This window comes from Brevibacterium sp. R8603A2 (assembly GCF_023072605.1).
Taxonomy (GTDB): Bacteria; Actinomycetota; Actinomycetes; order Actinomycetales; family Brevibacteriaceae; genus Brevibacterium; species Brevibacterium pityocampae.
The window spans coordinates 57,672-110,316 of sequence record NZ_JALLGN010000012.1; the positions used below are offsets into that span (position 1 = coordinate 57,672).

The 52,645-nt window shown below is 70.8% G+C and carries 45 protein-coding genes and 1 pseudogene; 26 read left to right on the plus strand and 20 right to left on the minus strand.

Annotation, left to right across the window (positions count from 1 at the left end; genetic code table 11):
- Positions 1-42 precede the first annotated feature (42 nt).
- The 10 genes from MTQ12_RS12165 to MTQ12_RS12210 all read left to right on the plus strand — a co-directional run bounded on the left by MTQ12_RS12165 (position 43) and on the right by MTQ12_RS12210 (position 11,164).
- A complete protein-coding gene (locus MTQ12_RS12165; protein ID WP_247618814.1) occupies positions 43-1,638 on the plus strand; it encodes a peptide chain release factor 3 in 1,596 nt (531 codons plus the stop codon).
- 256 nt (positions 1,639-1,894) lie between these two features.
- Positions 1,895-2,980: an inositol-3-phosphate synthase gene (locus MTQ12_RS12170; RefSeq protein WP_247618815.1), complete on the plus strand. Its 1,086-nt coding sequence runs from the start codon at positions 1,895-1,897 to the stop codon at positions 2,978-2,980.
- 207 nt (positions 2,981-3,187) lie between these two features.
- Positions 3,188-4,780, plus strand: a complete 1,593-nt coding sequence (locus MTQ12_RS12175) for an AbgT family transporter (RefSeq protein WP_247618816.1) — start codon at positions 3,188-3,190, stop codon at positions 4,778-4,780.
- A gap of 195 nt (positions 4,781-4,975) precedes the next feature.
- Complete coding sequence (locus MTQ12_RS12180; RefSeq protein ID WP_247618817.1) at positions 4,976-5,779, plus strand: Bax inhibitor-1/YccA family protein; 804 nt, start codon at positions 4,976-4,978, stop codon at positions 5,777-5,779.
- A 30-nt stretch (positions 5,780-5,809) separates the two neighbouring features.
- Positions 5,810-6,106, plus strand: coding sequence for a hypothetical protein (locus tag MTQ12_RS12185; protein ID WP_137319168.1), 297 nt, complete (start codon positions 5,810-5,812; stop codon positions 6,104-6,106).
- Positions 6,107-6,253: 147 nt separating this feature from the next.
- A complete protein-coding gene (locus tag MTQ12_RS12190) occupies positions 6,254-6,451 on the plus strand; it encodes a hypothetical protein (protein ID WP_247618818.1) in 198 nt (65 codons plus the stop codon).
- Positions 6,448-8,004, plus strand: a complete 1,557-nt coding sequence (locus MTQ12_RS12195) for a sodium/proline symporter (protein ID WP_247618819.1) — start codon at positions 6,448-6,450, stop codon at positions 8,002-8,004. The genes MTQ12_RS12190 and MTQ12_RS12195 overlap by 4 nt, the downstream gene beginning before the upstream one ends.
- Positions 8,001-8,585 carry a hypothetical protein gene (locus MTQ12_RS12200; protein ID WP_247618820.1) on the plus strand — a complete coding sequence of 195 codons (585 nt, stop codon included), beginning with the start codon at positions 8,001-8,003 and terminating at the stop codon, positions 8,583-8,585. Before MTQ12_RS12195 ends, MTQ12_RS12200 begins: the two co-directional genes overlap by 4 nt.
- 17 nt (positions 8,586-8,602) lie before the next feature.
- The gene (locus MTQ12_RS12205; protein ID WP_247618821.1) at positions 8,603-9,793 is read left to right on the plus strand and encodes an FAD-dependent oxidoreductase; all 1,191 of its coding nucleotides are present in this window, start codon (positions 8,603-8,605) and stop codon (positions 9,791-9,793) included.
- A gap of 132 nt (positions 9,794-9,925) precedes the next feature.
- Positions 9,926-11,164, plus strand: a complete 1,239-nt coding sequence (locus MTQ12_RS12210) for an MFS transporter (RefSeq protein ID WP_247618822.1) — start codon at positions 9,926-9,928, stop codon at positions 11,162-11,164.
- A gap of 105 nt (positions 11,165-11,269) precedes the next feature.
- On the opposite strand, the gene MTQ12_RS12215 is transcribed toward MTQ12_RS12210, so the two are convergent.
- On the minus strand, positions 11,270-12,973 hold the full coding sequence (locus tag MTQ12_RS12215) for a DUF885 domain-containing protein (protein ID WP_247618823.1): 1,704 nt from the start codon (positions 12,971-12,973) through the stop codon (positions 11,270-11,272).
- A gap of 79 nt (positions 12,974-13,052) precedes the next feature.
- On the opposite strand from MTQ12_RS12215, the gene MTQ12_RS12220 reads away from it, so the two are divergent.
- On the plus strand, positions 13,053-14,243 hold the full coding sequence (locus MTQ12_RS12220) for an MFS transporter (RefSeq protein ID WP_247618824.1): 1,191 nt from the start codon (positions 13,053-13,055) through the stop codon (positions 14,241-14,243).
- Between the two features lie 127 nt (positions 14,244-14,370).
- Here the strand turns inward: MTQ12_RS12220 and MTQ12_RS12225 are convergent, their stop codons facing one another.
- A complete protein-coding gene (locus MTQ12_RS12225; protein ID WP_247618825.1) occupies positions 14,371-14,724 on the minus strand; it encodes a hypothetical protein in 354 nt (117 codons plus the stop codon).
- Positions 14,721-16,307 carry an acyl-CoA carboxylase subunit beta gene (locus MTQ12_RS12230; RefSeq protein ID WP_247618826.1) on the minus strand — a complete coding sequence of 529 codons (1,587 nt, stop codon included), beginning with the start codon at positions 16,305-16,307 and terminating at the stop codon, positions 14,721-14,723. Before MTQ12_RS12230 ends, MTQ12_RS12225 begins: the two co-directional genes overlap by 4 nt.
- A 64-nt stretch (positions 16,308-16,371) precedes the next feature.
- Between MTQ12_RS12230 and MTQ12_RS12235 the strand changes: the two genes are divergently transcribed.
- Complete coding sequence (locus tag MTQ12_RS12235; protein WP_247618827.1) at positions 16,372-17,199, plus strand: biotin--[acetyl-CoA-carboxylase] ligase; 828 nt, start codon at positions 16,372-16,374, stop codon at positions 17,197-17,199.
- Positions 17,196-18,464, plus strand: a complete 1,269-nt coding sequence (locus tag MTQ12_RS15255; RefSeq protein ID WP_247618828.1) for an adenylate/guanylate cyclase domain-containing protein — start codon at positions 17,196-17,198, stop codon at positions 18,462-18,464. Before MTQ12_RS12235 ends, MTQ12_RS15255 begins: the two co-directional genes overlap by 4 nt.
- Positions 18,465-18,514: 50 nt before the next feature.
- Here the strand turns inward: MTQ12_RS15255 and MTQ12_RS12245 are convergent, their stop codons facing one another.
- Entirely contained in the window at positions 18,515-21,205 is a 2,691-nt protein-coding gene (locus MTQ12_RS12245; RefSeq protein WP_247618829.1) for a DNA topoisomerase IV subunit A, read from the minus strand.
- 590 nt (positions 21,206-21,795) lie between these two features.
- Between MTQ12_RS12245 and MTQ12_RS12250 the strand changes: the two genes are divergently transcribed.
- Positions 21,796-22,866, plus strand: a complete 1,071-nt coding sequence (locus tag MTQ12_RS12250) for an endonuclease domain-containing protein (RefSeq protein ID WP_247618830.1) — start codon at positions 21,796-21,798, stop codon at positions 22,864-22,866.
- Between the two features lie 150 nt (positions 22,867-23,016).
- Entirely contained in the window at positions 23,017-23,529 is a 513-nt protein-coding gene (locus MTQ12_RS12255) for a GNAT family N-acetyltransferase (RefSeq protein WP_137319181.1), read from the plus strand.
- A 197-nt stretch (positions 23,530-23,726) separates the two neighbouring features.
- Here MTQ12_RS12255 and MTQ12_RS12260 read toward each other — a convergent pair whose 3' ends face one another.
- Positions 23,727-26,408: a GNAT family N-acetyltransferase gene (locus MTQ12_RS12260; RefSeq protein WP_247618831.1), complete on the minus strand. Its 2,682-nt coding sequence runs from the start codon at positions 26,406-26,408 to the stop codon at positions 23,727-23,729.
- Between the two features lie 138 nt (positions 26,409-26,546).
- On the opposite strand from MTQ12_RS12260, the gene MTQ12_RS12265 reads away from it, so the two are divergent.
- The gene (locus MTQ12_RS12265) at positions 26,547-27,131 is read left to right on the plus strand and encodes a DUF5998 family protein (RefSeq protein WP_137319183.1); all 585 of its coding nucleotides are present in this window, start codon (positions 26,547-26,549) and stop codon (positions 27,129-27,131) included.
- A 1-nt stretch (position 27,132) separates the two neighbouring features.
- On the plus strand, positions 27,133-28,284 hold the full coding sequence (locus MTQ12_RS12270; protein ID WP_247618832.1) for a nucleotide pyrophosphatase/phosphodiesterase family protein: 1,152 nt from the start codon (positions 27,133-27,135) through the stop codon (positions 28,282-28,284).
- Positions 28,285-28,352: 68 nt separating this feature from the next.
- On the opposite strand, the gene MTQ12_RS12275 is transcribed toward MTQ12_RS12270, so the two are convergent.
- On the minus strand, positions 28,353-28,880 hold the full coding sequence (locus MTQ12_RS12275; protein WP_247618833.1) for a GtrA family protein: 528 nt from the start codon (positions 28,878-28,880) through the stop codon (positions 28,353-28,355).
- A 227-nt stretch (positions 28,881-29,107) separates the two neighbouring features.
- Here MTQ12_RS12275 and MTQ12_RS12280 point away from each other — a divergent pair, with 227 nt between their 5' ends.
- The 6 genes from MTQ12_RS12280 to manA all read left to right on the plus strand — a co-directional run bounded on the left by MTQ12_RS12280 (position 29,108) and on the right by manA (position 37,946).
- Positions 29,108-30,268 carry a 5-(carboxyamino)imidazole ribonucleotide synthase gene (locus MTQ12_RS12280; RefSeq protein WP_247618834.1) on the plus strand — a complete coding sequence of 387 codons (1,161 nt, stop codon included), beginning with the start codon at positions 29,108-29,110 and terminating at the stop codon, positions 30,266-30,268.
- On the plus strand, positions 30,265-30,780 hold the full coding sequence (purE, locus tag MTQ12_RS12285; RefSeq protein WP_247618835.1) for a 5-(carboxyamino)imidazole ribonucleotide mutase: 516 nt from the start codon (positions 30,265-30,267) through the stop codon (positions 30,778-30,780). Before MTQ12_RS12280 ends, purE begins: the two co-directional genes overlap by 4 nt.
- A 20-nt stretch (positions 30,781-30,800) precedes the next feature.
- Positions 30,801-31,949 carry an acyl-CoA dehydrogenase family protein gene (locus MTQ12_RS12290; RefSeq protein ID WP_247618836.1) on the plus strand — a complete coding sequence of 383 codons (1,149 nt, stop codon included), beginning with the start codon at positions 30,801-30,803 and terminating at the stop codon, positions 31,947-31,949.
- 77 nt (positions 31,950-32,026) lie between these two features.
- Positions 32,027-33,523 (plus strand): LCP family protein, encoded by a 1,497-nt coding sequence (locus tag MTQ12_RS12295; RefSeq protein WP_247618837.1) that lies wholly within the window; start codon positions 32,027-32,029, stop codon positions 33,521-33,523.
- 239 nt (positions 33,524-33,762) lie between these two features.
- Entirely contained in the window at positions 33,763-36,483 is a 2,721-nt protein-coding gene (locus tag MTQ12_RS15060) for an NlpC/P60 family protein (RefSeq protein ID WP_276087764.1), read from the plus strand.
- A gap of 239 nt (positions 36,484-36,722) precedes the next feature.
- Positions 36,723-37,946, plus strand: a complete 1,224-nt coding sequence (gene manA, locus MTQ12_RS12310) for a mannose-6-phosphate isomerase, class I (RefSeq protein ID WP_247618838.1) — start codon at positions 36,723-36,725, stop codon at positions 37,944-37,946.
- A gap of 136 nt (positions 37,947-38,082) precedes the next feature.
- Here manA and MTQ12_RS12315 read toward each other — a convergent pair whose 3' ends face one another.
- The 11 genes from MTQ12_RS12315 to arsB form a co-directional block, all read right to left on the minus strand.
- On the minus strand, positions 38,083-38,754 hold the full coding sequence (locus MTQ12_RS12315; RefSeq protein WP_247618839.1) for a 3-oxoacid CoA-transferase subunit B: 672 nt from the start codon (positions 38,752-38,754) through the stop codon (positions 38,083-38,085).
- A gap of 1 nt (position 38,755) precedes the next feature.
- Positions 38,756-39,526 carry a CoA transferase subunit A gene (locus tag MTQ12_RS12320; RefSeq protein ID WP_137319193.1) on the minus strand — a complete coding sequence of 257 codons (771 nt, stop codon included), beginning with the start codon at positions 39,524-39,526 and terminating at the stop codon, positions 38,756-38,758.
- Positions 39,514-40,278 carry a TIGR03089 family protein gene (locus MTQ12_RS12325; RefSeq protein ID WP_247618840.1) on the minus strand — a complete coding sequence of 255 codons (765 nt, stop codon included), beginning with the start codon at positions 40,276-40,278 and terminating at the stop codon, positions 39,514-39,516. The genes MTQ12_RS12320 and MTQ12_RS12325 overlap by 13 nt, the downstream gene beginning before the upstream one ends.
- A 4-nt stretch (positions 40,279-40,282) precedes the next feature.
- Positions 40,283-41,461, minus strand: coding sequence for a coenzyme F420-0:L-glutamate ligase (locus MTQ12_RS12330; RefSeq protein WP_247618841.1), 1,179 nt, complete (start codon positions 41,459-41,461; stop codon positions 40,283-40,285).
- Positions 41,458-42,246 (minus strand): 2-phospho-L-lactate transferase CofD family protein, encoded by a 789-nt coding sequence (locus MTQ12_RS12335; protein WP_175406915.1) that lies wholly within the window; start codon positions 42,244-42,246, stop codon positions 41,458-41,460. Before MTQ12_RS12335 ends, MTQ12_RS12330 begins: the two co-directional genes overlap by 4 nt.
- Before the next feature lie 204 nt (positions 42,247-42,450).
- Positions 42,451-43,080, minus strand: coding sequence for an arsenate reductase ArsC (locus MTQ12_RS12340; RefSeq protein ID WP_137319196.1), 630 nt, complete (start codon positions 43,078-43,080; stop codon positions 42,451-42,453).
- A gap of 12 nt (positions 43,081-43,092) precedes the next feature.
- Positions 43,093-44,439 (minus strand): FAD-dependent oxidoreductase, encoded by a 1,347-nt coding sequence (locus tag MTQ12_RS12345; RefSeq protein ID WP_247618842.1) that lies wholly within the window; start codon positions 44,437-44,439, stop codon positions 43,093-43,095.
- Positions 44,432-45,415 (minus strand): thioredoxin-disulfide reductase, encoded by a 984-nt coding sequence (gene trxB / locus MTQ12_RS12350; RefSeq protein ID WP_247618843.1) that lies wholly within the window; start codon positions 45,413-45,415, stop codon positions 44,432-44,434. The genes MTQ12_RS12345 and trxB overlap by 8 nt, the downstream gene beginning before the upstream one ends.
- Positions 45,416-45,427: 12 nt before the next feature.
- On the minus strand, positions 45,428-45,868 hold the full coding sequence (locus tag MTQ12_RS12355; protein ID WP_217494834.1) for an arsenate reductase ArsC: 441 nt from the start codon (positions 45,866-45,868) through the stop codon (positions 45,428-45,430).
- Between the two features lie 27 nt (positions 45,869-45,895).
- Positions 45,896-46,330 (minus strand): low molecular weight phosphatase family protein, encoded by a 435-nt coding sequence (locus tag MTQ12_RS12360; RefSeq protein ID WP_217494835.1) that lies wholly within the window; start codon positions 46,328-46,330, stop codon positions 45,896-45,898.
- Positions 46,327-47,445 (minus strand): ACR3 family arsenite efflux transporter, encoded by a 1,119-nt coding sequence (gene arsB, locus MTQ12_RS12365; protein WP_247618844.1) that lies wholly within the window; start codon positions 47,443-47,445, stop codon positions 46,327-46,329. The genes MTQ12_RS12360 and arsB overlap by 4 nt, the downstream gene beginning before the upstream one ends.
- An 83-nt stretch (positions 47,446-47,528) precedes the next feature.
- Here arsB and MTQ12_RS12370 point away from each other — a divergent pair, with 83 nt between their 5' ends.
- Positions 47,529-47,888, plus strand: coding sequence for a metalloregulator ArsR/SmtB family transcription factor (locus tag MTQ12_RS12370; RefSeq protein WP_247618845.1), 360 nt, complete (start codon positions 47,529-47,531; stop codon positions 47,886-47,888).
- Positions 47,803-48,993: an ArsO family NAD(P)H-dependent flavin-containing monooxygenase gene (locus MTQ12_RS12375; protein WP_348983880.1), complete on the plus strand. Its 1,191-nt coding sequence runs from the start codon at positions 47,803-47,805 to the stop codon at positions 48,991-48,993. The genes MTQ12_RS12370 and MTQ12_RS12375 overlap by 86 nt, the downstream gene beginning before the upstream one ends.
- Before the next feature lie 516 nt (positions 48,994-49,509).
- On the opposite strand, the gene MTQ12_RS12380 is transcribed toward MTQ12_RS12375, so the two are convergent.
- Genes MTQ12_RS12380 through MTQ12_RS12390 form a run of 3 tightly spaced genes read right to left on the minus strand, consistent with a single transcriptional unit; the run spans position 49,510 to position 52,326 of the window.
- Positions 49,510-50,328, minus strand: a complete 819-nt coding sequence (locus MTQ12_RS12380; protein WP_010552309.1) for an AAA family ATPase — start codon at positions 50,326-50,328, stop codon at positions 49,510-49,512.
- Positions 50,325-51,722, minus strand: a complete 1,398-nt coding sequence (locus MTQ12_RS12385; RefSeq protein ID WP_247618846.1) for a Mu transposase C-terminal domain-containing protein — start codon at positions 51,720-51,722, stop codon at positions 50,325-50,327. The genes MTQ12_RS12380 and MTQ12_RS12385 overlap by 4 nt, the downstream gene beginning before the upstream one ends.
- Positions 51,723-51,729: 7 nt before the next feature.
- On the minus strand, positions 51,730-52,326 hold the full coding sequence (locus tag MTQ12_RS12390) for a recombinase family protein (RefSeq protein WP_247618847.1): 597 nt from the start codon (positions 52,324-52,326) through the stop codon (positions 51,730-51,732).
- A gap of 193 nt (positions 52,327-52,519) precedes the next feature.
- Between MTQ12_RS12390 and MTQ12_RS12395 the strand changes: the two are divergent.
- Positions 52,520-52,645, plus strand: a pseudogene (locus MTQ12_RS12395) (transcriptional regulator); the annotation flags it as partial.

Sequence of the window (52,645 nt, forward strand, 5' to 3'; positions counted from 1 at the left end):
ACCGAGTCCTGCCCGGAGAGCCCGAGCGCGTAGACTGTGGCGGTGACTTCTGCAGGCACGCCGAACCCGGCCACCATCCGCCGCGAAGCTGCGCGTCGCCGCACCTTCGCCGTCATCTCGCACCCCGACGCGGGCAAATCCACGCTCACCGAGGCGCTCGCGCTCCACGCCCGGGTGATCGGGCAGGCCGGCGCCACCCACGGCAAGGGCGGCCGCCGGGCCACCGTGTCGGACTGGATGAAGATGGAGCAGGATCGCGGCATCTCGATCTCCTCGGCCGCCCTCCAGTTCGAGTACCGCGACACCGTCATCAACCTCCTCGACACCCCCGGCCACGCCGACTTCTCCGAGGACACCTACCGGGTGCTGTCGGCCGTCGACTGCGCGGTCATGCTCGTCGACGCCGCGAAGGGCCTCGAGGTGCAGACGATGAAGCTGTTCGAAGTCTGCCGGCACCGGAACATCCCGATCATCACCGTCATCAACAAGTGGGACCGGCCCGGCCTCGACGCGCTCGCCCTCATGGACGAGGTGTTCGAGCGCACCGGGCTCACTCCCACCCCGCTGACCTGGCCGGTCGGGCAGTCCGGCGACTTCCGCGGCGTGCTCGACCGGGCCGGCGGCACCTTCACCCGCTTCACCCGCACCGACGGCGGCGCGACGATCGCCGGCGAGGAGACCCTCGATGCGGCCGCCGCCGAGGCCGCCGAGGGAGAGGCCTTCACGAACGCCGTCGAGGAGTCCGAGCTGCTCGACCTCGAGGACCAGAACCACGACCAGGAGGCCTTCCTCGCCGGTCGCACCACCCCGGTGATGTTCGCCTCCGCGGTCCTCAACTTCGGGGTCCACAAGCTCCTCGACACCCTCGTCGACATCGCGCCCGCCGCGGAGGCCCGGCCGGACCGCGACGGCGAGCCGCGCCCCGTCGACGCGCCCTTCTCCGGCTTCGTGTTCAAGGTGCAGGCGGGGATGGACACGAACCACCGCGACCGGCTCGCCTACATCCGTGTGTGCTCCGGCGTGTTCGAGCGCGGCATGGTCGTCACCCACGCCTCCACCGGCAAGCCCTTCGCCACGAAGTACGCCCAGCAGGTGTTCGGCCGCGACCGCGAGGTCGTCGACGAGGCGTTCCCCGGTGACGTCGTCGGCCTCGTCAACGCCTCGGCGCTGCGCGTCGGCGACTCCCTCTACCTCGACAAGAAGGTCGTGTTCCCCGAGATCCCGACCTTCTCGCCCGAGCACTTCATGGTCATCCGCGCCAAGGATTCCTCGAAGTACAAGCAGTTCCGCCGCGGCATCCAGCAGCTCGACCACGAGGGCGTCGTGCAGGTCCTGCGCTCTGACCTGCGCGGCGACCAGGCGCCCGTCGTCGGGGCCGTCGGCCCGATGCAGTTCGAGGTCGCCGAGGACCGGATGGTCAACGAATTCAACGCCCCGTGCACGCTCGAGCGCCTCAACTACTCGCTCGCCCGCCGCACCACGCCCGAATGCGTGAGCACGCTCGCCCGCGAGCGCTCCGTCGAGGTCCTGTCCCGCTCCGACGGCGAGCTCCTCGCGCTGTTCTCCGACCGCTGGCGCCTGGCCGGGGTCGAGCGCGAGCATCCCGACCTCGTGCTCGAACCGCTCGTCGTGTCCTGAACCGCCGCCGGGCGGCCGATGGGCGCCGCGGGCCGGCGCTCAGCACCGCCCGGGGGCACCGCTCGGGGACCTGGGGCGCACCGGCGAGGCGCATCGGCGCGGCTTTTGGTCGGGTGCCGGGGGAGGACTAGGATGGAGTGTTGTGCCTGAGACTTCCGTGCGCGCGTGCGGCGCTCGGCGGAAGAGCCCCGCTTCGGGTTCCTCACACATTCGCTGCAGAATCCCAGTGCAGGTCCGAGAAGGAGAGTTCGACCAAGTGGCAAACCAACCGATCCGAGTCGCGATCGCCGGTCTCGGCAATTGTGCGACCTCGCTCATCCAGGGTGTCGAGTACTACAAGGACGCCGCACCCGATGAGCAGATCCCCGGCCTCATGCACGTGAACTTCGGGGACTACCACGTGGGCGATCTCGACTTCGTCGCCGCCTTCGACGTGGACGCAGCGAAGGTCGGCCTCGACATCGCCGATGCGCTCCAGGCCTCGCAGAACAACACGATCACGATCACCGAGGTGCCCGCCACCGGCGTCGAGGTGCAGCGCGGGCCCACCCTCGACGGGCTCGGCCGCTACTACCGCGAGACCATCGAGGAATCGACCGCGGAGCCCGTCGACGTCGCCGCGGTGCTCCGCGAGCGCGAGGTCGACGTCCTCGTCTGCTACCTGCCCGTCGGCTCGCAGCAGGCCACCGAGTTCTACGCCCAGGCCGCGATCGACGCCGGCGTCGCCTTCGTCAACGCCCTGCCGGTCTTCATCGCCGGGACGAAGGAGTGGGACGAGAAGTTCCGCGCCGCGGGCGTGCCGATCGTCGGCGACGACATCAAGAGCCAGATCGGTGCGACGATCACCCACCGCGTCATGGCGAAGCTGTTCGAGGACCGCGGCGTCATCCTCGACCGGACCTACCAGCTCAACGTCGGCGGCAACATGGACTTCAAGAACATGCTCGAGCGCGAGCGCCTCGAGTCGAAGAAGATCTCGAAGACGCAGGCCGTCACCTCGAACACCTCGGCCCGGCTGTCCGAGCGCGACGTGCACATCGGTCCGAGCGACTACGTCGCCTGGCTCGACGACCGCAAGTGGGCCTTCGTCCGGCTCGAGGGCCGCAACTTCGGCGACGCCCCGGTGTCGCTCGAGTACAAGCTCGAGGTGTGGGACTCGCCGAACTCCGCCGGCGTCATCATCGACGCCGTGCGCGCGGCGAAGATCGGGCTCGACCGCGGCGTCGGCGGGCCCCTGATCTCCGCGTCCTCGTACTTCATGAAGTCCCCGCCGGAGCAGCAGCACGACGACGCCGCGAAGGCCGCCGTCGAGGCCTTCATCCGGGGTGACATCGAGCGCTGAGCCGCTTCTGCGCACTCCGCCGTTCCGGGCCCGCCGCATCGCGGCGGGCCTGCGGCGTTCCCGGGGGTTCGTCGAGGCGTGAACGGCGACGGGTCCGCGAGGTCCTGGGCGGGCTTCTGGAGGCCGCCCACCTGCTGTTACTCTGAACCGGTCCCAACCCCTGGCGGCGACATCCGCGTCCCCGCCCCCGAGGCCGAAAGGCGACCGATGTCGACAGCAGCGGCAGGCACGCAGGGCTCCCCGCCCGGCAAGACCGACGACAACCTCAACTTCCTCATGCGCTCCCTGGTCTTCATCGAGAAGGCCGGCAACAAGCTGCCGCACCCGTTCTGGCTGTTCCTCAGCCTCGCGGTGATCGTCATGATCCTGTCGTGGATCCTCGCGAACGCGGGCACCTCGGCGGTCAACCCGGCGACGGGGGAGACCGTCACCGCGGTCAACCTGCTGTCGCAGGACAACCTCCGTGAGATCGTCGCGAACGTCGTGACGAACTACGTGACCTTCCCCGCCCTCGGTCTCGTGCTCGTCGTGCTGTTCGGCGTCGCCGTCGCCGAGCGCTCCGGCCTCATCCCGACGCTCATGCGCTCGGCCATGGCGAAGACCTCGCCGCGCTGGATCACCCTCATCGTCGCCCTCACCGGTTCGGCGGCCTCGATCGCCTCCGACGCCTCGTACATGATCGTCATCCCGCTCGGCGGACTCGCCTTCAAGGCGGCCGGCCGGAACCCGGTGATCGGCTGCGCCGTGGCCTACGCCGCGACCTCCGGCGGCTACTCCGCCGCCCCGTTCGTCAACAGCCTCGACGCGATCCTCGGCGGCATCTCCACCTCGGCGGCGCACATCATCGACGAGAGCTACACCGTCACCCCGGTGGCGAACCTCTACTTCAACTTCGTGTCGATGTTCGCCGTGGCGCTCGCGATCACCCTCGTCACCGAACTCCTCCTCAACAAGCGCGGCGAGCAGCTCGAGCTCACCGAGGAGGAGGTCCCCGAGGGGCAGGACGCCGAGCTCACCCAGAAGGTCACCCCCGCCGAGAAGCGCGGCATGATCGCCGCCCTCATCACCCTCATCGTGTGCATCGGCATCGTGGTGGCGCTCGCCTGGCCGGCGAACTCTTTCCTCCGCGACACCGAGGGCGCCTTCGGACCCGAATCCGGGCTCATGGCCGGGATCGCCGCGATCATCGGCTTCGGCTTCTTCGTCATCGGCATCGTCTACGGCATCGTCACCGGCTCGATCCGCCACCCCAACGACATCCCGGAGATGATCGTCAAGGGCGTGGCGCCGTTCGTCCAGGTGCTCGTCCTGTTCTTCGCCGCCTCCCAGTTCCTCGCCCTGTTCAAGATGTCCGCGCTCGGTGAGATCCTCGCGATCCGCGGGGCGGAGTTCTTCCAGAGCATCGGTGCGAGCACGTTCATCATCCTGTTCGGCGCCTACCTGCTCGTCGCGCTCGGCGCACTCTTCATCACCTCGGGCTCCGGCCTGTGGACGCTCATGGCCCCGGTGCTCGTGCCGATGCTCATGCTGCTCGACATCTCCCCGGAGACCACGCAGGCGGTGTACCGCATCGGCGACTCCACGACGAACATCGTGTCGCCCATGAGCCCGTACTTCGTCATGATCCTCGGCTTCATCCAGCGCTACAAGAAGGACGCCGGGATCGGCACCCTGCTGTCGCTGACGATCCCGCTGTCGATCGGCATGTTCCTCGTCTGGGGCACCCTGTTCTTCGTCTGGTGGGCCCTCGGCATCCCGTGGGGACCCGGTGCCGCGATCGGCTACGACCTGCCGAGCTGATTCCGGGAGGATCGGCTCCCGCGGCCGGTCCGGGCTGCCGGAGCGGTCCGAGCGGCGCGCGATCGGGTCCCTCCGGTCGCGCGCCGCTCATCACAAGTCCGTAACGCCCGCCCGGGCGCTTCGCGGGCCGAGCGTTCTGTCAGGTTCCACCGGTACTCTTGTGGACAGCAGCCAACCGCCCTCGAAAGGAATTCGATGAGCAATCCGCTTGTACGCCGCGGCCTCGAACAGGGGATCCAGGCCGGGCGCTCCCAGACGCCGGCTCCGTCGGCCGAGCAGCTCGACCAGATGTACCGCATGCCCTCGGCGGGGCGGCAGGCGCCTCCCGCCGAGCGGCCCATGACCTACGACGACGTGCTGATGAAGACCGCGTTCTGCTTCACGGTGCTCCTCGCCGGCGCGGTCGTCGGCTGGTTCGTGCCCGTGCTCGCGCTGCCCGCGGCGATCGTCGGGCTCGTGCTCGGCCTGGTCAACGCGTTCAAGCGGGAGCCGAACAAGGCCCTGATCCTGCTCTACGCGGGCATCGAGGGTGTGTTCCTCGGCGGCATCTCCGGCATCTTCGAGGCGAGCTACTCCGGCATCGTCATGCAGGCCGTGCTCGCCACGCTGTGCGTGTTCGGGCTGATGTTCGCGCTGTTCCGGTTCCGCGTCATCCGGATGAGCAAGGGGTTCACCAAGTTCCTCATGCTCGCCGTCGGCGGCTACGCCCTGTTCTCGATCGTCAACTTCGTGTTCGTGCTCGCCACCGGCTCCGGCGGCGCGCGCAGCGTGGAGATCTCGATCATGGGCGTCACCATGCCGCTCGGCGTGCTCATCGGCATCGTCGCGGTCGTGCTCGCCTCGCTCACCCTCGTGGCCGACTTCCAGATGATCGAGGACGGCGTCAAGCACCGGATCCCGGAGCGCTACTCCTGGACCTGCGCGTTCTCGCTCATGGTCACCCTGGTGTGGCTCTACATCGAGATCCTGCGCCTGCTCTCGTACTTCCGGAGCAACTGAGGCACAGGACGACCGAGGCACAGGCCCCACATGACACCGGACACGGCGGCGGATCTCCACACGGAGGTCCGCCGCCTCCGCATTCGGATCGCCGGACTCAGCGGTCCCGAGCTCGACGCCGGCCGGCGCGCGGCGATCCGCGCCGCGCTCGCCGCGCTCTCCGCCCTGTCCGCCGCCGGGCGCCCCGTGCCCGTACTCGCCGACCGGGTGCTCGGCGACCAGCTCGTCGTGCTCCTCCAGGACTGCCTGCCGGAGTACGGCGCCGCACCCGCCGTCACCGCCCGGGCGCTGCAGATCGCCGTGGAGCTGCGGCGGGACCTGGCTTGAGTCCGGTCCCGGCCGGGTGACCCGGGTCACCTTCCGGATCGGGCGCAGGATAGGGTGAGCCGGACGAGTCCGCGCGGAACCGGAGCGCCGCTGCCGGCCGGGGGCTCGTCGCGGAATTGCTCGCACCTCACTGGAAGGCCAGCGCTCATGTTCGGATTGCCGGCGGTCACCACCGCGGTCCTCATCGGGATCCCTCTCTTCTGGGTCCTCTACACCATCGGGTTCCTCGTCGTGTCGCGGAACTGGGCACGGGAGGACGCCGACACGGGCGCGGTGCCGGGAGACCCCGCCGGCCCCGGGACACCGGCCGGACCCGCCGGTGCGACGGGGGGTGACGTGCGATGAACCTCGAGACGATCTTCCTCATCATCTACTTCATCGCGATGATCGCGATCGGCGTGTGGGCGATGCGCCGCGGCACCCAGGACTCCGAGGGATTCCTGCTCGGCGGCCGCAGCCTCGGCCCGGCGGTCACCGCGCTGCGCCTGCAGAGCTCGTCGATGTCGGGCTACATGTTCCTCGGTGCCGGCTCGCTCGGCTACACCCAGGGCTACTTCGGCATGTGGTACGCGATGGGCGACATCGGCGGCGGCGTGCTCAACCTGTCGATCCTCGGCCGCCGGATGCGCAAGCTCTCCCAGATCCTCGGCTCGCTCACCTCGATCGAGTATCTCGAGCACCGGTATCCCTCGAGGTGGACGCGGCTGATCGCTGCGCCGATCGCCCTGTTCTGCATCTTCTTCTACGTCATGAGCCAGTTCATCGCCGGCGGCCGCGGGCTCGAGATGGTCACCGGGGTCCCCTACGTGTGGGCGCTCGCGATCGCGATCGGCGTCATCGTCGCCTACACCTTCCTCGGCGGGTACCTCGCCGTGGCCTACACCGACTTCGTGCAGGCGATCATCATGGTCATCGGCATGCTGTGGATCCTCATCGCCACCCTCATGGCCGTCGGCGGACTCACGGCCGGCAACACCGCGGTCGCGGAGATCAACCCGAACCTGCTGTCGATGTGGGGTCCGGACGGGATCGCCGGGGTGCAGTGGGGCGTGATCATCGGCGCGCTGCTCGTGTTCTCCATCGGCTACATGGGCTGGCCCCACGTCAACGTCAGCCACATGGCGATGAAGAACCCCTCGGTGGCCCGCCGGGCGGGTCTCTACGCGACCGTCTACAACCTCCTCTTCATCCCGGCGCCCTACCTCATCGGCGTGCTCGCCCTCATCATCGTGCCCAACCTCGCCGACCCGGAGCTCGCGATCTTCGAGGTCGCGGACATCGTGCTGCCGGCCTTCGCCGTCGGAATCGTCATGGCCGCGATCATGGCCGCGATCATGTCCACCGCCGACGCCCTGCTGCTCCAGTCGGGCACGATCGCGAGCTACGACCTCTTCCGCCGGTTCATCAACCCGCGCATGACCGACCGGCAGTCGGTGTGGGTCTCCCGCATCACGGTGCTCCTGCTCGCGATCATCGGCTACGTCGTCGCGATCGTCGGCGCCCCGGCGGTCGCCCAGGTCGTCATCTTCTCCACCACGGTGCTCGGCGCGGCCTTCGTGCCGGCCTACGTGTGCGCGGCCTGGTGGAAGAAGGCGAACACCGTCGGCGCGATCTCCTCGATGATCGTCGGCACCGTCGTCGTCGTCGCGTGGCAGTTCTCCGGCCTCGTCGACATCACCGGGATCGACCCGATGGGCGTGGGCATCCTCGCCTCGACGCTCGCGATGATCATCGGCTCGCTCGCCACCCAGCGCACCAGCCCGGTTCCCGCCCATGTCCACGAGGCACTCGTCGAGACCGACCGGGTCGGTCCGATCCCGGCGCGCCTGCTCACCGGGCAGAACCCCGCGCTCGGCGGCCAGGTGCCCGGCACCCACGGATCCGCCGACAAGGCGTGAGCGCACTCCCGGGCGCGCTGCGCCTGCCGGTCGTGTGCGGCGCGGCCGAGGCGCGGGCCGTGCTCGTGCGGCGCCTGCCCGGTGCCGCGGCGAGCGCGACCGCCGTCGTCCACCCGTATTGGTGGGTGCGCGCCGGGGTGCGGCGCACCGGGCTCCGCAGGGCCGGCAGGGGAGCAGGTGCCGGTGCACAGGCGGGGGCCGACGCCGGTGTGGGAGCAGGCGGGGGAGACCCGCGCGGCGAGATCGTCGACGTGCTCGTTGACGTCTACTCCGGCAAGGGATTCATCGCGGCCTTCGAGCCGCACGGGGAGCCGGTCGAGGAGGCGGAGTTCGCCGCCGCGCTCGAACGCACACCGATCCCGGAGGACGACGCGGTCGAGGTCGCACGGAACCTCCTGCGCACCCGGGTGCAGCGCCGCTGGAAGCTCGGCATGGGCTACCGGGTGGAGATCGCAGAACCGGTCCGCGGGGTGCTCAAACCGAACTGGCTCGTCAGCGGCCGCGACCGCACGCACGCCGTGCAGATGCTCGTCGACGGGCTCGACGGCACCCACTTCGTCATCAGCGCCCAGGCGCTCTAGACACGGGAGGACCCACCATGCACGTCATCGTCGTCGGGGCCGGGATCGTCGGGCTCGCGAGCGCCTTCCACCTCGCCCGGGCGGGTGCGGAGGTCACCGTGCTCGAGCGCGAGCGGGTGGCCGCCGGGGCGAGCTGGGGCAACGCCGGCTGGGTGTGCCCGGGGCTCGTCGCCCCGCTCGCCGAGCCCGGTGGGTGGCGCCATGGGATCCAGGCGATCACCGACCCGGACGCCCCGCTGTCCGTGCCGCGGCCCACCCCGCAGATCCTCGGGTTCCTCACCCGATTCGCCGCCCAGATGACGACCAAGCGGTTCTCCGCGGCCATCGAGGCCAACGCCCCTCTCACCCGCGAGGCGCTCGCCGCGTTCGACCGGCTCGCCGAGTCCGGGGTGACCGCTCCGGTCCACCGCGCGGACTACCACGTGGGGGCGGAGTCCGCCTCGACGATCACCGCATTCGAGCACGAGGTCGAGCTGCTCGCCGCCTCCGGCGTCGAGGTCGCCGCCCGCCGCACCGATCCGGCCGGACTCCCGTACTTCTCCGACCGCGTCGCGCACGCGCTCACCGTCACCGGGCAGGCCTACATCGATCCCGGAGCCTACTGCCGGGACCTCGCGAGGGCTGCGCGCGCCGTCGGTGTCGAGATCCGCGAAGGGGTCGAGGTCGTCGCCGGGCACGCGGGGAGCTCCGCGGTCAGCCTCATCGACTTCGCGGGGGCCGCGCACACCGCCGACACCGTGCTCGTCGCGGCCGGCGCCTGGTCCGACGAGGTCCTCGGCCCGGTGTTCGGCACCCGCTCGCGGACCCGGCAGACGAGCGGCCGCGGCTACTCCTTCACCGCCGCCGTGGCCCCCGGCCGGATGCCCGATGGTCCCGTCTACCTCCCCACCCAGCGCATCGTGCTCACCCCGTACCGCGCAGGCGTCCGCATCGCCGGGACGATGGAGTTCCTGCCCCCGGATGCCCCGCCGCGCCCGGGCCGGATCGACTCGATCGCCGCGACGCTCGAGCCGTTCGTCACCGGCATCGACCTCGCCGACACGAGCGACCACTGGGTGGGCCCGCGCCCGGTGAGCGACGACGGCCGGCCGGTGCTGCGCCGGGTGGCCCGACGCGGCTACGTGGCCACCGGCCATGGGATGTGGGGGATCGTCCTCGGACCCGTCACCGGGGAGCGGATGGCCGAGCACATCCTCGCCGGCGGCTGAACCGGCGGCTGACCCTGTGCCGCGAGCGGCAGGTGCGACCCGCCCTCCGTCGTCGTGTCCGTGGGGTGCGGAGCGGACCCGGGGTGAGGCACATCACGGCACCGTGATGTAATGGCGTTTAAAGCGCGCAGAGTGAACGATCGAACGGGGAGCGGTGCGGTGAAGGCGGAGCCGGAGCGGAGGCTGTGGTCGAAGGACTTCATCCTCGCCCTCGTCATCTGCATTTTCCTGTCCTTCGTCTTCTACCTCCTCGTCACCTCGATGGCGGAGTACGCGGTGACCCGCTTCGCCGCCTCGGACACCGTCGCCGGCTTCACCGCGAGCGCATTCGTCGTCGGCGCGCTCATCGCCCGGATCTTCACCGGCGCGTTCCTCGACGTCGTCGGCCGCTACCGGGTGCTCATCGTGTCGCTCGGCGCCTCGGTCGCGGCCTCCCTGCTCTACCTGCTCGCCGACTCCCTGTGGCTGCTCATCGTCGTCCGCCTGCTCCACGGGATGACGTTCGGCGTCGGGCACACCGCGATCATGGCCGCTGTGCAGAGCATCATCCCGCCGGCCCGGCGGGCGGAGGGCACCGGCTACTTCTCGACCTCGACGACGCTCGCGGCCGCGCTCGGGCCGTTCATCGCGCTCACCGTCATCGCCGACCTCGGCTACGACTGGCTGTTCGTCGTGTCGACCGCCTTCACCCTCGTCGGATTCCTCGGGCTCTTCTTCCTCCGCGTCCCGGAGCTCGACAGCTGCTACGTGCCGCGGGTCGGCCTCACGACCTTCCACCCGCGGAACCTCCTCGACCGCGACGGGCTGCGGATCGGGGGAGTGATGTTCCTCTGCGGCATCGCGTACTCCTCCGTCATGGCGTTCCTCTTCGGGTACACCTCGCAGATGGGGATGGCGCACGCCGCGCCCTACTACTTCCTGTCCTTCGCCTGCTTCTCGCTCATCGCCCGGCTCACGCTCGGCCGGGTGCAGGACCGGTACGGCGACAACATCGTCGTCTACCCCCTGTTCGTGTGCTTCCTCGCCGCGATGGTGCTCGTCGCCGCGACCCAGGCGACCTGGATGATCGTGCTCGCCGGGATGCTTGCGGGGGTGGGCTTCGGCTCCCTCATGGCGAGCGCGCAGGCGATCACCATCACCGCCGCAGGTCCCGCCCGCGTCGGGGTGGCGACCTCGACGTACTTCCTCATGATGGACCTCGGATTCGGGATGGGTCCGATCCTGCTCGGCACGCTCGTCGGCGCATTCTCCTACGAGGCGATGTACCTCGTGGCCGCCGGTGTCGTGTTCGCCGCCGGGGTCCTCTACTTCCTCGTCCACGGCCGCTTCGCCCGCCGCCGCGCCCGAGGTGGCGGCCACCGCACCAGCTGACCCCAAGGTCGAGCATCGAGTGGTCACTTCTCTTAGGTTACGCGCGGGTATTCGAAGAGAAGCGACCACTCGACGGCAGTCGGGCCCTGAGCCCGGCTCCGGGGCTCAGGCCAGGGCGCGGCGCAGGGTGTCGAGGCCGACCGAGCCGAGGTCGAGCGCGCGGGAGTGGAACGCCTTGAGGTCGAAGGCTCGGCCGTCCGCCTCGGCCGCGGCGCGCGCCTCCTCCCGGGCCTGCTCCCACAGCCGGCGGCCGATCGCGTAGCTCGGGGCCTGGCCGGGCCAGCCGAGGTACCGGTCGAGCTCGAAGGCGAGGAAGCTGCGGTCCATCGCGACGTTGGCGGTGAGGAACTCCCACGCCTTGTCCGCGTCCCAGATCCCGCCGCCCACGGACTCCGGTGCCTCGAGGCCGCAGTGCACGCCGATGTCGACGCACACCCGGGCGGCCCGCACGCGCTGCGAGTCGAGCATGCCGAGGCGGTCGGCCGGATCGTCGAGGAAGCCGAGCTCGGCCATGAGCTTCTCCGCGTAGAGCGCCCAGCCCTCGCCGTGGCCGGACACCCAGCAGATCTGCCGGCGCCAGGTGTTGAGCGTGTCCTTGACGACGACCGCCTGCCCGATCTGCAGGTGATGGCCCGGCACGCCCTCGTGGTAGACGGTGGTGAGCTCCTGCCAGGTCGAGAAGGTCTCCACCCCGGCTGGCACGGACCACCACATGCGGCCCGGCCGGGAGAAGTCGTCGGTCGGCGGGGTGTAGTAGATGCCGCCGGTGCCGTCGGCGAGCACCATGCACTCGATCGTGCGGACGGGTTCGGGGATGTCGAAGGCGGAGCCGCCGAGCGCGGTGATCGCGGCGTCGGCCTTCTCCTGCATCCACGAGCGGAGCGCGTCGAGGCCGTGGAGCTGCTGGGCGGGATCGGCGTCGAGATCGCGCATGACGGCGAGCACGTCCGTGCCGGGGGCGATCCGCTCCGCGATCCGGCGCTGCTCGGCATCGATCCGTTCGAGCTCCGCGAGGCCCCAGGCGTAGGTCTCGTCGAGGTCGACCTCGGCACCGAGGAACGCACGGCTCAGCAGCCGGTAGTCCTCGCGCCCGCAGGCGTCCTCTTCACGGGCGTGGGGAGCGATCTCCTCGGCGAGGAACTCCGCGAGCTCGACATAGGCGGTGCGGGCGGTCTTCGCGGACTCGGCGAGCTCGGCGGCGAGCGCCTCGGGCACCGCGGTCGCCTTCGCGACGAAGCGGTCGAAGTGCCCGCCGGCCTTCGCCGCCTCGCGCGCCTGCTCGATGCCGCGCTCCACCTGGCGGCGGGCCGGGGCGCGCCCGGCCTCGCGTGCGGCGAGCAGGCTCTCGCGGTATCCAGCGAGCGCGGTGTCGACCGCCCGGAGCTTCGCTGCGCTGTGCTCCCAGTCGGCCGTCGTCTCCGTCGGCACGAGGTCGAACAGCTCGCGCACCTCCTGCAGGGGCGAGGCGATGACGTTGAGCTGCCCGATGTCGAGGCCTGCGGCGTGGAGGTCGCGCTCGACGCCGAGGCGCTCGCGCATCGCATCGAGCGTCACCGCATCGACGGCGTCGGGCGCGGTGCCGTCGGCGGCCATCGCCGCCTCGGCCTCGTCGAGCGCGGCGAGGGTGCGTGCGTTGAGGGCGTCGCGGGCGGCGGCGCCGGCCGGTGAGTAGTCGTCGAGCACGGTCTCGTCGCCGGGCCGGCCGAGCTCGACCCGCAGGGCGGGGGACATCTCGATGAGCCGCTCCGTGTGCTGTTCGGCGACGGCGTCGATGGCGGACGGGGTGCGGTGCTGGGTCTCGGTGGTCATGGCCACCACCCTACCGATCCGGGCGCCCGGTAGAGTTGATCCGTTCGGGGCGGAGCCCGGGCGGGAGGACGGACGGCCAGTGGAGCAGCAGCGGTTGTGGACCCGGGACTTCGTCCTGGCGTTCCTCGTCAACCTCACGATGTCGCTGACCTTCTACCTCCTCATGACCTCGATGGCCGGCTACGCGATCGAGCGCTTCGGGGCCGCGGACTCCGTCGCCGGGCTCGCCTCGAGCGGATTCATCATCGGCGCGCTCATCGCCCGGGTGTTCGCGGGCAAGTACCTCGACTTCATCGGCCGCAGACGGATGATCCTCGGCGCTCTCGTCGTGTTCGTCGCGTGCGCGGCGCTCTACGTCCCGCTCACCGGGGTGTGGGCGGTGATCGCCGTGCGGGTGGTCCACGGCATCGCGTTCGGGGCGGGGAACACCGCGGTCATGGCCGCGGTGCAGACGATCATCCCGCCGGCCCGCCGCGCGGAGGGCACGGGGTACTTCGGCACCTCGACGACGCTCGCCACCGCGGTCGGCCCGTTCCTCGCCGTGGTCCTCGCCCAGCAGCTCGGGTACGCCGCGATGTTCCTCGCCTGCGCGGTGTTCTCCGTCGCCGGCCTCGTCATGGCGCTCGGCCTGCGGCTGCCCGAGCGCACCCCGACCGAGGAGGAGCGCGCCGACCGCTGGCGGCTCACCCTGACCTCGATCATGGACCTCGGGGCGCTGCGCATCGCCTCCGTCATGCTGCTCACCGGCCTGGCCTACTCGATCGTGCTCGCGTTCCTCGCGACCCACACCGCGCAGCTCGGCGCGCCGGACGCCGCGAGCGCCTTCTTCATCCTGTTCGCGCTCGTCATGCTCGCCGCCCGGCTGCTCGTCGGCCGGATCCAGGACCGTCACGGCGACGACGTGGTGATGTACCCGATCTTCGCCCTCTTCACGCTCGGGCTCGTGCTCATCGCGCTCGCCGACTCCGGGTGGATGATCGTCGTGGCCGCGGTGCCCATGGGTCTGGGCTTCGGATCCCTGTTCCCGTCCGCGCAGGCGATCGCCGTCACCGTCACCGCGCCCCACCGGGTGGGCCTGGCGATCGCGACGTTCTTCATCATGCTCGACCTCGGCACCGGGCTCGGGCCGGTGGTGCTCGGCACTCTCGTCCCGCGCCTCGGGCTGTCCGGGGTGTACCTCATCTGCGCCGGGCTCGTCGTGCTCGCCGCCGGGGTGTACTACCTGTTCCACGGGCGCAGCCGCGGCGGCAGGCCGGTCACGCACGGCTGAGGGAGCCGGCGAGCGCACCCGCGGCACGGCTGTCGGTCGGGTCGGCCGACGCAGCCGGGGCGCGCGGCTGAGAGCGGGCGGTCCGGTTGCGCGGGATCCGCGCGGTCGGCCTCGGAAACGGGCGGCCTCAGAAGCGGTGGCGCCAGGAGCCGGCCGGGGTGCGCCGGTGGGCGCGCGCCGGTGCGGCGAAGCGCGAGGCGTGCGGCTCCGGGGCGTCGGCATGCATCGCCTCGACGTGGCGGAGCGCGACGAGCGCGGCCACGACGGCCGCCCGGGCGAGCTCCCGCTCCCGCTCCGGGCTCAGCGGTTCGGATCCCGGCAGCGGCTCGACGGCGACCGGCAGGTCCGGTGCGTGCGCCCCGTCCGGTGCGGACTGCGCCCCGGTGGGTGCTGCGTGCGCCTCGCCGGGTGCTGCCTGCGCCCCGCCGGGTGCTGCCTGCACCTCGGCGCGCTCCTGGCCGTCCGTGTGCTCCCCGGTCACAGCGGGATGTTCCCGTGCTTGCGGCTGCTCGCCTCCACGTGCTTGTTCGCCAGCGCCCGCAGTCCGCGCACGATCCGCTCGCGGGTCTCCCGCGGGGCGATGACGGCGTCGATGTAGCCCTCCTCGGCGGCGAGGTACGGGTTGAGGAGCGCATCCTCGTACTCCTGGATGAGCTCCTCGCGCTTCGCGTCGACGTCCTCACCGGCGTCAGCGACGGCCTTGAGCGTCTTGCGGTGGACGATGTTCGCCGCGCCCTGGGCGCCCATGACGGCGATCTGCGCACTCGGCCAGGCGAGGTTGAGGTCCGCACCGAGCTGCTTGGACCCCATCACGCAGTAGGCGCCGCCGTAGGCCTTGCGGGTGATGAGCGTGATGAGCGGGACGGTCGCCTCGCCGTAGGCGTAGATGAGCTTGGCGCCGCGGCGGATGATCCCGCCGAGCTCCTGGTCGGTGCCCGGCAGGAACCCGGGGACGTCGACGAAGGTGAGGATCGGGAGGTTGAAGGCGTCGCAGAACCGGACGAACCGGGCGGCCTTCTCCGAAGCGTCGATGTCGAGCGTGCCGGCGAGCTGCATGGGCTGGTTGGCGATGATGCCCACGCTGCGGCCCTCGACGCGGCCGAACCCGGTGACGACGTTCGGCGCGAACAGCTCGGACACCTCGAGGAACTCCCCGGCGTCGAGCACCGTGGTGACGACGTCGAGGATGTCGTAGGGCTGCGCGGGGGAGTCGGGCATGAGCGCGTCGAGCGCCTCGTCGTCGGAGTCGACGGTGAGGTCGGCCGGGGCGTGGACGAGCGGGGCCTCGTCGAGGTTGTTCGACGGCAGGAAGGAGATGAGGTCGCACACGAAGTTGAGCGCGTCGGACTCGTCGGCGGCGAGGTAGTGGGCGTTGCCGCTCACCGAGTTGTGGGTGCGCCCGCCGCCGAGCTCCTCGTGGCCGACGTCCTCGCCGGTGACGGTGCGGATGACGTCGGGGCCGGTGATGTACATGTGCGAGGTGCCGTCGACCATGATCGTGAAGTCGGTGAGCGCCGGGGAGTACACGGCACCGCCGGCCGAGGGTCCCATGATGAGGCTGATCTGCGGGATCACGCCGGAGGAGGCGACGTTGAGCCGGAAGATCTCCGCGAACAGCGCGATCGAGCCGACGCCCTCCTGGATCCGCGCGCCGCCGGAGTCGTTGATGCCGATGATCGGGCAGCCGAGCTTGAGCGCGAGCTCCTGCACCTTGACGATCTTGCGGCCGTTGGCCTCCGCGAGCGAACCGCCGAGCACGGTGAAGTCGTGGGCGAACACCGCGACGGTGCGCCCGTCGATGGTGCCGAGGCCGCACACCACGCCGTCGCCGTCGGGCCGGTTGGCCTGCATCCCGAACTGCGTGCTGTGATGGCGGACGAACTCGTCGATCTCCTGGAAGGAGTCGTCGTCGAGCAGCTGGTCGATCCGCTCCCGGGCGGTCTGCTTGCCCCGTTTGTGCTGGTTCTCCACGGCCCGTTCGCTGCCGGCGTGGGCCGCCCGGCGGCGGTCCTCGAAAGCGGCGATGCGGTCGGCGGTCGTGCGCGGCACAGAAGTCTCACTCATGGTGTCAGCCTAACGGCGGGGGTGCGCCGTTGTATCCGGGTGCCAAACCCCATAGGGTGATCTGGTGCACACCGAACCTTCCCGCCGTCCCTTCGACCTGCCCCGATTCCAGGAGCTGAGCGAGCGATCCCGGACCCCGGTGGCGCACCTCGAATGGCCCGCCGAACTCGGTTCGACGAACGACGAGCTCGCCGCCCGCCTCACCGCCGATCCGGACTCCTGGCCCGACTTCTCCGTCCTCGGCACCGACTTCCAGTCCGCTGGTCGCGGGCGCCTGGGACGCGTGTGGACCGTGCCGCCCGGCGCCTGCCTGACCTTCTCCCTGCCCGTCCGCGTGCCGGCGGCCTTCCCGATCGAGATGATCGGCTGGCTGCCCGTCGTCACCGGCTGGTGCGTCGCCGAGGCGCTCGCCGCGGCCGGCGCCGGTGCCGGCGTCAAGTGGCCCAACGACGTGCTCGTCGACGGACGCAAGATCTGCGGCATCCTCACCCGCGCCCATCCCGCCGCCGGCGGCACGATCGTCATCATCGGCATCGGGATCAACGTCTCGCTCACCGCCGCGGAGCTGCCCGTGCCAACCGCGACCTCGCTCCTGCTCGCCGGGGGCTCCACCGACCGCGAGGCGCTGCTCGCCGGTGTGCTGGCGCGCCTGCGCCCGGCCGTCGCCGAGGTGCTCGCGGCGGGGGAGGGGGCCGGCGCCTCGGCATCCGCCGCCGGGGTCCGTCAGGCGATGGTCACCCTGGGTGCCGACGTGCGCGTCGAGCTGCCCGGGGACGAGCACTTCACCGGCCGGGCCGTCGCGCTCGACGACACCGGCGCGCTCGTCGTCGACGTCGGCGGCGCGCACCGCCGGGTGAGCGCCGGTGACGTCGTCCACGCGAGGGCGCTGTGAGCGCTCCGTTCGACGACGGCACCCAGCCGGATCCCGATGGCGCCGGCCCGGTCCCGGATCCGCCCACGGCCGGGCTCGACGGCAGGCCCGGGCTCGACGGGGGAGCCGAGGAGCCGCACGGCCCCGATGACTGGTCGGCCCCGGACGTCGATCCCGACGAGGAGATCGATCCCGGGGTGATCGGGGAGCGGGAGCGCAGGGAGATCGAGGACACGATCTTCGAGATGCGCTCGGCCGCGGCCCGGCTCGAGGAGACTCTGCTCGGCGGCAAGCGGGTGCTGACCCGCCGCGAGGTCGCCCAGCTCGCCGGGGTGTCGACGATCTCCGCCCGCAAGTTCTGGCGCACCCTGGGTCTCGCCCGGGTGCCCGAGGGGCAGGTCGCCTTCACCGTCAACGACGCCACCGCGCTGAGCGAAGTCGCCCGGATCGTCGGCACCGACCAGCTCGACGAGGAGACGGTGCTCTCTCTCATGCGCGCCACCGGTCAGACCACCGACCGGCTCGTCGTGTGGCAGATGGAGACGATCGTCGAGTACCTCTCCGATGAGCGCGGCTACTCCGATGCGGAGGCGCGCGCCGTCGTCCTCGACCTGTTCGAGGAGATCCTCGACCCGCTCGAGGCGGTGCTCGTGTACTCGTGGAAGCGCAACCTCGCCGGCGCCCTCGGCCGGCTCAACATCAACCCGGCCAGCGGCCACCCGGTGGACACCGGCCACGGCTGGTACGACTCCTCGATGCCGCTGGCCCGCGCGGTCGGCTTCGTCGACCTCGTGTCCTACACCCGGCTCTCGCAGCAGATGGAGCCGCGCCAGCTCGCATTCATGGTCAAGCGCTTCCAGGACCTCGCCTACAACGTCGTCGCCACCGGCGGCGGGCGGGTGATCAAGACCGTCGGCGACGAGGTGTTCTTCGCCGCGCAGACCCCGCACGACGGGGCGGAGATCGCGCTGCGCCTGCAGGAGGAGATCCAGGCCGACGTGCAGCTGCCGAAGGCCCGCGTCGGGTTCGCCTGGGGGCGGGTGCTCTCCCGCCTCGGGGACATCTTCGGGTCGACGGTCAACCTCGCCGCCCGGCTCACCGCGGTCGCGGACCCCGGGAAGGTCGTCACGGACTGGGACACCGCCCACATCATCCAGCGCACCGATGACTACGAGTTCGCAGGCCACAGCACCCTCAACCTCCAGGGGCTCGGCGAGGTGTCCGTGCTCGAGATGGAGCGCGGCACCGCGGAGCCGCTGGCGATGGACATCACCGGCGACAGCTGAGCGGCAGCGGTTCGGGATCCGCCTCGGACGGCTGCACCAGGCGGAGCGGCTCAGAACAGGGAGCCGGGCTCCTCATCGTCCGCGCCGTCCTCGTCGCGGCTGATGATCACCGCGGCGTCGTCCTCGTCCGTGCGCGCCCGCGCGATCTCCTCGCGGCGCGCCTCGAGGTCGGGATCCCGGCGGCGCGGGGCGTGCGCCGGCAGATCGAGGGAGTCGTCCCCGCCCGGTGCGCTCGCGGCAGCCCCACCGGCCCCGGCATTCGCCTCCGCGGCCTCAGCGGCGGCCGCCTCGTCCGCCTCGGGCTCGGCCCCGCGGGCATGGGGGAGGGCGCCGAGCGCATCGATCTTCGTCTCCAGCGGGGTGCCGGTGCCGTCGCGGCGGCCGTACTCCTCGGGCAGGGCGCGCGCTCCGCCGCCGGCTGCCGCGGCCTGCGGTGACGGACCGGTGTGGGCGAGCGCGAGGCCGGTCTCCCCCTTGAGGAACCGGTGGGCGCGCACGCCGCCGGTCGCCCGGCCCTTCGTGGGGAACTCCGCGAGCGCGGTGAGCTTGATCGACAGCGCGGGCTCCCCGTTGAAATTCACGCCGTCGGCGACGGTGACGACAGTGTTCTCCTCATCCGGGTCGACGAGGTCGACGGCGATGACGCGGGCGTCCGCGGCGACCTTCATCCCCGCCACGCCCCCGGCGTTCCATCCCTGTGCGCGCACGAGGTCCGCGCCGTAGGTGAGGAGCTGGCCGTTCGAGGCGATGAGGACGAGCCGGGCGGCATCCGGGTCCGGGAGCTGCCCGACGCCGACGACGGCGTCCTTCGGCTTGAGGTTGATGACGGGCCAGGAGTCCTTGTTCGCCGGCGCCTCGGCCCCGGCGACACGCTTGATGACGCCGCCGGCGGTGCCGAGGAAGAAGTCGGTGCCGATGTCGACGAGGGCGAGCACCCGCTCCCCGGCGTCGAGGGTGACGAACTCCCCGATCCGCACCCCGCCGGCGAGACCCGGCCGGGTGGCCTGCGGCGGCACGGCCGGAAGGGCGACGATGTCGACGGTGAGGAGGCGCCCGGCTGAGGTGATCGCCCCGACGGTGCCGCGCGTGGTCGTCGCCACCTGGGAGCGCAGGGCGTCGTGGGACACCCGCCGGCCGGTCGTGGGCAGCGGGGCGAGGCTGTTCGTGCGGGCGATCCGGCCGGAGGTCGACAGGAGCACCCAGCAGGGTTCGTCGGCGATGGTGAGCTCGGGGGTGCCGGCCTTCCGCCGCGCTCCGGTGACCTCCTGGGTGCCCTCGACGAGCGCGGTGCGGCGGGCGGAGTCGATCGCCTCGGCGGCCTCGCCGAGCTCGGCGGACACGAGCGCGCGGAGCTTCGCGTCGGAGGCGAGGATGCTCTCGAGGTGTGCGATCCGGGCACGGAGCTCGTCGCGCTCGGCCTCGAGCTCGAGCCGGGAGAACTTCGTCAGCCGGCGCAGCTGGAGGTCGAGGATGTAGGTGGCCTGGAGCTCGGACAGGTCGAACACGTCCATGAGCCGGCCGCGGGCGGTCGGCGCGTCGTCGGAGGACCGGATGAGCTGGATGACCTCGTCGATGTCGAGGATCGCGATGAGCAGGCCCTCGACGAGGTGGAGCCGGTCCTGGGCCTTGCGGAGCTGGAAGCGGGTGCGGCGGAGCACGACGGAGAGCCGGTGGTCGACGTAGACCTGGAGCAGCTCCTTGAGCCCGAGCGTGCGCGGCTGGCCGTCGACGAGGCACACGTTGTTGATCCCGAAGGAGTCCTCCATCGGGGTGAGTCGGTAGAGCTCGGAGAGGACCGCGTCGGGGTTGAACCCGTTCTTGATGCCGATGACCAGGCGCAGGCCGTGCTTGCGGTCGGAGAAGTCGTCGATCGAGGCGATGCCGGTGAGCTTCTTCGCCTGCACCGCGTCCTTGACCTTCTCGATGACCTTCTCCGGACCGACGAGGTACGGCAGCTCGGTGACGACGATGCCCTTGCGGCGGGCGGTGAGGTTCTCGAACTTCACCGTCGCCCGGGTGCGGAAGGTGCCGCGCCCGGTCTCGTAGGCCTCACGCACCCCGGCCAGCCCGATGATCCGGCCGCCGGAGGGCAGATCCGGGCCGGGCACGAAGCGCATGAGCTCGGACAGACCGGCCTGCGGGTTCTCGATGAGGTGGCGGGCGGCGGCGATGACCTCTCCGGGGTTGTGCGGGGCCATGTTCGTCGCCATGCCGACGGCGATCCCGGAGGCGCCGTTGATGAGGAGGTTGGGGAATGCCGCCGGCAGGATCTCCGGCTGGGTGAGCGTGTTGTCGTAGTTCGGGACGAAGTCGACGACGTCCTCGTCGAGCCCGGCGATCATCGCCATCGCGGCGGGCGTGAGCTTCGCCTCGGTGTAGCGGGGGGCGGCCGGCCCGTCGTCGAGGCTGCCGAAGTTCCCGTGCCCGTCGACGAGCGGGACGCGCATGATGAAGTCCTGGCTCAGGCGGACGAGCGCGTCGTAGATCGCGGTGTCGCCGTGCGGGTGGAGCTTGCCCATGACGTCGCCGACGATGCGCGAGGACTTGACGTGCCCGCGCTCGGGGCGCAGCCCCATCTCGCCCATCTGGTGGATGATCCGGCGCTGCACGGGCTTGAGGCCGTCGCGGGCGTCCGGCAGGGCCCGGGCGTAGATCACCGAGTAGGCGTATTCGAGGAAGGAGGTCTCCATCTCCTCGGAGACGTCGATGTCGACGATCTGGCCTGCGACCGGCTCTGCCATGGAACTCCTCACACTGCGAAAACGACAGGCTCATCCTACCCGCGAACCCGCCTCGAGCTCGGGATCCCGCGGTTCGCGCCGGGTGCGCGTCGGGCCCGGACCGGCCTGCTCCGGGACTGTGGTGGTTTCGGAGAAGGGTGGTGGCATTGACGGCGGCACACTCAGTCGAAACCACCACACTCCCGAGCGCGAGGCGCGTGCCCGCCCTCGACGACGCGTGTGCAGTATGTGGTGGAAAAGTCGGAACGTGGTGGCATCAACGGTGGCACTCCTGTCCGGAACCATCACGGTCGCGGACGCGAGGTGCAAGGCCGGCTCGGGTACGGCCGCTGGTCCGAGCGGCAGCGGGGTGCGGCGGTGCCCGGGCCCTTCCCGGGGTGCGGCGGTGGCCGGGGCGCATCCCCCTGGGGTGCGGCGCAGCATCCGCGCCGGGGAGCCGGGGTCGTCCACGGCAGACGCGACCGGTGCGCGCATCCTCGGGTCACAGGCGGATGCGGCGCGAGGTCACATCGACCGGTGACGAGGATCGGTCGTCCACAGGTCCGCAAGGCCCCCTCGCACACGCGCGCCGTCCATTCCAGGCTGGGGCCATGTACAACGTCTTCTCCCGAGCTCAGGCCCGGGCCATCGGGATCGAGCCCGCCCTCCTCCAGTCGTCCCTCGCCTGCTGCCTCATCCGGGTCGCCCGCGGCATCTATGCCGTCACCGCAGACTGCTCGCACCCCGCCCATGCGCGGCTCCGGTACTTCCTCGAGGATCCCGCGCTGTTCCTCGCCCGGAGCCGAGGTGCCGCGCCGGATCGCGCACAACCGCACCCGGGCACGCTCTCCCGGTGGGAGCGCGATCGCCTCGACCATGTGGGGTGGCTCGCCTGCACCGGACGGATCGCACCGGGCGACATCGTCAGCCACCGCTCGGCCGCGATGGTGCACGACCTCCCGCTCCTGCCCGGCCGTCTGACCCGGCTCGAGGTCAGCAGCCCGCACGGCAGGATCACCACCCCCGGGCTACGGCGACGAGAGCGGGTCATCGCGGACGAGGACATCGTCGAGGCGCATCCGATCGGGTCGCTCCGGGTGACCTCGCGGGCGCGCACAGTCGTCGACCTCATCCGCGATTGCGGCACGGAGACCGGGATCATGGCCGCGGAGTGCTTTCTCGGGCGCCCCGGTACCGACGAGCACGGGCGCCCGGGACGGTTCCCGCTGCCGGCCGCCGTGCGACAGCGGCGGAAGGCGGTGCTGTGCGATGCGGCCGGTCGACTTCCCGGCTGCTGGGGTGCCGCGCGCCTGCGCAGAGTGCTCGATCTCGGCACGGGGCTCTCGGAATCCCCGGCCGAGGCATTGGCGCTGCTCGGCTTCCACAGCGTCGGTATCGGCGACATCATCCAGCAGGCGGAGCTGTACACGGACCAGGGTGCGTTCATCGGGCGGGTCGACTTCCTCCTCGAGCGCCTCGGCCTCGTCATCGAAGTCGATGGCGAATCGAAGTACCGTGCGTCCGGAACGATCCTCATGGACCGCAGAGCGCTCCTGCGGGAGAAGCGGCGGGAGAACGCGATCCGCGCACTCGGGTTCCGGGTGCGCCGCCTCGAATGGGCGGATGTCATCGATCCGCAGCGCTTCGTGGCAGCCCTCCGCAGCGTCGGGGCCGTGCGCTGACCGACACCTCGCGCGTGGAAGTGTGGTGGTTTCGGTGATGTGTACGAGCGGCAACGGCACCACACTTCGCCGATACCACCACACTCGGATTCGAAGGGGCGAGACGCGCCCGGCCGCGGGCTGCCGGGGGAGCTGTGACAGGGTGGGGCCATGACTGTGCGCGAACTCACCGCGGCCGAGGTGGCCGCCCATGCCGACGAGCTGCTGCGGATCCAGGTCGCGGCCTTCCGCATCGAGGCCGAGATCCTCGGCCACGACCGGATCCCCTACCTCTACGAGACCGTCGAGGACATCACCGCGCCGGGCCTGCGCTGGATCGCCGACGTCGTCGAGCACGCGGATCCGAGCACCGTGAGAACCGGGGACACCGGGAGCATCGACACCATCGCCGAGGTGCGCGGGGCGGTCGTGCTCGCGCAGCGGCAGGCCGGGCTCTTCGTCACGCGCGTCATCGTCGACCCCGCCCACCACCGCAAGGGCGTCGCCTCCGGCCTCCTCGGCCAGGCCCAGGAGCTCGGGCAGCGGCTGTTCGTCATCACCTCGCAGGACAACCCGCCGGGCATCGGGATGTACCGCAAGGCCGGGTTCGCCCGGGTGCGCGACGTCGAGATCGACACCGGGTCGATCCTCACCGAGTACGCCTGGGAGCCCGCTGCCGGCTGAGGGTGCGCCCGCCTCGTGCCCGGCGCGCGGACTGGTGCTGCAACGGTCACCCGCATGCTGGCCCGGCCGGAACGGTGGGACGTCAGATCGAGAGTGGTGGCTTCAACGGTCGCACACCTGCACGAAACCACCACACCCGCGCCCGGCCCGCTGAGCCCGGCCAGCTGAGCCCTGCCGGCCGGCCGGGTCCGCGGGGCTCAGCCTCCGCTCATGCGGCGGCGCTGGGAGTCGATCCGGTCGGCCGAGGCCTCGAGCTCGACCTTGACGCTGAGGATGTGCGAGTCCGACTCGGTGACGACGATCGGCTGGATCTCGACGTCGCGGATCGCCGGGAACGCCTCGACGAGCGCGGACAGCCGCAGCAGGACGTCCTCCGTCGGCTCCATGTTCATCACCGGCAGGCCCTTGTAGCCGAACAGGCGCGGAGAGGCCTTGAGCGAGCGCACGAGCTGGGCGGCGTCGACATCGGTGAGCGGGGCGACCCGGTGGGCGACGTCGTCGAGCAGCTCCGAGGTGTCCCCAGCGAGCGAGAACGACACCATGGGGCCGAGCAGCGGGTCCTCCCCGGCGCGGATCACGCAGGCCGAGCCGGGAGGGGCCATCGCCTGGACGTCGATCCCGTGATCGTCCCCGGGGTCGAGCACCGAGTCGATGACCGCGGAGACCCCGGCCCAGTCCTCGCGCAGCTCCTCGGGGTCGTCGACGTTGAGGCGCACCCCGCCGAGCTCCATCCGGTGGCGCAGCCGCTTGTGCACGGCCTTGAGTGCGACCGGGTAGCCCAGGGTGTCTGCGGCGGCGAGCGCCTCGTCCACGGTGCGGGCGGTGAGGTAGGGGAGGAACTCGAGCCCGTAGGCGCCGAGCAGCGCGCGCGTGTCGTCGCGCCCGAGCAACACGGTCTCCCCGGGCTCCACGCCGGCGAGATTGCGCTCGATGATGTCCCTGGCGGCGCGCGGGTCGACGTTCTCCAGCTCCGGGTAGCGGCCCCGGTCGGACTTGCGCCACATCGCGTACTCGGTGGCACGGGCGAGTGCCCACACGGCGTCCTCCGGTCCCATGTAGCTCGGCACGCTGCGCGCCGCCCGGGACCCGTCCTCCTGCGGCGTGTACGCGGTGAGCTCGTCCTTGACGCCGTGTACCCCGAGGAAGCAGGCGACCGTCGTGATGCCTGAGCGCGCCGCCTCGTCGGCGAGCACCGCGGCGATCTCGCGCTCCTCCGCGCCGGCGGAGGGGGCGAAGGTCACGACGACGGAGTCGACTGTGGGGTCGGCGTACATGTCCTTGAGCGCGGCGGCGAACTCCTCGGCATGCACCTCCGGGTGGAGGGACACCGGGGCGGTCTCCACGCGCAGGCCCTCGGAGCGGGCGCGCTGGACGACGAGTGTGGAGAGCGCCGCGGAGTTGCCCACCACGCCCACCCGCCGGCCGGCCGGCAGCGGCTGGAAGGAGAACACCTGGGCGACGTCGAACAGCTGGTGGATGGTGTCGGCGCGGACGACTCCGGCCTGTGTGAGGACCTGGTCGAGCGCGGTCGCCGACAGGCTCGACACGCGCACCTGGTGGCCGGGCGGGAGCTCGCGGCCGGTGAACGCGGACTTGACGACGATGACCGGCTTGACCTGCGACACCCGGCGGGCGATCCGGGAGAACTTGCGCGGGTTGCCGATCGACTCGAGGTAGAGCCCGACGGTGGCGGTGGCCGGGTCCTCCTCCCAGTACTGGAGGAGGTCGTTGCCGGACAGGTCGGCGCGGTTGCCGGCGGACACGAACGTCGAGATCCCCAGTCCGCGGGTCTTCGCCGCGGCCAGCAGCGCCGTGCCGAGCGCTCCGGACTGGCTGAACAGCCCGAGCGTCCCGGCGTCCGGGAGGAACGGGGCGAGCGAGGCGTTGAGGGACACCTCGGGCGCGGTGTTGGCGAGGCCGAAGGAGTTCGGTCCGACGACGCGCATCCCGTGCGAGCGGGCGGTGGCGACCATCTCCCGCTGGAGCTCGAGGCCGTGCTCACCGGTTTCGGCGAAGCCCGAGGAGATGACGACGACGGACTTCACCCCGCGGGCGGCGCAGTCGCGGACCACCTGGGCGCACGATTCGGCGGGCACCGCGATGACCGCGAGGTCGATCGGCTCGGACACTGCGTCGAGCGAGGGCACGGTGGGGAACCCGGCTACGGAGTCGGCCTCCGGGTGGACGACGGTGATGGTGCCGGTGAAGCGGGCAGCGGTGAGATTGCGCAGGAGCAGGTTGCCGGTGGAGTTGCGCTTGCGGCTGGCGCCGATGACGACGACCGAGCCCGGGTGGAGGATCGAGCGGACGCTCTTCGCCTCCGCTCGGTGCTCGCGGGCCTCCTGCACCTGGATCGACTTCTCCGTCGGGTCGATCTCGAAGCGGACGGCGACGACGCCGTCGTCGAATTCGCGGGAGACCTCGTACCCGGCGGCGGCGAACACCTGGAGCATCGAGCGGTTCTGGGGGAGGACCTCGGCGGTGAAGACCTCGAGGCCGCGCTCGCGGGCGGCCGCGGCGAGGTGCTCGAGGAAGATCGACCCGATCCCGCGCCCCTGGTGGGCATCGGCGATGTTGAACGCGACCTCCGCGGCGGTGTCGTCGATCCGGTCGTAGCGGGCGACGCCGATGATCTCCTCGCCGATCGTCATGACGAAGGCCACCCGGTCGCGGTGGTCGACCTGCACGAACCGGGCGAGGTCCTTCTCCGGGAGCACCGGCAGCGGAGCGAAGAACCGCAGGTAGATCGACTCCGGCGACTGCTTGCTGTGCATGGTCTGGATGCCGTCGGCGTCCGAGGGGCGGATGGGCCGCACGTGCGCCGTCGCTCCATCGCGCAGCACGACATCGGCTTCCCAGTACGACGGATAGGGTTCCATGCACCCAGCATAGTGATCCGCACGGACCCGGTCACCACCGCCGCGGGAGTTCGCTGACGCGGAGCCCGCGGCGGTCCCGGCGGGCGGATGCGTCCCTCCGGATCGGCCGTGTCCGCGCCCTGCGGCACAATGGTGCCCATGGCTCTTCCGAAAACTCTCGCCTCCGACCTGCAGGCCGCGGGCTACTACCCGCAGCTCACCGGCAGCATGCTCATCGAAGCGCTGTTCGGAGAGGACATCCTCGCCCACTACGTCCACATGGACACCCACGTCGACCTCGACGCGATCCACCGGCACGTCACCGCCTTCCTCGTCACGCCGACCCGGCTCCTCCTCGCCCACGTCGACGACGAGCCCGACGCCGTCCCCGGCCACCGTCCGCGCGGGGTCACGTCGACGGAGGACATCCCGCTCGAGCGCCTGCGCACCGTCCTCATCAGCCGCACCTACGAGGACCCGGCGGAGTACCGGTCCTCCGACCGGCCGGTCGAGGTCGCGATCACCCTGGGCTGGGGTGCAGTGCGCCGCATCGAGACCTTCCCGGAGACCTGTGGGGACCCCGACTGCGACGGCGACCACGGCTACAGCGGCTCCCTGTTCTCCGAGGACGTCACCCTGCGCGTGTCCGCCCAGGCCGAGGGGCAGGGCGCGGTCGACCGGGCCGAGGACTTCGTCCTGCAGCTGCGCCGCGCGGTGTTCGCCGCCCGCCGGGCGGCCTCCTGACATGCGCACCGCCCCGCCCGACTACGCCTCCGCCGCGCTCCTGTCCGACCTCGTGCCGGCCGCCGCGCTCGGCCTCGGCGCCGGGGAGATCCTCGACACCGGCGTCCGGGAGCGCGCCGCGCGCCTCGGCCTCGACGCAGAGGTGCGGGTCGCCGTCGTCGTGCTCGTCGACGGGATGGGCGCCCGCCTGCTGCGCGACCGCGCCGCCCATGCCCCGTTCCTCCGGGGCCTGCTGCCCGACGCCGGGGCGCTGAGCGCCGGCTTCCCCTCGACGACGGCGAACTCGCTGTCCTCGCTCGGCACCGGGCTGCTGCCGGGATCCCACGGCGTCATGGGCTACCGTCTCCTCGACCCGGACCGCGACGTCGTGTTCAACCAGCTGACCTGGGACCCCGAGGTCGACCCCGAGCAGTGGGTGCCCGACGCCACCCTGTTCGAACGGCTCGGCGATGCCGGGGTGGACGTCGTCAGCCTCGGCGAGCCGAAGTTCGCCGGGCGCGGCCTCAACCAGGCATCGCTGCGCGGCGGTCGGTTCCGCGGCTCGCAGACGTTGAGCGAGCGCGTCGACCACGCCCGCGAGGAGATCCGCCGGCCGGGCCGCCGGCTCGTCTACCTCTACTGGGGGAACCTCGACAAGACCGGGCACGTCCACGGGGTGGACTCCTGGGAATGGCTCGAGGAGCTCGAGCACCTCGACGATCGGCTCGCCGCGCTCGCCCAGGCGCTCCCCGCGGATGCCGAGCTCCTCATCACCGCCGACCACGGCATGGTCGACGTGCCCCACGACTCCCGGATCGATCTCGCGGAGACCCCGGAGCTGCGGGCGGGGGTGCGCGCCATCGGCGGTGAGCCGCGCGCCGTCCACGTCTACGCGCAGCCCGGCGCCGCGGCCGAGGTGCGCGCCGCCTATCGCAGCGTGCTCGGTGAGCGTGCCCTCGTGCTGACCCGGGACGATGCGATCGGCCGGGGATTCTTCGGTCCCGTGCGGCCGGTCAACCGGGCTCGGATCGGCGACCTCGTCGTCGTCTGCGACGCGGGTGTGGGGATCATCGACTCCGAGCACGACTCGCCGGCGGCGCTCGCGCTGCTCGGCCACCACGGCGGGATCACCGAGCGCGAGCTCGAGATCCCGCTGTTGCGCGCTCGCGGCTGAGCCGAGCGCTCAGGACCTCCGAGCCGAGCTGCGCAGCACGGCGCGCGGCTCGGTCACCGGTGTGCTCCTCAGTGCGCGCCGTCGGGCTCGGTCCCGGTGTCGACGGCGGGGCTCCCGGCCCCGCCCGCCGCTCCGGTCCCCTCCTCGAAGCGCAGCACCTCACGGCGCCGAGCGGGCCGGCGCGGTCCGACCCGGTAGATCACCGAGCGGTACATGAGATAGCGGAAGATGTTGCCCAGGCCGACGCCGATGACGTTGGCGGAGATGTTGTCGGCGAGCGCGGAGCGCAGGCCGAGCACATAGTGGGAGAACCACAGGCAGGCCATCGCGATGAGCAGGCCGCCGGCGTTGACGAGGAAGAACCACATCGCCTCCTTGCCCGCCGAGCGGTTCCGCCCGTCCTTGAACGTCCAGTACCGGGAGCCGATCCAGCTCACCGTGGTGGCGACGGTGACGGAGATGATCTTCGCCCACATCGGCCCGATCCCCACCGCCTCGAGCCGCAGAACGTTGAACAGGGTGAAGTCGACGATGAACGCGATGCCGCCGACGACGGAGAACTTGGCGACGCGCTCGGCCTCCTTGCGTAAGCGCATCCCGTACCCGTCCGTCGTCCGATGAATGAAGAACCGGGACCGGTGCCCGCGGAGCAGCGGCGTTCCGTGCGTGCTGCACCGGGGCGGCGCCCGTGAACCGTGCGGCAGAAGTCCCCGCACAACGGTACCGGAACCCGCCTGGGGGCCCGCTGTGGGACACCCGCCCGCGCGGCGCGCCGGGGAGGCCGTGCGCGCCGGCGGCGCCGTTCCCTCGCTAGAGTGGAGTGGTGACTTCTCCCGTGATCGGCGTCATCGGCGGCGGCCAGCTGGCCCGCATGATGGCCCCCGCAGCAGAGGCGCTCGGCGTGGGCTTCCACGTCCTCGCCGAATCCGCCCAATCGTCCGCCGCGCAGGTCGCCGGCCGCGTCACCGTCGGCGACCACACCGACCTCGCGGCCCTCCAGGCCTTCGCCGACACCGTCGACGTCATCACCTTCGATCACGAGCACGTGCCGCCGGAGCACCTGCGCGCCCTGCAGGCCGCCGGCCACGCCGTGCACCCGGGGCCCGACGCGCTCATCCACGCGCAGGACAAGATCGTCATGCGCCGGCGGATGGACGCCCTCGGCCTGCCCAATCCGCGCTGGGCGGAGATCTCCACCCCGGAGGACCTCGAGCGGTTCGGCGCGGAGGTGGGCTTCCCCGTCATCCTCAAGACCCCGCGCGGCGGCTACGACGGCCACGGCGTGCGGGTCGTGACGAGCGGCGCGGACGCCGTCGACTGGCTCGGCTCCCACCCCGTGCTCCTCGCGGAGGAGAGGATCGACTTCATCCGCGAGCTCGCGGTCATGGTCGCGCGCTCGCCGATGGGCCAGACCGCGGTCTGGCCGGTCGTCGCCACCTATCAGCAGGACGGCGTGTGCAAGGAGGCCGTCGCACCGGCGCCCGGGCTCGACCCGGAGCTCGCGCGGCGGATCACCGCCGACGTCCTCACCGTCGCCGGCGCCCTCGACGTCACCGGGGTGATGGCGATGGAGATGTTCGAGACCCCGGACGGCTACCGGATCAACGAGCTCGCGATGCGCCCGCACAACACCGGCCACTGGACCCAGGACGGCTCGGTGACCTCCCAGTTCGAGCAGCACCTGCGGGCTGTGCTCGACCTGCCGCTCGGCGACCCGAGCGCCCGCACCCCGGCCACCGCGATGGTCAACGTGCTCGGCGCCGACCGCGACGATCTCTACTGCGCCTACCTCCACGTGCTCGCCCACGACCCGCAGGTCAAGGTCCACATGTACGGCAAGTCGGTGCGCCCGGGCCGCAAGCTCGGCCACGTCAACGTCTACGGCGACGACGCCGCGGCCGTGCTCGCCCGCGCCCGGCACGCTGCGGACTTCATCGCCGGGGTCGACACCGATCCCGAACCCGAGCGGAAGGACACCGCATGAGCACCCCGACCGTCGGCATCGTCATGGGCTCGGACTCCGACTGGCCGACGATGGCCGCCGCCGCGGACGTCCTCGACGAGCTCGGCATCCCGTGCACCGCCGAGGTGGTGTCAGCCCACCGGATGCCCCACGACATGATCGAATGGGGCGCCACCGCCGCCCAGCGCGGTCTCGACGTCGTCATCGCCGGGGCCGGGGGGGCGGCGCACCTGCCGGGCATGATCGCCTCCGTCACCTCGCTGCCCGTCATCGGGGTGCCGGTGCCGCTGGCCCACCTCGACGGCATGGACTCGCTCCTGTCGATCGTGCAGATGCCCGGCGGGGTGCCGGTGGCCACGGTGTCGATCGGCGGGGCGAAGAACGCCGGCCTGCTGGCGGCGAGGATCCTGGGAATCGGCCGCGACCCCGAGGCGCAGCGCATCCGGGCCGCGCTCGACGACTATCGTGAGAACCTCCGGGCCGTCGCCGAGGCGAAGGGTGCGGCGCTGTCCGAGCGCCGCCGGCAGACCTGAAACCGTATGTGAGGAGCAGCATGTTCGATCTCTACCAGCTCAGCGAGGACCACGAGGAGCTCCGCCGGGCCGTCCGTGACGTCGTCGACAACCGCATCACGCCGTACGCCGCGGAGGTCGACTCCGAGGCGCGCTATCCGCGCGAGGCGCACGAGGCGCTCGTCGCCACCGACTTCTTCGCCCCGCACATCGGCGAGGAGTACGGGGGCGTGGGGGCCGATGCGCTCGCCGTCGCGATCGTCATCGAGGAGATCGCGCGCGGCTGCGTGTCCTCCTCTCTCATCCCGGCGGTGAACAAGCTCGGGTCGATGCCGGTGCAGATCGGCGGCAGCGAGGCGATCAAGGCGAAGTACTTCCCGCGGGTCGCCTCCGGCGAGTGCGGGTTCTCCTACGGGCTGTCCGAGCGGGAGGCCGGCTCCGACACCGCGGGCATGCGCACCCGTGCGGTCCGCGACGGCGACGACTGGGTGCTCAACGGTGTGAAGACGTGGATCACCAACGCCGGGGAGAGCGAGTTCTACACCGTCATGGCCGTCACCGATCCCGACGGCCCGCGCGGGCGCAACATCACCGCGTTCGTCGTCGAGAAGTCCGACGAGGGCTTCACGTTCGGGGAGAAGGAGCGCAAGCTCGGCATCAAGGGCAGCCCCACCCGGGAGCTGTTCTTCGAGAACTGCCGGATCCCCGGCGACCGGGCGGTCGGCGAGGTCGGCGACGGGCTCAAGATCGCGCTCAAGACCCTCGACCACACGCGGGTGACCATCGCCGCGCAGGCCGTGGGTGTGGCGCAGGGCGCGCTCGACTACGCGATCGGCTACATCAAGGAGCGCAAGCAGTTCGGCAAGCACATCGCGGACTTCCAGGCGATCCAGTTCATGGTCGCCGACATGGGGATGAAGCTCGAGGCGGCCCGCCAGCTCACCTACGTCGCGGCGGCCAAGAGCGAGCGCGACGACGCCGACCTCGGCTTCTTCGGGGCGGCGGCGAAGGCCTATGCCTCCGACGTCGCGATGGAGATCACGACCGACGCCGTGCAGCTGCTCGGCGGTGCCGGCTACGTGCAGGACCATCCGGTCGAGCGGATGATGCGCGATGCGAAGATCACGCAGATCTACGAGGGCACGAACCAGGTGCAGCGCCTCGTCATGGGCCGCAAGCTGCTCGCCTGAGCCGCCCCGCGCCACCCGCCCCGCGCCGGCGCCCCCGGCCGACCGCCGACCGCACGCAGAGATCCGACAGGTGAGGGATGCCCCGCACTCCGAAGTACACCGACCCGATCCGCTTCCCCCAGTACGCGGACCGGAGCACCCGTGATGTGCGCGGCTGGATCCTGCTCGTCTCCACGATCCTGCTGCCCGGCAGCGTGCAGTCGCTGTTCGGCGTGCGCCGGTTCGCGCGGTTCGCGCTCGGACTGTCGCTGGCGACCTGGGCACTCGTCGTGCTCGTCGGGCTCGCCGCACTCCTGCGCCGGCAGCTCGTGTTCACCCTCGCCACGAACCCGCTCGTGCTCGGGCTGCTGACCCTGTGGGCGCTCGTGCTCGGAGTGGTGTGGCTCGTCGCGCTGGTCGACACGGTGCGCCGGATCCGGCTCGTCGGGCTGTCGCCGCGCACCTGCCTGGGAGTCGTGGCCGCGGCGCTCGTCAGCGTGCTCGTCATCGGCGGCGGGCTCGCCTGGGGCACGGTGACGCTCAACAGCCAGCGGCAGCTCATCAGCGAGATCTTCGCCGGCGGGCTCGGCGTGCGCCCGAGCGACGGGCGCTACAACGTCGCCCTGCTCGGCACCGACGCCGGCAAGGGGCGCGAGGGCATCCGGCCGGACAGCATCTCCCTCGTGTCGATCGACGCGGACACCGGGGAGTCGGTGATCATCGGGCTGCCGCGCAACCTCCAGAACGTCCCCTTCGCCGAGGACTCCCCACTGCGGTCTCAGTACCCGCAGGGCTACGACTGCGGCGACGAGTGCCTCATCAACGCCGTCTACCAGCTCGGCGAGCAGCACCCCGAGGGGTTCGACGACGGCTCCCCGGCCGGCGCCCAGGCGATGAAGGACGCGATCAGCGGGGCGACCGGGGTCGACGTCCACTACTACGCGATGATCGACCTCAAGGGCTTCGAGAGCCTCATCGACGCGATGGGCGGCATCTCCCTGGTGTCCGGGAAGCGCGTGCCGATCTCCGCGCCGGTGGACAAGGCGACGGGGAAGCACGGCCCGGTGCGCGGCTGGATCGAGCCCGGCGAGCTCCACCTCGACGGCTTCCACGCCCTCTGGTACGCCCGCTCGCGCGAATTCGCGAGCGACTACGAGCGGATGGTCCGCCAGCGCTGCGTGCAGGAGGCGATGATCGCCCAGCTCGACCCGGCGACCGTCCTCACCCGCTACCAGTCGATCGCGCAGGCCGCGCCCGAGGTCGTGTCCACCGACATCCCGCAGCTCCAGGTCGACCGGTTCGTCGACCTCGCGCTCAAGGCGAAGTCGCAGAAGATCCGCTCGCTCAACCTCACCCCGCCCGAAGTCGTCCCGGCCGACCCCGACTACGCCGCGGTCCACGCTCTCGTCGCCGAGGCGCTCGAGCCCGCCGAGGCGCGCGCCGCCTCCCCGGACGAGCCGGCCGTGCTCGCCGCCGGAGCCGCTCCCGCAGGGCTCGATCCGGTCGCCGGAGCCGTGCCCGGGGCGGTTCTCGCCGCCGCCCCGACCGAGGGAGGAGAAGACGAGAAGGACCGGGCCATCTGTTACGTGCCCTGAGGTCCTCCCGGCATTCTTGAGGTTTCCTGCCGGAATCCTCGAAAAACTTTCAGCCGCGTGTCGCCGCGAGATCTCGCGGAACGACATCCGTGTAACTCGGCTCTGCGTCGAAAAATCCAGTCCGACACGCCGAAAAGTGTGTAACAATTCTGAGATGTTGAGCTGATTCGTCATCCTTCCAATGACGAGTTCATCTCGTGAAGCCTCTCTTCCCTGACTTCCTCGAAAAGGCTGAAACGATGAGATTTGCACTGCCCATCGTGGCATCGTGCGCATCCGCGGTGATGGTCTCGACCCTCGGGTTGACCGTCCCCGCCGCTGCCGCAGGATCCGCCACCGTCACACCGACCATCGACGAACACGCGCTCACCGAGGTGAGCGAGGACGGTCTCGATGCGCCCGGTGCGCGCGAGTCCTCGCTCGTCACCACGCAGGTCACCAACTCGAGCACGACCAACCTGCCGAACCTCCTGCGGTCCCCGAGCGCCGTGAACGCGCTCGGCATGGCGCCGCTGGGCACCTTCGGCTCCGGCAGCACGGCGATCTCGCCCGTGTCGCTGCAGGAATCGCAGCCGCGGACTCCGAGCGGATCGGCGCCCGCGGAGACCTCTCCGGAGCCCGCGGAGACCCCGGACATGTCCGGCGGCGTCCGCGAGAAGACCGAGGACGGCGTCAACATCGCCGCGATCTCCGACGTCCTCGAGGTGCCGGAGTCCCGGTCCTCCGTCGTCGGCGTCACCTACGACACCGAGACCGAGGTCACCGTCGAGGTCCGGATCCGGACCGGCGAGGGCTGGTCCGCCTGGGACGAGCTCGAGGAGGACGTCGTCGGTGAGGGCACGCCCGGCACCGAGCCGTTCGTCGTGAGCGGCGCGAGCGAGGTGCAGATGCGCGTGCTCGGCGACGCCGCTCCCGAGGACGCGCGCCTCCTCGTCATCGACCCCAAGCACTCCGCCGCCGACCAGCAGGCCGTCGAGCAGAACGCCCCGGTCGCCGCACCGGCACCGGGCGCCGAAGCGCCAGGAGAAGCCGCCGCCGAGGGTGCCGCCGCCGGGGCCGAGGGCTACGCCGCCCAGCCGGCCGCCGCGGTCCCCGCGACCGCCGCCCCGGGATCGGCCACCGCCCAGACCGTCGCGGTGAAGAAGGTCTCGAAGCCGAAGATCGGCTCGCGCAAGTCGTGGGGCGCCAATGAGCGCCTGCGCAAGGGCAAGGCGTCCTACGCACCCAAGGTCCGCGCCGCCGTCGTCCACCACACCGCCGGCTCCAACAGCTACAGCGCCGGCGACGTGCCCGGCATCCTGCGCGGCATCTACAGCTTCCACACCAAGGGCCGCGGCTGGTCCGACGTGGGCTACAACGTCCTCGTCGACAAGTACGGCCGCCTCTGGGAGGGCCGCGCAGGCGGCGTCGACCGCGCGGTGATCGGCGCCCATGTGGCCGGCTACAACACCGGGACCTTCGGCATCTCCGTCATGGGCTCCTACGGGAGGTCGGCTCCGCCGCAGGCGGCGATCAACGCCGTCAACCACGCGATCGCCTGGAAGCTGTCGGCCAGCGGCGTGTCCGTCAAGGACCGCGCGACCGTGGGCGGACGCAGCATCCCGGCAGTCGTCGGACACCGCGACCTCGGCTCCACCTCGTGCCCGGGAGCGGCGTTCTACTCGAAGTTCGGCAGCATGCGCAAGGACATCGAGAAGCTCCAGCAGGGCGGCGCACCGGCGGCTCCCGAGAAGGAGACCCCGAAGCCCGCGCCCAAGAAGACTGCGATCGACACGCACTACGAGGGCAAGGAGAAGGTCCTCGGCAAGCCCACCTCGAAGGAATGGGACCTCGCCGGCGGCAAGGTGAAGAACTTCGAGCGCGGCTACATCACCTGGTCGAAGGCCACCGGCCCGCAGGTGATCTCCGGTGCGATCGCCACGGCCTGGAACGGTGCCACCCGCACGAAGCTCGGCCTCCCGGTCACCGGGGAGCAGGGCGGCCTCAAGAGCGGCGGCGCCTATCAGAAGTTCCAGGGCGGCTCGATGCACTGGTCGTCGAAGTCCGGCGCCCAGCCGACCTGGGGCATCCTCCAGGGCTACTGGGCCTCGAAGGGCTACGAGAACGGCCACATCGGCTATCCGAAGTCCGCGCCGCAGTGCACCGACGGTCGGTGCGAGCAGCTCTACGAAGGGGCCCGGCTGGTCTGGGCCGAAGGCTACGGGGTGACGGAGTTCTCGCCGCGCGGCGACATCTCCGCAGGGGCGCGCGATCTCAACGCGTCCCAGCCCGGCTCCGCGGACGACGAGTCCGCGGAGCCCGGCTCCGGGCCTGCTGGACCCGGGGAAGGTTCAGCAGACCAGGAGACCGAGCAGTCCCCGGCACCCACACAGACCCCGGCGCCGGCTCCGAGCGAGGAGCCGAGGCAGGAGACTCCGAGGGCCGAGGAGCCGAAGCAGGACGAGTCCGAGAAGGACGAGTCGAAGAAGGACGAGTCCGAGAAGGACGAGTCGAAGAAGGACGAGTCCGAGAAGGACGAGTCGAAGAAGGACGAGCCCGAGAAGGACGAGTCGAAGAAGGGCGAGCCCAAGGAGGAGAAGCCGAAGAAGAGCGCCGAGCAGATCGAGAAGGAGAAGCGCGACGCGGTCATCGCCACGGCCAAGAAGCACCTCGGCGTGAAGTACCGGTGGGGCGGGACCTCGCCGCGCTCCGGCTGGGACTGCTCGGGCTACGTGCAGTACGTCTACGCGCAGAACGGGATCAAGCTGCCGCGCTCCTCCGGGGCGCAGAAGGCGGCAGGGGAAGTGATCCCGGCCTCGCAGGCGAAGCCCGGCGACCTCATCTGGATCCCCGGTCACCTCGGGATCGTGTCCGAGACCGAGGGCCAGATGTACGACGCGGGCTCGACCCGCACCAACACGAGCAAGCGCAGCTACGACTGGATGCTCAAGCGGGGTGCGGTGTTCGTCCGGGTGATCTGACGGACCGGACTCCGATGGGGCGGTCGGCATGCGAAGAGCATGCCGGCCGCCTCGTGCGTGGCCCGGGCGTGCAGCGCTCCCGGCCTCCCGGCACCACCTGAGCCCCCGAGCCGCTCCCGGCCCCGCCCCGGGTTCCCCCGGTTTCGCGACCCCGCGCGCTCTCGCTTAGGCTGACCGAGGCGAACAGGGCGGTCCCGCGGGGGCGCCGGCCGGCGGACGGAGAACAGGGAACGACGAGGATGCAGAAACTGACGAACACGGTGCGCGACTACGCCTGGGGGAGCCCGACGGGGATCCCCGAGATCCTCGGGCGCGAGCCCGACGGCACGCCGGCCGCGGAACTGTGGATCGGCGCCCACCCCGGAGCGCCCTCGGGCGTCGAGGACACGGATCTGCGCGAGTGGATCGCGCGGGACCCGCACACGCGGCTCGGTGCCGGCTCGGTGGACGTCTACGGGGAGCGGCTGCCGTTCCTCCTCAAGATCCTCTCCGCCCGGACCGCGCTCTCGATCCAGGCGCACCCCTCCCGGGGGCAGGCGCAGGCCGGGTACGCGCGCGAGGACGCCGCGGGAGTCCCGGTCGACGCTCCGCATCGGAACTACCGCGACACCTGGCACAAACCGGAGCTCATCCATGCGCTCGGCGACTTCGACGCGCTCTGCGGCTTCCGCCCGCTCCCGGCGATCCGGGCCACCGTGGAACGCCTGCGCGCCGCGGCCTCCCCGGCCGACCGCCCGCTGCTCGAGGCCTGGCTGACCGCGCTCACGCCCTCCGGCGGGCAGGACGACGAGGCCGTGGCGCTGCGGGCGGCGACCGATCTGGTGCTCGGCCGCGCCGCCGAATACGGACCGCTCGCCGATCGCCTCGCCGCCCTCGACCTCCCCGGCGTCGGTGCGGACCATCCCTGCAGGCAGGGCAGCGCGGTCGACCCGCAGGACACCCTGCGCGAGGTCACTGCGGACTTCCCCGGGGATGCGGGGACTCTCGTCGCGCTCATGCTGCGCCGCCTGCGGCTGCGAGCCGGGGAGTCGCTCGCACTCGACGCGGGGGTGCTCCACGCCTACCTCGGAGGCCTCGGGGTGGAGATCATGGCGTCCTCGGACAACGTGCTGCGCGGCGGGCTGACGAGCAAGCACATCGACCTCGCGGAGCTCGACGCGGTCGTCGTCTACGACAGCGTCGAACCGCAGCGGGCGGCGCCCGACGCCCGCGGGGTGGTGCGCGGGGCCACCGACGACTTCGCCCTGCAGCGCATCGACTCCGCCGCCGACCTCCCGATCGCGCGCAGCGGCGCAGCGATCCTCCTGTGCACCGCCGGCGGCTTCACCGTGCGCAACGGGGAGGAGAGCACGGAGCTCGCCGGCGGGGACAGCGTCTTCGTCGGCGCCGACGAGCCGCTGCCGCACGTCACCGGCACCGGGCAGCTGTTCGTCGCGACCACTGGCCTGCCCGCACCCGCCTGAGCGGCACCTGCCTGAGTGCCGGCCGACGGCCGCGCACACGACAGTGGGGCTTTCGGTGGTGTGTGGGGGCATCAACGCCACCACACACCACCGAAAGCCCCACAGTTGCGCAGGGGAGGCTCCGGGAGGCCGGAGCTCAGCTCACGTGGGCGGGGACCTCGATCTCGGGGACCTCGTCGGGGATGTCGAGCCTCGCGCCGGTCTTCTCGGTGATCTCCTCGACGGTCACGCCGGGAGCGCGCTCGAGGAGGCGGAACCCGGTGCCGGTGACGTCGAGCACCGCGAGGTCGGTCACGACCCGCTCGACCACGCCCTTGCCGGTCAGCGGCAGCAGGCAGGTGTCGAGGAGCTTGTGGGAGCCGTCGCGGGCGACGTGCTCCATGACGACGATGACCTTCTGCGCCCCGTGGACGAGGTCCATCGCCCCGCCCATGCCCTTGACCATCTTGCCCGGGATCATCCAGTTCGCGATGTCGCCGTTGCCCGCGACCTGCATCGCCCCGAGGATCGCGGCATCGATCTTGCCGCCGCGGATCATCCCGAAGCTCGTCGCGGAATCGAAGAAGCTCGCCCCGGGCAGCACCGTGACGGTCTCCTTGCCCGCGTTGATGAGATCCGCGTCGAGCTCCTCGGCGGTGGGGTAGGGGCCGACCCCGAGGATCCCGTTCTCCGACTGGAGCACGAGGTGCACCCCGGCGGGCACGTAGTTCGGGACCAGGGTGGGCAGCCCGATGCCGAGGTTGACGTAGGAGCCGTCGGCGAGCTCGGCGGCCGCGCGGGCGGCCATCTGGTTGCGTGTCAGTGCCATCTCAGGCCTCCCTCACAGTCCGCTTCTCGATGTTCTTGTCCGCCGCCTGCTCGGCGGTCAGCTCGACCACCCGGTGGACGAACACACCGGGCAGGTGCACCTCGTCCGGGGCGATCTCCCCGGGCTCGACGAGCTTCTCGACCTCCGCGATCGTGACCCGGGCGGCCTGCGCGGCCGGCGGGTTGAAGTTCCTGGCCGAGCGATGGAACACGAGGTTGCCGTGCCGGTCCCCGACCGCGGCGCGCACGAGCGCGAAATCCGGGGCCAGGGACTCCTCGAGGACGTAGGTGTGCTCGGATCCGAAGGTGTCGAACACCCGGGTGTCCTTCGGTGGGGACTCGATCTCCACGCTGCCGTCGGCGGCGTACTTCCACGGCATCCCGCCCTCGGCGACCTGCGTGCCGGACCCGGTGATGGTGTAGAACGCCGGGATCCCGGCCCCGCCGGCGCGCAGCTTCTCCGCCAGGGTGCCCTGCGGGGTGAGCTCGACCTCGAGCTCACCCTCGAGGTACTGGCGGGCGAACTCCTTGCTCTCCCCGACGTAGGAGGCGATCATGCGCCGGATCTGCTTCGTATTCAGCAGCATCCCGAGTCCGAAGTCCCCGGCCCCGGCGTTGTTCGAGATCACCTCGAGGTCACCGACCCCGGCATCGCGCAGCGCCCTGATGAGCACCTGCGGGACCCCGACGAGACCGAAACCCCCGACCGCGATCTGCGCGCCGGCTGGAATGTCCGCGACCGCCTGAGCAGCCGATGCAACTACTTTGTCCATGCCCCGATTGTGCCATGGACCACACCGTCGAGGCGGCTGAGCTCCGAGAGCCGGACCGGGTCGTCGGTGTCGGTGAGGACGAGCACGCCGGAGCGCAGCGTGGCGAGCAGCAGCGGGACCTCCGCGGCATCCGGCAGACCGGCGAGCAGCGCCCGCGGGCCCGGGTCGCCCGCAGCGCCATCGCCCGACAGGCCGGCGGCCGCGGCGGCCGCGTCGAGGGCCGCCGGGTCGAGCGGGATCGGCCCGGCTTCGCCGTCCGGTCCGACGAGCACGGCGGAGGCCGGGTTCCCGAGGGCGGCGACGTCCGGGTGGGCGCGCACGGCGGCGATGAAGTCGGTGCAGCCGGGCCCGGTCTCCGAGCGCAGGGCGAGGGCGGCGGTCGCGAACACGAGGACCTCCTCGGCGGCGGAGTCGTCGATGCCGGACCCCGCGCCCGGGAGCGTCTCCGGACGGAGAGCGACCCACGGTCCGTTCGGAGCGAGGGAGTCCTGGGTGAGGAGGTGGACGGGGGCGCCGAGCGACCAGGCGGCGAACGCTGCTGCGAGCGCCCGCCAGTGGAGCGCGGCGGGAGCGGGGCAGACGATGCCGAGCGCGGTGTCGGGCCCGATCTCGAGCTCGCCGAGCAGGCCGATGGACTTGTGCACCCAGTTGCCGAGCACCGTGCCGGTGAGCTCGAGGCGCTCGCCGTCGCCGGTGACGGAGATCAGAGCGGGTTCGGAGCGGGCGGACAGGGCGGTGACGACGTCTCTCATCGGTTCATCCTCTCTCGGGGGCATTGGTGCCGGGCGCGAGGTCGAGCTCGATCGCGAGCGCGGCGCCCTTGGGCGAGGCATCGGCGGCCCAGTCGTAGCGCACGCGGGCACGCAGACCCTCGGCGTGGAGCGCGGTGTGGAGGCGCTCGACGAGCGCTCCGAGACCGATCGCCGCCTCGACGAGCGGATGGCCCTCAGCCTCCGGGAGGGGGTTCGCGCCGCTGCGCTGGACGAGGATCCGGGCGCCTGCGCCGTCGACGCGCAGCCGCCACCGGTCCTGACCCGGGGTGCGCCCGGTGCGGCCGCGGGCGGCGCCGAGCGCCCGGGTCACCCGGGTTAGGACGTCGTCGTCGCCCGAGGCCGAGGCCGGCGGCCATGCGAGCCCGGTGGAGTCGAGTGCCGCGTGCACCGCCTCGACGTGCCCGGTGCGGAACCAGTCCTCCGCCTCGGGCCGGTTGAGGGCGCGGGCCCCCGGGTCCGCCTCGTCGAGGAGGTCGCCGACCCCGCGCACCACGGCGAGCGGGAGCCCGCGGGCGGCACCCTTGACGAGGTCGGCGGCCGCGGCGATCTCGTCGGCGACCGCGCGCTCGGTCGCGGTCTGCACCCGACCGTCGTCGTCGGGGCGGCCGCGCTGGGAATCGAGGCCGGCGAGACCTGCGGAGCCGAGCGCGAAGTCGAACACGCCGCGGCGCCACGGGCGCGAGGTCGAATCGGACACCACGACGGCGAGCCGGACGCCGAACCAGCGCTCGAATGCGGCGCGCAGCATCGCCGCCGAGCCGTCCGGGTCGGCGGGGTGGAGCACGACGTGCCCGTCCGCGTTGGAGCGGTCGAGCCCGGCGGCGGCCTGCACGGTGCCGGCGGCGGTGCGCGCGACCGTGACGACGGCGGGCCCGGCTCCGGAGTCGAAGGTGCGGGCGGCGACCTCGCTCAGGCTCGCCTCGGTGACGAGGGATTCGAAGGCGGCGCGGGAGCCCGCCTGCCGGATCCGCCCCTCGGCCTTCGCGACGATCTTCGAGGCGACGACGAGCACGTCTCCGTCCTTGATCTCGATCCGGTTCCGGTCGATCGCCGTGCACAGCACTGCGGGGAGGTCGGTGCCCGGGACGATCCGCTCGATGCCGGCGATCGCGTAGGCGGTGAGGAGGCGGGAGGGCGCGGGCGCGCCGGGTTCGGCGCTCACGCCCGGTCCCAGACCGTGGTGCCGGCCGGCGCCGCGGGCTCCACGCCGGCGAGCGCCTCGGCGACGGCGCCGGTGATCTCCGTCGCTCCGAGCCGGCTGCGGAGCTCGGAGGGGAGGGAGTCGCCGCCGCTGAGGAGCACGGTGGCGCGCGTGCCGGTGAGCGCGTCGAGGACGCCGGGGAGCTCGAGCACCGGCACGGTGTCGAGGGCGGCGTACTCGTCGGCGCGGACGATGATCGCGTCGGCCTGGCGCAGCGCGCGCAGCACTCCCGGGGCGGCGGTCGCGCCCTCGATCCCGGTGCGGACCACCCGGGTCACCCGCTGCGGGTCGGCGGCGCGGAACCGGCGGGCCGGCCACGCCTCCTCCTGGCCGTCGCGCTCCACGACGACGAGGGTCTCCACGGCGTCGTCGGAGGCCGGCAGCAGGCTGAAGGCGGGGGAGAAGCGGCTCGCCATCGCCTGCACGACCTGGGACAGCGGGTAGCCGAGCGCGAGCAGGCGGGTGCGCAGCACTGCGGCGGCGAGGCTCGCCTCGGTCATCGGGAACCACTCGGCGTCGACGTGGTACGCGGCGAGCTCCTCGACCGCACCGCCGGGCAGCGCGGTGCTCGGCGGGAGCAGGCAGGCGTCGATGTCCGGGCTGAAGCGCAGCCCGTGCACGGTGACGTCGGTGAACGTCGAGGCGATGACGGTGACCCGGTCCTCGGTCCGGTCGGAGGTGAAGGCGAGGACGTCGGCGAGCACGTCGGTCGAGGTGTCCGTGAGCGGCAGCACTGTGATTCTCATGGACTCCATGTTCTCAGGATTCGACCGGCCGTGCCCACCGCGCGACCGCGAGCGCGGCCCCGCGCGCACCCCTGCAGCACGGCGCCCACCCGGTGGGGAGAGTGCGAGGAGAATCATGGGTGTGACTGTTAGCGGGAGATGGCGGGGAATCGCAGTTTCGCTTGGCGGCTCCGGGTGCTTCTGTTCTTGCCCGGTGGGCCGTCGTCAGTTCTGGATCTCGGTCCACAGGGCGCGGACGCGGTCGTCGATCTGGTCGACGATTTCGCGGATTCGTTCCGGTGTCTCCTCGGCGGGGTCGGCCAGTTCCCAGTCCAGGTAGCGTTTGCCGGGGTAGATGGGGCAGGCGTCGCCGCAGCCCATGGTGATGACGTAGTCGGCTGCGCGGACGACGTCGTCGGTCAGTGGTTTGGGGAAGGCTCCGGACAGGTCGATGTGGCGTTCGGCCAGCGCGTCGATCACCAGGGGGTGGACCTCGGATCCGGGCAGCGAGCCGGCCGAGCGGACCTCGACCCGGTCGCCGGCGTAGTGGGCCAGCAGGGCGCTGGCGATCTGGGAGCGTCCGACGTTGTGCACGCAGACGAACAGCACCTGCGGGACGGTTGTCTCGATTTTGCCCTGTGCCAGGGCGAGAGCGCGGAGGCGGTCGGCGGCGAACCGTTCGGCGAGGATCGCCAGGTGGTCGCGGATTCTCGCGGTCCGCGACAGGGTGGTGTAGGACTCGAAGACGTAGCGCTCGATGGTCTCCGGGGAGAAGATTCCCTCGTACTTGCGGGCGAGGTCATCGGCTGTGTGTTGGAGGACTTGGGTGTCGAGCGGCGGGGTGTCGGCGGCCATGGCCTGGTCCTTTCAGGAGCAGCAGGAGGAGGTGGGTGCGCCGCCGATGGTCACCGGGAGTGGCCCGGCTGGCACGTCGCAGTATCCGCCGAGGTCTGTGGTGCAGACGCCGGTCTCGGGCAGTTCGAGGTGGACGGTGTCGGCGGCGACCCGGTCACCTGCCAGTGCTGCGGCGATGGAGCGGACCTGTTCGTAGCCGGTGGCCATGAGGAACGTCGGTGCGCGGCCGTAGCTCTTCATGCCGACGATGTAGAACCCGGGCTCGGGGTGGGCCAGCACGCGTTCGCCGTGCGGGGGCACGCTGCCGCAGGAGAGGAACTCCGGATCGATGAGCGGGCCGAGCTTCTGGGGTGCATCGACGGTCGGGTCGAGGTCGAGGCGCAGCTCGGTCAGCATCGACAGGTCGGGGCGGAACCCGGTGGCCGGGACGAGGACGTCCACGGTGAGCTTCTCGGCGCCGCTGGGTCCTGCGGCCTGGACGTGCAGCTGCTCGCCGTGAGTTTCGAAGCCGGTGATCACGAACGAGGTGTGGACATCGATTCGGCCGGATTCGACCAGGTCCCGGAGGCGGGTGCCCAGGGCGCCGCGGGCGGCGAGCTCGTCGCGGTCTTCGCCGCCGTAGGCGCGGGAGGCGTCCGCTGACCGGACGGCCCAGCTGATCCGGGTCGCGGGGTTGTCGTCGGCGAGCTCGGCGAGGTCGAGCAGCGTGTTGGCCGCGGAGTGGCCAGCGCCGACGACGAGGACGTGGCGGCCGGCGAACCGGTCACGGTCGACACCGGTGACGGCGGGCAGGGGCTGGGTGATGAGGCCGCGGGCTGTCGCCTCGGCTTCTCCGGGGGCGGGCAGGCCGGACCGGCCGAGTGGGTTGGGCTGGTGCCAGGTGCCCGAGGCGTCGATGACGCTGCGCGCCAACACGTCCTCGGACGATCCGTCGGAGGAGGCGATGCGGACGAGGAACGGGGTGGTCTCCCTGCCGGTGCTGCGGGTCTTGTCGATCCCTTCCCGGGAGACCGCGATGACGCGGGCGTCGGTGCGGACGACGTCGCCCAGCGCGTCTGCCAGCGGGGTCAGGTAGTCGGTGATCAGCTCGTGACCGGTGGGCAGGACTTCCGGGTTCGGGGCCTGCCAGCCGTCTGCCTCGAGGAGGCGGCGGGCGGCGTCGTCGATGTTGAACCGCCACGGCGAGAACAGGCGGGTGTGGCCCCATTCGCGGATCGCGGCGCCGCTGGTGCTGCCGGCCTCCAGCACCAGCGGGGTCAGGCCGCGTTCGCGCAGGTGGGCGGCGGTGGCCAGCCCGACGGGGCCGGCGCCGATGACGACGACCGGCAGACTCTCGGTGTGGTTGGTGGTGTCAGCCATGGCTGGTCTCCTGAAGGACGGGGGCGGTTGCCGGTTCGGTGGCGGCGAGGAAGCGTTCGGCGTCTAGGGCGGCGGCGCACCCGGTGCCGGCGGCGGTGATGGCCTGCCGGTAGCGGTGGTCGACCGCGTCGCCGCAGGCGAAGACGCCGGGCAGGTTGGTGGCGGTGGTCGGGGCGTCGACGACGATGTAGCCGTCCGGGTCGAGTTCCAGCTGGCCCTTGACGAGTTCGGTGCGGGGCAGGTGCCCGATGGCGACGAAGATCCCGGTGGCATCCAGCTGGCTGGTGTTGCCGGTGAGTGAGTCGGTCACGCTCACGCCCGTGACCTTTTCGTCTCCGTGGATGGCGGTGATCTGGCTGTTGTACAGGAAGCGGATCTTCTCGTTCTGTTGTGCCCGCTGGGCCATGATCTTCGATGCGCGCAGGGTGTCGCGCCGGACCACCACGGTCACGGTCGCGGTGAACCGGGTCAGGAACAGTGCCTCCTCCATGGCCGAGTCCCCACCGCCGACGACGATGATGTGCTGGTCGCGGAAGAAGAACCCGTCGCAGGTGGCGCACCAGGACACGCCGTGCCCGGTGAGCCGCTTCTCATCGGCCAGTCCCAGCTCCTTGTACGCCGAACCCGTGGCGACGATGACGGCCGGTGCTCGGTAGGTGGCACCGGACAGGGTCGTGACCTCTTTCAGGGGCCCGGTCAGGTCGACGGCGGAAGCGTCGTCGTACTCGATGCGGGCCCCGAAGTTTGCGGCCTGCTCGCTGAGTCCCATCATGAGTTCCGGGCCCTGGATGCCGCCGGGGAATCCGGGGAAGTTCTCGACGTCGGTGGTGTTCATCAAGGCGCCGCCGTGGGTGACGGATCCGGCGATCACGCGCGGGGACAGCCCGGCGCGTGCCGCGTAGATCGCGGCGGTATAACCTGCGGGGCCGGACCCGATGATGATCAGCTCATCCGTTTGGGTGCTGGTGGTCGTCATGGTGTCAGCGCCTCACTTCGCGCCGGTCGATGCCGGCAGCAGCTCGGAGACGAGCTGCTCGATGCGGGCCTTGATGTCATCGCGGATCGGGCGGACCGCCTCGATGCCCTGGCCGGCCGGGTCTGCGAGGTCCCAGTCCTCGTAGCGCTTGCCCGGGAAGATCGGGCACGCGTCCCCGCAGCCCATGGTGATGACGACGTCGGAGGCCTTGACGGCGTCGGTGGTGAGGATCTTCGGGGACGCGGCGGTGATGTCGATGCCGTCTTCGGCCATCGCCTCGACGGCGACCGGGTTGATCTGGTCGGCGGGTTCCGAGCCGGCCGACCGGACCTCGATCCGGCCGCCCGACAGTTCGGTGAGGTAGCCGGCGGCCATCTGGGAGCGGCCGGCGTTGTGGACGCACACGAACAGCACGCTGGGCTTGGTCGTGGTGGTGTTGGGGGCAGCGGTCATAGGACCATCCAATCCGGGAGTGGGTATTCAGTCGTTGAGAAGTTCAGAGTGCAGAGCCTGCACGCGGGCGTCGATGTCGTCGCGGACCAGCCGCATCCGTTCGATGCCCTCGATGCCGCGCTTCGAGGGCTCATCGGTGTTCCAGGTTTCGATCGTGGCGGTCATACCGTCGACGGGTTCGACGTGGGCTTCCTCGCCGAGGACGATGACCCGGTCGACCCGGCGCAGCAGCTCGGGATCGATGGGCTTGGGCGATTCTCCGGACATGTCTGCGCCCACCTCGGCGACCACGTCGGCGGACAGGTTGTTGAGGGAGGTGCCGGGCTTGGTGCCGGCCGAGTGCACCTCAACCGCGTCGCCGGCATGGTGGCGCATCAGCGCGGCGGCCATCTGGGACTTGCCGCCGTTCTTGACGCAGACGAAGAGGACGCTGGGCTTGTTCGTGTCAGAGGTGCTGGTCATGCTCGGACTCCAGAGGTTCTGCGTGCGGGGACAGTCGGGTCGTTGGGGAAGAGTCTGCGGCCGGCCCACAGTGACACGTAGACGAGGCCGACGAGGACGGGGACTTCGATGAGGGGGCCGACGACTCCTGCCAGCGCCTGCCCGGAGGTGACTCCGAAGGTGCCGATCGCCACGGCAATCGCGAGTTCGAAGTTGTTGCCCGCGGCGGTGAACGCCACCGTGGTCGACTTCGCGTAGTTGAGTCCCACAGCTTTGGATGCGAAGAGGCTGATGGCGAACATCAGCACGAAGTACAGCAGCAGGGGCACTGCGATCCGGGCGACGTCCAGCGGCTGGGAGGTGATGGCATCCCCCTGCAGCGCGAACAGCAGCACGATGGTGAACAGCAGTCCGTAGAGCGCCCAGGGACCGATCTTGGGCAGGAACGTCTCCTCGTACCACTGCCGACCCTTGGCCTTCTCCCCGAACACGCGGGTGAGGAAGCCGGCCAGGAGCGGAATGCCGAGGAAGACGAGGACCGAGGCCACGATCGCCCAGACGGAGAAGTCCGCCGAGGTGGTGGGCAGTCCCAGCCACGACGGCAGGAGCTGCAGGTAGAACCAGCCGAGGGCGCCGAAGGCGACAACCTGGAACACCGAGTTGATGGCGACGAGCACGGCGGCGGCCTCGCGGTCGCCACAGGCCAGGTCGTTCCAGATGAACACCATCGCGATGCAGCGGGCCAGACCCACAATGATCAGCCCGGTGCGGAACTCCGGCAGATCGGGCAGGAACACCCAGGCGAGCGTGAACATGAATGCAGGCCCGACGACCCAGTTGAGGAACAGCGACAGTGTCAGCAGCTTCCGATCCCCGGTCACCCGGTGCATCTCGTCATAGCGGACCTTCGCCAGCACCGGATACATCATGACCAGCAGACCGATCGCGATCGGCACGGAGATCCCGCCAATCTTCACGGAGTCCAAGACCGCATCGAGCCCGGGCACGAAACGCCCCAGCAGCAGACCCACGGCCATTGCCGCCAGGATCCAGACCGCCAGCCAGCGGTCCAGGAAGGACATCTCCTTCGTCACCGGCACCGCGTTCTGCGCAGCCGTCGTTGCAGTGGTGCTCATCGGCACTAAGCTCCTTGTATCGATGGATGTCTATGGAACACACTAAGCGCATGCATCGATGGGCGTCAATGTATGATGGGGTGATGGCAACCGCATTCGAAACCGTGAAACTGCTCACCCCCCATGCCAACGACTGCTGTTCGCTGGCGGTCGCACCGCTGGGCGCGGACCAGGCCGAACAGATGGCCAGAAAGCTCAAAGCGCTGTCCGACCCGACCCGGCTGCGGGTGCTGTCGCATGTAGCCGCGCAGGGATGCGACGCGGTGTGCGCCTGCGACCTGACCGAGACACTCGGCATCAGCCAGCCGACGATCAGCCACCACCTCAAGAAACTCGTCGAGGCAGGCCTCCTGACCCGTGAACAGCGTGGGAAGTGGGCGCACTACACCGTGCTGCACGAAGCGTTCGCCGAACTGCGCCAGTTCCTCGCCCTGGACGGATGACCGCGCAGTGGACGTGAGAGAACGAGTCGATGTTGCCGTCATCGGTGGCGGACAGGCCGGCCTGGCAGTCGGCTACTACCTGCGCCGCGCCGGATTGTCCTTCGTGATTCTCGACGACCAGGAGGACCCCGGTGGGGCCTGGAGGCACGTGTGGCCCTCGCTGCGGCTGTTCTCGCCGGCAGAGTACTCATCACTGCCCGGCCGACTGATGCCGAGGACCGCCGGTGGCAACCCGGACCCCGATCACGTGATCCGGTATCTGGCCGACTACGAGGAGCGGTATTCGCTCCCGGTCGTACGCCCGGTTCGAGTCGATCAGGTCGTCCAAACCAGCGAGGGATTCCAGCTGCTCACCGATGCCGGCGAGTGGCGGGCGCGTGCCGTCGTCAACACGACAGGCACATGGTCTCAGCCCTTCTGGCCAACCATGCCCGGACAGAGGAATTTCCGCGGGAGCCAGATCCACAGTGCCGACTATCGCGGCCCGCAGCAGTTCGAGGGCCAATCCGTCCTCGTCGTCGGCGGAGCGAACTCAGCCGCACAGATCGCAGCCGATCTCGCCCGCGCCGCGACGGTGACCTGGTGCCTGCGCGGTGCGCCGCGCTACCTGCCCGACGACGTCGACGGGCGTGAACTTTTCCGGGTGGCCAGCCAGCGGGTGCGCGCACTGGCCGCCGGAGAGCCGGACTCCGGCGGCGTCGCGGACCTGGGCGACATCGTCGCCGTCCCACCCGTCAAGAAAGCGCGGGGCGCAGGGCTGCTGATCCCGCACCCGATGTTCGAACGCTTCACCCCCGACAGCGTGATCTGGAACGACGGCAGCACACGCCGGATCGACACAGTGATCTGGTGCACCGGCTTCCGACCGGCGCTGCGCCATCTGCACAAACTCAACCTCCGGGAGTCAGACGGGACGATCAAGCTCAATGGAACGGCCTCACCCCGGATCCCGGGTCTCTACTTCGCAGGCTACGGGGACTGGACCGGCCCCGGATCGGCCACCCTCATCGGAGTCGGATCCACCGCGAAAGCCACGGTCGGCGCCATCGCCGGCGATCTTGAGTCCGCCACGACTGCTGCGGCCATCTCTGCACGAGCACGGTGAGTACCATCAGCGCATGGAGATGATGTGCGCGGACTGCGGATGCGCGGTCAGGCGGGGCGTGATCGTGCGCGCCTGTGAGCAGAATCCGGATTGCTGCTGTGAGGATCTGGCCGTCGCGGGCGACCATGGCACTGCGCGCGATGCATGACGCTCTTCGCCACGAGTGACCATATTGTGGTCGGCCGCACCCAGGGCGATCCTGCTCGTCTCAAGCAGAAGCCGTCCGGGTTCCGGGCAGGCTGAGCTGGGATGCATGAAAGTCGAAATGCCGGATCGGGTAGGCGTACACGTCCATCGGGTGCCGTTGCTGCCCCGTCGCGCCTCGGAGCCGCTCGCGCGGTGCAGGGCAGGCAGCCTCTAACTCGGCACAGTTGCGGCTGTATCCATCTCTGATCGCGGTTCGATCCATGATCGTCACCCTCAGCAGGTGGGGGCTTCCTCCGGCCTGCTTATCTCACCGACAACTGTGACTTCGTCTGCTGAATGGCGGGGTTCTTCGGTCGCTTCGTGGCGGGGTCAGGTGACACCGATGACCAGGGTGCTCTGTGCGGCTTCGATGACGTCGTTGGTGATGGTGTCGAGTTCGTTGATCTTCAGGACCCGCTGGATCTGGGGGAAGAGGCGTTCGAGGAGCCGGAAGTTGCCGCGGGTGATCCGTGCGATGGCTGCGATGGCTTGGGCGTCGGTGAAGTCGTCGGGGTCGAGGGTCTTGCCGAGGGATCGCCAGTGTCGCTCGAGGACGAACAGCAGTTCGTCTTGTCCCAGGGGCCGGTACTGGTGGGCGAAGCCGACTCGGCTGTAGAACTGGGGGTAGTGGCTGAACTGCTTCTCCAGGCCGGGCATGCCGATCAGGATCAGGGCGATGCCGTCGCGGTCGTAGCGATCGCGCAGCAGTTCCAGCGCGGCGGGACGCAGTCGTTCGGCCTCGTCGACGATGATCAGCTCCACGTAGTTCCTGCCGTGTCGCCATCCCCAGGCCTCGGGAGTGGCCGTGCCGGGAGGTACGAGGTGCTGCTCGATGCACATGTTGGTGCGGGTGATGGCTTGGGTCAGCTCGTCCTTCAGGGTCCGCGGGGTGGTCAGCACGCTGGGGGTGTAGAGCACGGTGCGGCTCCGGTTCAAGGCGGCGTAGATCTTGGCGTCGTTGTCGGAGCGCGGCCCCCAGTAGGTCAGCAGGTCATGAGCCTTCTCGTAGTGTGCGTAGCGGCGCGCGGAGAGTGTCTTTCCTACGCCGGCTGATCCGAAGCACAAACCGATGGTGTGCCCGCGGCGCACGGCGTCGGCGAACTCGGTGAAGCGGCGGTGCTCCTTGGTGACGATGAAGCGCTGGCTCACCTGAGGTCCTCCTTGTAGATCTTCAACGCCGACCTCGGCGCCGGAGCCGGTGCTTCGGTGATCCGTGGTGTCTCGGTAGGTGCGGCCACGAGGGCGATGCGTTCGTTGATGCCGGCTCGCAGCGCCCGGCGGCGGGCGTTGCGCGCGGCCTGGATCTCCTTGAGGCTGACCTTCTGGTCGTGGTGCTCTTGGTTGACGGCCTTGCAGACGAATTCGTCGTGATCGAAGACGCGGATCTCGGTGATGTCGCGGGGGTCGTAGCGGATCACGACCGAGCGTCCGACGTAGCCGGCCAGAGTTGCCGAGACGTAGCGCAGGCCCTGGAAGCGGATGCCATCGCGGCGCACGACGCGGGTCTTGGCGACGGTTAACAGCAGTCTGTCGAGGTCTTCCAGGCTCTCGGGCATTCGGGGCAGCCAGCCATCGGCGATCCACGCGCTGCGCGGGGAGGTTCCGAGCTCGCTGTGCGTGCGGTCGTTGTAGGTGGCCACGAACGCCTCCAGGGCGCTATCGAGGGCGGCCAGGGACAGTTTCGGTGTCGGCCAGGGGTGCCCTTCGGTGATGAGTCCGGGCAGGGTGGCGAGTAGCTCGGTGTTGATGGTGCCGAAGAACCGCTCGATCTTGCCCCGTCCCTGGGGTCGGGCGACGGTGGAGTGGATCAGTCGGATGTGGAGGTCGACGGCGGTGTGGGCGAGCTGGTCACTGGTGAAGTCGCTGCCGTGGTCGACGTAGAGCACGTCGGGCAGGCCGCACATCGGCCAGGCCGGGTCGGTCTTGTGCCAGATCGCTTGGCGCAGCGCCAGGGCGGTGTTCATCGCCGACGGTGCGCCCAGGAAGACTGTGTAGCCGCAGACCGCCCGGGAGCAGTCGTCGAGGATCGTTGTTAGCCATGGCCGTGCGGGCTTGCCGTCGGTGCCCACCACCAGGATGTCGAGCATGGTGTGATCGGATTGCCACATCGCGTTGGGCAGCTCTGCTTGCCGGCGTAGCACCAGCTCGTGCTTGTCGCGGTAGGACGCTGCGCCCTCCAGGGCGAGGGTGACCATGCCGGGATCCAGGGTCCGCACGATGTCCCACACCACCGAGTAGGAGGGGACCGGCCACCTCCGTGCGGCGCAGATGCCCGTGACTTTGCGATGGATCGTGGCGATGGCCGGCCGCGGCTTGCTCAGTGCCAGGCCCTCGATCAGGTCGACGAGGTCGGGCGGAAGGCGGCGGGAGCCGGCGTCCGCCCGTGAGGCTGTCTCCAGTCCGGCGTAGCCGTCGGCGCGGTAGCGGGCGTGCCAGCGCTCCAGGGTCCGCAGCCCTACATCGGTCTCGCGAGCTAAGCGCGCGAGGGGCACCTGGTCCTCGACGTGGAGCCTGAGGATTCGCCACCGCGCTCGAGCGTCCACGACGCACCTACTGCAAGGTGTTCTCGCGCCCGCGCTCGGCGCGCTGAAGGGCGCGGTAGACCGTGGAGCGGCCCACGCTGAACAGCTCGGCCAGCTCGCCCACGGTGTGCTCGTCGGCGGCATGTAGCTGGACGAGGTGAGCTTCTTGCCGGGGGGTGAGTTTCGGTGACTTCCCGCGCAGCCGGCCCTTGGCCTTGGCGACCTTCATCCCCTCGCGGGTGCGGGCACGGATGAGGTCGGCTTCGAACTCGGCGACCATCGCCAGCACGTTGAACAACAGTTTCCCCATCGGGTCGGTCGGGTCGTACACCGATCCGGCGATGCTCAGCTTCACTTCCCGCGCCGCGAGGTCGTCGGCGATCTGGTGGGCATCACGGACTGAACGCGCCAGCCGATCGAGCTTGGTGACCACGAACGTATCGCCGTCCCGACAGGCAGCCAGCGCCTGCCGCAGGCCCTCACGGTCGGCGTTGCGGCCCGTGAGCCCGTGATCGACGTAGATGCGCTTGGGATCGACGCCGAACGCCGCGAGTCCGTCACGCTGCGCGGTCAGGTCCTGCTCGTCGGTGGAGACTCGGGCATAGCCGACCTTCAAGGGGGACATGCTCCCCAGTGTGTCATATAGCCTCCCTTCACCGGACAGTTCACCGGACGGGTCTTACGGGACAGCCCGCCAGGCGTGCCGCCGTTCCTCTCGATCAGTAGCGGTGGTGTCCGGTGAGGGTTCCCCTTACGGGCATGCGATCTGGGCTGACGCCTGTGACCGAGTGTTCAGTGCGTGCTGTATAGTTCAGTCCATGCTGACTATTGCTTCGCGTCTCGACGTGATGAACCGCCTGGGTCGTGCACTGGCCGACCCCACTCGATCCCGGATCATCTTGACCCTGCTCGACCATCCCGCTTACCCGGCGGAACTGGCCCGA

Coding starts and splice junctions, on each gene's coding strand:
- MTQ12_RS12180 (WP_247618817.1), top strand. CDS start 4,976: ATGAGCAATCCGCTTGTACGCCGCGGCCTCGAACAGGGGATCCAGGCC.
- MTQ12_RS15060 (WP_276087764.1), top strand. CDS start 33,763: ATGAGATTTGCACTGCCCATCGTGGCATCGTGCGCATCCGCGGTGATG.
- MTQ12_RS12250 (WP_247618830.1), top strand. CDS start 21,796: ATGTACAACGTCTTCTCCCGAGCTCAGGCCCGGGCCATCGGGATCGAG.
- MTQ12_RS12260 (WP_247618831.1), bottom strand. CDS start 26,408: ATGGAACCCTATCCGTCGTACTGGGAAGCCGATGTCGTGCTGCGCGAT.
- trxB (WP_247618843.1), bottom strand. CDS start 45,415: ATGACGACCACCAGCACCCAAACGGATGAGCTGATCATCATCGGGTCC.
- MTQ12_RS12215 (WP_247618823.1), bottom strand. CDS start 12,973: ATGACCACCGAGACCCAGCACCGCACCCCGTCCGCCATCGACGCCGTC.
- MTQ12_RS12195 (WP_247618819.1), top strand. CDS start 6,448: ATGAACCTCGAGACGATCTTCCTCATCATCTACTTCATCGCGATGATC.
- MTQ12_RS12230 (WP_247618826.1), bottom strand. CDS start 16,307: ATGAGTGAGACTTCTGTGCCGCGCACGACCGCCGACCGCATCGCCGCT.
- MTQ12_RS12290 (WP_247618836.1), top strand. CDS start 30,801: ATGTTCGATCTCTACCAGCTCAGCGAGGACCACGAGGAGCTCCGCCGG.
- MTQ12_RS12245 (WP_247618829.1), bottom strand. CDS start 21,205: ATGGCAGAGCCGGTCGCAGGCCAGATCGTCGACATCGACGTCTCCGAG.
- manA (WP_247618838.1), top strand. CDS start 36,723: ATGCAGAAACTGACGAACACGGTGCGCGACTACGCCTGGGGGAGCCCG.
- MTQ12_RS12335 (WP_175406915.1), bottom strand. CDS start 42,246: ATGAGAATCACAGTGCTGCCGCTCACGGACACCTCGACCGACGTGCTC.
- MTQ12_RS12270 (WP_247618832.1), top strand. CDS start 27,133: ATGCGCACCGCCCCGCCCGACTACGCCTCCGCCGCGCTCCTGTCCGAC.
- MTQ12_RS12340 (WP_137319196.1), bottom strand. CDS start 43,080: ATGGCCGCCGACACCCCGCCGCTCGACACCCAAGTCCTCCAACACACA.
- MTQ12_RS12320 (WP_137319193.1), bottom strand. CDS start 39,526: ATGGACAAAGTAGTTGCATCGGCTGCTCAGGCGGTCGCGGACATTCCA.
- MTQ12_RS12275 (WP_247618833.1), bottom strand. CDS start 28,880: ATGCGCTTACGCAAGGAGGCCGAGCGCGTCGCCAAGTTCTCCGTCGTC.
- MTQ12_RS12205 (WP_247618821.1), top strand. CDS start 8,603: ATGCACGTCATCGTCGTCGGGGCCGGGATCGTCGGGCTCGCGAGCGCC.
- MTQ12_RS12190 (WP_247618818.1), top strand. CDS start 6,254: ATGTTCGGATTGCCGGCGGTCACCACCGCGGTCCTCATCGGGATCCCT.
- MTQ12_RS12370 (WP_247618845.1), top strand. CDS start 47,529: ATGGCAACCGCATTCGAAACCGTGAAACTGCTCACCCCCCATGCCAAC.
- MTQ12_RS12255 (WP_137319181.1), top strand. CDS start 23,017: ATGACTGTGCGCGAACTCACCGCGGCCGAGGTGGCCGCCCATGCCGAC.
- MTQ12_RS12175 (WP_247618816.1), top strand. CDS start 3,188: ATGTCGACAGCAGCGGCAGGCACGCAGGGCTCCCCGCCCGGCAAGACC.
- purE (WP_247618835.1), top strand. CDS start 30,265: ATGAGCACCCCGACCGTCGGCATCGTCATGGGCTCGGACTCCGACTGG.
- MTQ12_RS12185 (WP_137319168.1), top strand. CDS start 5,810: ATGACACCGGACACGGCGGCGGATCTCCACACGGAGGTCCGCCGCCTC.
- MTQ12_RS12295 (WP_247618837.1), top strand. CDS start 32,027: ATGCCCCGCACTCCGAAGTACACCGACCCGATCCGCTTCCCCCAGTAC.
- MTQ12_RS12355 (WP_217494834.1), bottom strand. CDS start 45,868: ATGACCGCTGCCCCCAACACCACCACGACCAAGCCCAGCGTGCTGTTC.
- MTQ12_RS12360 (WP_217494835.1), bottom strand. CDS start 46,330: ATGACCAGCACCTCTGACACGAACAAGCCCAGCGTCCTCTTCGTCTGC.
- MTQ12_RS12390 (WP_247618847.1), bottom strand. CDS start 52,326: ATGTCCCCCTTGAAGGTCGGCTATGCCCGAGTCTCCACCGACGAGCAG.
- MTQ12_RS12345 (WP_247618842.1), bottom strand. CDS start 44,439: ATGGCTGACACCACCAACCACACCGAGAGTCTGCCGGTCGTCGTCATC.
- MTQ12_RS12325 (WP_247618840.1), bottom strand. CDS start 40,278: ATGAGAGACGTCGTCACCGCCCTGTCCGCCCGCTCCGAACCCGCTCTG.
- MTQ12_RS12265 (WP_137319183.1), top strand. CDS start 26,547: ATGGCTCTTCCGAAAACTCTCGCCTCCGACCTGCAGGCCGCGGGCTAC.
- arsB (WP_247618844.1), bottom strand. CDS start 47,445: ATGAGCACCACTGCAACGACGGCTGCGCAGAACGCGGTGCCGGTGACG.
- MTQ12_RS12315 (WP_247618839.1), bottom strand. CDS start 38,754: ATGGCACTGACACGCAACCAGATGGCCGCCCGCGCGGCCGCCGAGCTC.